This is a genomic window from Achromobacter sp. DH1f, assembly GCF_000633435.1.
GTDB lineage: Bacteria > Pseudomonadota > Gammaproteobacteria > Burkholderiales > Burkholderiaceae_B > Achromobacter > Achromobacter deleyi.
This window is the reverse complement of sequence record NZ_AYMF01000001.1, coordinates 1-57,671: the sequence shown is the minus strand read 5'-3', so window position 1 is coordinate 57,671 and position 57,671 is coordinate 1. Positions and strand designations below refer to the sequence as shown.

General features: G+C 66.0%; 51 protein-coding genes (1 of these 51 running past the window's edge). 20 read left to right on the top strand and 31 right to left on the bottom strand.

The genetic code is table 11. The annotated features are described in order from the left end of the window. From U858_RS0100255 to U858_RS0100210, 10 genes are all read right to left on the bottom strand, one after another. A protein-coding gene (locus U858_RS0100255; RefSeq protein WP_025135195.1) for an extracellular solute-binding protein crosses the window boundary here: on the bottom strand, positions 1–136 show its beginning. Its footprint begins 1,205 nt before the window's first position; only the first 136 of its 1,341 coding nucleotides appear in the window; its start codon is at positions 134–136; its stop codon lies beyond the left edge, outside the window. Between the two features lie 4 nt (positions 137–140). Next, positions 141–1,397 (bottom strand): D-amino acid dehydrogenase, encoded by a 1,257-nt coding sequence (locus U858_RS0100250; protein ID WP_025135194.1) that lies wholly within the window; start codon positions 1,395–1,397, stop codon positions 141–143. A gap of 205 nt (positions 1,398–1,602) precedes the next feature. Beyond that, the gene (locus U858_RS0100245) at positions 1,603–2,649 is read right to left on the bottom strand and encodes a CDP-6-deoxy-delta-3,4-glucoseen reductase (protein WP_025135193.1); all 1,047 of its coding nucleotides are present in this window, start codon (positions 2,647–2,649) and stop codon (positions 1,603–1,605) included. Between the two features lie 55 nt (positions 2,650–2,704). Next, positions 2,705–3,073: an aspartate 1-decarboxylase gene (panD, locus tag U858_RS0100240; RefSeq protein WP_025135192.1), complete on the bottom strand. Its 369-nt coding sequence runs from the start codon at positions 3,071–3,073 to the stop codon at positions 2,705–2,707. A 306-nt stretch (positions 3,074–3,379) separates the two neighbouring features. Next, positions 3,380–4,252, bottom strand: a complete 873-nt coding sequence (locus U858_RS0100235; RefSeq protein ID WP_025135191.1) for an MOSC domain-containing protein — start codon at positions 4,250–4,252, stop codon at positions 3,380–3,382. A 164-nt stretch (positions 4,253–4,416) separates the two neighbouring features. Beyond that, entirely contained in the window at positions 4,417–5,340 is a 924-nt protein-coding gene (gene thpD / locus U858_RS0100230) for an ectoine hydroxylase (RefSeq protein WP_025135190.1), read from the bottom strand. A gap of 15 nt (positions 5,341–5,355) precedes the next feature. Then, positions 5,356–5,760 carry an ectoine synthase gene (locus U858_RS0100225; protein ID WP_025135189.1) on the bottom strand — a complete coding sequence of 135 codons (405 nt, stop codon included), beginning with the start codon at positions 5,758–5,760 and terminating at the stop codon, positions 5,356–5,358. Further along, entirely contained in the window at positions 5,757–7,064 is a 1,308-nt protein-coding gene (gene ectB / locus U858_RS0100220; protein WP_025135188.1) for a diaminobutyrate--2-oxoglutarate transaminase, read from the bottom strand. The genes U858_RS0100225 and ectB overlap by 4 nt, the downstream gene beginning before the upstream one ends. 126 nt (positions 7,065–7,190) lie before the next feature. Beyond that, positions 7,191–7,751: a diaminobutyrate acetyltransferase gene (gene ectA / locus U858_RS0100215; protein WP_025135187.1), complete on the bottom strand. Its 561-nt coding sequence runs from the start codon at positions 7,749–7,751 to the stop codon at positions 7,191–7,193. Continuing rightward, positions 7,748–8,296 carry a MarR family winged helix-turn-helix transcriptional regulator gene (locus U858_RS0100210; protein WP_025135186.1) on the bottom strand — a complete coding sequence of 183 codons (549 nt, stop codon included), beginning with the start codon at positions 8,294–8,296 and terminating at the stop codon, positions 7,748–7,750. Before U858_RS0100210 ends, ectA begins: the two co-directional genes overlap by 4 nt. Before the next feature lie 253 nt (positions 8,297–8,549). On the opposite strand from U858_RS0100210, the gene U858_RS0100205 reads away from it, so the two are divergent. Together U858_RS0100205 and U858_RS0100200 are read left to right on the top strand one after the other, a co-directional pair. Then, positions 8,550–9,497 (top strand): MurR/RpiR family transcriptional regulator, encoded by a 948-nt coding sequence (locus U858_RS0100205; protein ID WP_115596912.1) that lies wholly within the window; start codon positions 8,550–8,552, stop codon positions 9,495–9,497. 40 nt (positions 9,498–9,537) lie between these two features. Next, positions 9,538–10,878 (top strand): aspartate aminotransferase family protein, encoded by a 1,341-nt coding sequence (locus U858_RS0100200; protein ID WP_025135185.1) that lies wholly within the window; start codon positions 9,538–9,540, stop codon positions 10,876–10,878. Between the two features lie 105 nt (positions 10,879–10,983). Here the strand turns inward: U858_RS0100200 and U858_RS0100195 are convergent, their stop codons facing one another. The 5 genes from U858_RS0100195 to U858_RS0100175 all read right to left on the bottom strand — a co-directional run bounded on the left by U858_RS0100195 (position 10,984) and on the right by U858_RS0100175 (position 18,035). Continuing rightward, positions 10,984–12,246 (bottom strand): DUF418 domain-containing protein, encoded by a 1,263-nt coding sequence (locus U858_RS0100195; protein WP_051593508.1) that lies wholly within the window; start codon positions 12,244–12,246, stop codon positions 10,984–10,986. 23 nt (positions 12,247–12,269) lie between these two features. Continuing rightward, positions 12,270–12,917, bottom strand: coding sequence for a TetR/AcrR family transcriptional regulator (locus U858_RS0100190; RefSeq protein ID WP_025135183.1), 648 nt, complete (start codon positions 12,915–12,917; stop codon positions 12,270–12,272). Between the two features lie 194 nt (positions 12,918–13,111). Beyond that, complete coding sequence (gene parC, locus U858_RS0100185) at positions 13,112–15,433, bottom strand: DNA topoisomerase IV subunit A (protein WP_025135182.1); 2,322 nt, start codon at positions 15,431–15,433, stop codon at positions 13,112–13,114. 35 nt (positions 15,434–15,468) lie between these two features. Further along, positions 15,469–16,074 (bottom strand): YcxB family protein, encoded by a 606-nt coding sequence (locus tag U858_RS0100180; RefSeq protein WP_025135181.1) that lies wholly within the window; start codon positions 16,072–16,074, stop codon positions 15,469–15,471. Next, positions 16,074–18,035 (bottom strand): DNA topoisomerase IV subunit B, encoded by a 1,962-nt coding sequence (locus U858_RS0100175; protein WP_025135180.1) that lies wholly within the window; start codon positions 18,033–18,035, stop codon positions 16,074–16,076. Before U858_RS0100175 ends, U858_RS0100180 begins: the two co-directional genes overlap by 1 nt. Positions 18,036–18,362: 327 nt before the next feature. On the opposite strand from U858_RS0100175, the gene trxA reads away from it, so the two are divergent. Both trxA and rho read left to right on the top strand, forming a co-directional pair. Next, entirely contained in the window at positions 18,363–18,689 is a 327-nt protein-coding gene (gene trxA / locus U858_RS0100170) for a thioredoxin TrxA (RefSeq protein ID WP_025135179.1), read from the top strand. 117 nt (positions 18,690–18,806) lie between these two features. Next, on the top strand, positions 18,807–20,066 hold the full coding sequence (rho, locus tag U858_RS0100165; protein WP_006218533.1) for a transcription termination factor Rho: 1,260 nt from the start codon (positions 18,807–18,809) through the stop codon (positions 20,064–20,066). A gap of 103 nt (positions 20,067–20,169) precedes the next feature. Here the strand turns inward: rho and U858_RS0100160 are convergent, their stop codons facing one another. Together U858_RS0100160 and U858_RS0100155 are read right to left on the bottom strand one after the other, a co-directional pair. Beyond that, positions 20,170–20,517: a hypothetical protein gene (locus U858_RS0100160; protein WP_029953364.1), complete on the bottom strand. Its 348-nt coding sequence runs from the start codon at positions 20,515–20,517 to the stop codon at positions 20,170–20,172. 105 nt (positions 20,518–20,622) lie between these two features. Further along, complete coding sequence (locus U858_RS0100155; protein ID WP_042884034.1) at positions 20,623–24,261, bottom strand: YhdP family protein; 3,639 nt, start codon at positions 24,259–24,261, stop codon at positions 20,623–20,625. 84 nt (positions 24,262–24,345) lie between these two features. Between U858_RS0100155 and glnE the strand changes: the two genes are divergently transcribed. Both glnE and U858_RS0100145 read left to right on the top strand, forming a co-directional pair. Beyond that, positions 24,346–27,120, top strand: coding sequence for a bifunctional [glutamate--ammonia ligase]-adenylyl-L-tyrosine phosphorylase/[glutamate--ammonia-ligase] adenylyltransferase (gene glnE / locus U858_RS0100150; RefSeq protein ID WP_025135176.1), 2,775 nt, complete (start codon positions 24,346–24,348; stop codon positions 27,118–27,120). Between the two features lie 101 nt (positions 27,121–27,221). Further along, positions 27,222–27,896 carry an epoxyqueuosine reductase QueH gene (locus U858_RS0100145; protein WP_025135175.1) on the top strand — a complete coding sequence of 225 codons (675 nt, stop codon included), beginning with the start codon at positions 27,222–27,224 and terminating at the stop codon, positions 27,894–27,896. On the opposite strand, the gene U858_RS0100140 is transcribed toward U858_RS0100145, so the two are convergent. From U858_RS0100140 to U858_RS0100095, 10 genes are all read right to left on the bottom strand, one after another. After that, positions 27,877–28,842, bottom strand: coding sequence for a helix-turn-helix domain-containing protein (locus U858_RS0100140; protein WP_025135174.1), 966 nt, complete (start codon positions 28,840–28,842; stop codon positions 27,877–27,879). The genes U858_RS0100145 and U858_RS0100140 overlap by 20 nt on opposite strands. A gap of 100 nt (positions 28,843–28,942) precedes the next feature. Next, positions 28,943–29,572: a cytochrome c gene (locus U858_RS33505; RefSeq protein WP_232786458.1), complete on the bottom strand. Its 630-nt coding sequence runs from the start codon at positions 29,570–29,572 to the stop codon at positions 28,943–28,945. After that, a complete protein-coding gene (locus U858_RS0100130) occupies positions 29,569–30,084 on the bottom strand; it encodes a methylamine dehydrogenase light chain (protein WP_025135172.1) in 516 nt (171 codons plus the stop codon). Before U858_RS0100130 ends, U858_RS33505 begins: the two co-directional genes overlap by 4 nt. Beyond that, positions 30,068–30,706 (bottom strand): methylamine dehydrogenase accessory protein MauD, encoded by a 639-nt coding sequence (gene mauD / locus U858_RS0100125; RefSeq protein ID WP_025135171.1) that lies wholly within the window; start codon positions 30,704–30,706, stop codon positions 30,068–30,070. The genes U858_RS0100130 and mauD overlap by 17 nt, the downstream gene beginning before the upstream one ends. 16 nt (positions 30,707–30,722) lie before the next feature. Continuing rightward, a complete protein-coding gene (locus U858_RS0100120) occupies positions 30,723–31,280 on the bottom strand; it encodes a MauE/DoxX family redox-associated membrane protein (RefSeq protein ID WP_025135170.1) in 558 nt (185 codons plus the stop codon). Next, on the bottom strand, positions 31,277–32,437 hold the full coding sequence (locus tag U858_RS0100115) for an amine dehydrogenase large subunit (protein ID WP_042884030.1): 1,161 nt from the start codon (positions 32,435–32,437) through the stop codon (positions 31,277–31,279). Before U858_RS0100115 ends, U858_RS0100120 begins: the two co-directional genes overlap by 4 nt. A 106-nt stretch (positions 32,438–32,543) precedes the next feature. Beyond that, entirely contained in the window at positions 32,544–33,425 is an 882-nt protein-coding gene (locus tag U858_RS0100110; RefSeq protein WP_025135168.1) for a transporter, read from the bottom strand. A 70-nt stretch (positions 33,426–33,495) separates the two neighbouring features. Continuing rightward, a complete protein-coding gene (styD, locus tag U858_RS0100105; protein ID WP_025135167.1) occupies positions 33,496–35,004 on the bottom strand; it encodes a phenylacetaldehyde dehydrogenase StyD in 1,509 nt (502 codons plus the stop codon). 161 nt (positions 35,005–35,165) lie between these two features. Next, complete coding sequence (locus tag U858_RS0100100) at positions 35,166–36,155, bottom strand: quinone oxidoreductase (RefSeq protein ID WP_025135166.1); 990 nt, start codon at positions 36,153–36,155, stop codon at positions 35,166–35,168. 50 nt (positions 36,156–36,205) lie between these two features. After that, positions 36,206–37,186, bottom strand: coding sequence for a DMT family transporter (locus tag U858_RS0100095; protein WP_025135165.1), 981 nt, complete (start codon positions 37,184–37,186; stop codon positions 36,206–36,208). 85 nt (positions 37,187–37,271) lie between these two features. Here U858_RS0100095 and U858_RS0100090 point away from each other — a divergent pair, with 85 nt between their 5' ends. The 5 genes from U858_RS0100090 to U858_RS0100070 all read left to right on the top strand — a co-directional run bounded on the left by U858_RS0100090 (position 37,272) and on the right by U858_RS0100070 (position 43,159). After that, complete coding sequence (locus U858_RS0100090) at positions 37,272–38,162, top strand: DMT family transporter (RefSeq protein ID WP_042884027.1); 891 nt, start codon at positions 37,272–37,274, stop codon at positions 38,160–38,162. A gap of 40 nt (positions 38,163–38,202) precedes the next feature. Continuing rightward, positions 38,203–38,709 carry a MarR family winged helix-turn-helix transcriptional regulator gene (locus U858_RS0100085; RefSeq protein ID WP_025135164.1) on the top strand — a complete coding sequence of 169 codons (507 nt, stop codon included), beginning with the start codon at positions 38,203–38,205 and terminating at the stop codon, positions 38,707–38,709. Between the two features lie 107 nt (positions 38,710–38,816). Beyond that, positions 38,817–40,244 (top strand): efflux transporter outer membrane subunit, encoded by a 1,428-nt coding sequence (locus tag U858_RS0100080; RefSeq protein WP_025135163.1) that lies wholly within the window; start codon positions 38,817–38,819, stop codon positions 40,242–40,244. 20 nt (positions 40,245–40,264) lie between these two features. After that, the gene (locus tag U858_RS0100075) at positions 40,265–41,527 is read left to right on the top strand and encodes an efflux RND transporter periplasmic adaptor subunit (protein WP_029953360.1); all 1,263 of its coding nucleotides are present in this window, start codon (positions 40,265–40,267) and stop codon (positions 41,525–41,527) included. A gap of 12 nt (positions 41,528–41,539) precedes the next feature. Continuing rightward, positions 41,540–43,159, top strand: a complete 1,620-nt coding sequence (locus tag U858_RS0100070; protein ID WP_025135161.1) for a DHA2 family efflux MFS transporter permease subunit — start codon at positions 41,540–41,542, stop codon at positions 43,157–43,159. Between the two features lie 60 nt (positions 43,160–43,219). Here the strand turns inward: U858_RS0100070 and U858_RS0100065 are convergent, their stop codons facing one another. From U858_RS0100065 to U858_RS0100055, 3 genes are all read right to left on the bottom strand, one after another. Further along, on the bottom strand, positions 43,220–44,176 hold the full coding sequence (locus U858_RS0100065; RefSeq protein WP_025135160.1) for a hypothetical protein: 957 nt from the start codon (positions 44,174–44,176) through the stop codon (positions 43,220–43,222). Positions 44,177–44,202: 26 nt separating this feature from the next. Next, on the bottom strand, positions 44,203–45,270 hold the full coding sequence (locus U858_RS0100060) for a tartrate dehydrogenase (protein ID WP_025135159.1): 1,068 nt from the start codon (positions 45,268–45,270) through the stop codon (positions 44,203–44,205). Positions 45,271–45,393: 123 nt separating this feature from the next. After that, positions 45,394–46,923 carry a helicase HerA-like C-terminal domain-containing protein gene (locus tag U858_RS0100055; RefSeq protein ID WP_025135158.1) on the bottom strand — a complete coding sequence of 510 codons (1,530 nt, stop codon included), beginning with the start codon at positions 46,921–46,923 and terminating at the stop codon, positions 45,394–45,396. A gap of 156 nt (positions 46,924–47,079) precedes the next feature. Between U858_RS0100055 and U858_RS0100050 the strand changes: the two genes are divergently transcribed. The 7 genes from U858_RS0100050 (at position 47,080) to U858_RS0100020 (ending at position 52,399) form a co-directional block, all read left to right on the top strand. Further along, the gene (locus U858_RS0100050; RefSeq protein WP_025135157.1) at positions 47,080–47,811 is read left to right on the top strand and encodes a YebC/PmpR family DNA-binding transcriptional regulator; all 732 of its coding nucleotides are present in this window, start codon (positions 47,080–47,082) and stop codon (positions 47,809–47,811) included. 140 nt (positions 47,812–47,951) lie between these two features. Continuing rightward, positions 47,952–49,259 carry a phosphoribosylamine--glycine ligase gene (gene purD, locus U858_RS0100045; protein ID WP_025135156.1) on the top strand — a complete coding sequence of 436 codons (1,308 nt, stop codon included), beginning with the start codon at positions 47,952–47,954 and terminating at the stop codon, positions 49,257–49,259. A 13-nt stretch (positions 49,260–49,272) separates the two neighbouring features. After that, positions 49,273–50,184 carry an oxygen-dependent coproporphyrinogen oxidase gene (hemF, locus tag U858_RS0100040; protein WP_025135155.1) on the top strand — a complete coding sequence of 304 codons (912 nt, stop codon included), beginning with the start codon at positions 49,273–49,275 and terminating at the stop codon, positions 50,182–50,184. Then, positions 50,181–50,768 carry a nicotinate (nicotinamide) nucleotide adenylyltransferase gene (nadD, locus tag U858_RS0100035; RefSeq protein ID WP_025135154.1) on the top strand — a complete coding sequence of 196 codons (588 nt, stop codon included), beginning with the start codon at positions 50,181–50,183 and terminating at the stop codon, positions 50,766–50,768. The genes hemF and nadD overlap by 4 nt, the downstream gene beginning before the upstream one ends. Before the next feature lie 73 nt (positions 50,769–50,841). Continuing rightward, a complete protein-coding gene (gene rsfS / locus U858_RS0100030) occupies positions 50,842–51,246 on the top strand; it encodes a ribosome silencing factor (protein ID WP_029953358.1) in 405 nt (134 codons plus the stop codon). Between the two features lie 8 nt (positions 51,247–51,254). Then, positions 51,255–51,725 carry a 23S rRNA (pseudouridine(1915)-N(3))-methyltransferase RlmH gene (rlmH, locus tag U858_RS0100025; RefSeq protein ID WP_025135153.1) on the top strand — a complete coding sequence of 157 codons (471 nt, stop codon included), beginning with the start codon at positions 51,255–51,257 and terminating at the stop codon, positions 51,723–51,725. A gap of 53 nt (positions 51,726–51,778) precedes the next feature. Next, on the top strand, positions 51,779–52,399 hold the full coding sequence (locus U858_RS0100020; protein ID WP_025135152.1) for a nucleoside triphosphate pyrophosphatase: 621 nt from the start codon (positions 51,779–51,781) through the stop codon (positions 52,397–52,399). Between the two features lie 101 nt (positions 52,400–52,500). Here U858_RS0100020 and U858_RS0100015 read toward each other — a convergent pair whose 3' ends face one another. Next, the gene (locus U858_RS0100015) at positions 52,501–53,838 is read right to left on the bottom strand and encodes a dicarboxylate/amino acid:cation symporter (protein WP_025135151.1); all 1,338 of its coding nucleotides are present in this window, start codon (positions 53,836–53,838) and stop codon (positions 52,501–52,503) included. Positions 53,839–54,133: 295 nt separating this feature from the next. On the opposite strand from U858_RS0100015, the gene U858_RS0100010 reads away from it, so the two are divergent. Together U858_RS0100010 and U858_RS0100005 are read left to right on the top strand one after the other, a co-directional pair. Then, positions 54,134–56,104 carry an ATP-binding protein gene (locus tag U858_RS0100010; protein WP_232786457.1) on the top strand — a complete coding sequence of 657 codons (1,971 nt, stop codon included), beginning with the start codon at positions 54,134–54,136 and terminating at the stop codon, positions 56,102–56,104. A 76-nt stretch (positions 56,105–56,180) separates the two neighbouring features. Next, a complete protein-coding gene (locus U858_RS0100005; protein WP_042884022.1) occupies positions 56,181–57,590 on the top strand; it encodes a sigma-54 dependent transcriptional regulator in 1,410 nt (469 codons plus the stop codon). Positions 57,591–57,671: the final 81 nt, after the last annotated feature.

The window sequence follows — 57,671 nt, the reverse complement described above, 5'->3', positions numbered from 1 at the left end:
GCAGCGTGTGCCAGACCTGGATCTCGACAGGTGCGGCATTGGCCGCGCCTGCTACCGCCATGGCGGCGCCAAACACCCATGCCCGCCGGCTGGCGAACATCGCGCGGGCAACGCCCGCCAATTGCAATTTCTTCATAGGTTCATAGACCAAGAAAAGGGAATTCCGGTTCTGGACGGCGCCCGCTGAGCAGGTCTGCCAGAGCCCGGCCCGAGCCAACGCCCATCGTCCAGCCGAGAGTACCGTGTCCGGTATTGATATACAAATTGGGGATACGGCTGCGGCCGACGATAGGCACGTTCGAGGGGGTGGACGGGCGCAAGCCCGACCAATAACTGACGCGCTCGAAATCGAGCGCGTCGGGAAAGAGTTCGCGAGCCAGCCGCGTCATGGCTTCGCAGCGGCCGGTATTCAGGCCGCGGGAATAGCCGGACAGCTCGGCGGTGCCCGCCATGCGCAGGCGATCGCCCAGACGCGAAAAAACGACCTTGTGGCTGCTGTCGGTAAGACTGACCGTCGGCGCGCCATCGGGCTTCAAGACCGGGAAGGTCGCCGAATAGCCCTTGGCGGGATACACGTTGCACGGAATGCCCAGCGGGCGCAGCAGCGACGGGCTGAAACTGCCCATGGCCACCACGTAGGCGTCGGCGGCCAGGGTGCCGTAGCGGCCGTCGGGTTCGATCAGTTCAACGCCTTGCACCGCGCCGCCCTGGGTGATCAGGCGCGTGACGCGGGTGCTGTAGCGGAATTGAACGCCGGCCCGCGCACAGCGCTCGGCCAGGGCGACGGTGAACAGATGCACGTCACCGCTTTCGTCTTCGGGAGTGAAATCGCCGCCGACGATGGTATTGCGGTGCGGCGCCAGGGCCGGCTCGATGGCAATGACCTCATCGGTGGACACCACGCGGCGTTCGACGCCGAAGTCGCGCATCAGGCCAGCGGCTCGTTGCGAGTTTTCGAATTCGTGCGGGTCGCGGTAGAAATTGAGGATGCCGCGTTCGAGGTGGTCGTATTCGATGCCCAGCTCGGCGCGCATGCTGCGCAGGGTGGCGCGGCTGTATTCGGCCATGCGGACCATGGCGCGGATGTTCGGCGCCAGGCGGCCCGGCAGGCATTCGCGCAGAAAGGCCAGGCCCCACATCCATTGCCGCCAATCCAGCTGCGGCCGGAACAGCAGCGGGGCGTCGTCCTGGAACATCCATTTGAGCAGTTTCAGGGGCGCTTGCGGGTTGGCCCAGGGTTCCGCGTAGGACACGGATATCTGGGCGCCATTGGCAAGGCTGGTTTCCTGGGCGGGTCCGGTGCAGCGGTCGATGACCACGACGTCGTGGCCTGCCTGGCTAAGCCACCAGGCGCTGGAGATTCCGATGATGCCACTACCCAATACCGCTACTTTCATGCCCGCATTGCTCCTTGCGTACCCACTGGGTCCGCGGACACGATGTCCGCGCCCCGCGGCAAGCCGCTGCCAAGGTGACATCGCAGTTTACCCCGACGCCCCGCCCTCGCCTACGGCTGAAAACATCAAAAAAAGGGGCGGAATCGATCAGCCTGGATCAGGCTGCCGGTTCGCCCCTTTTTGCTTGCTCGCCCCCTGGGATGGATCAGGGCGCGGCTTTGGCCAGGTCGGCCTCGGACGTGAAGGCGTCAGCGTAGAACTCTTCGGGCGGCAAGCCGCGCTGGGCGCTGAATTCGCGCCGGGCGGCATCGACCATGGGCGGCGCGCCGCAGGCGTAGACCTGGTACCCCGACATGTCGGCGATGTCGTGCAGCACGGCCTCGTGAACGAAGCCGTCGCGGCCGGTCCAGTTGTCTTCCTGCAGCGCGTTGGACACCACGGGCACGTAGCGGAAATCCGGCAGCGCCTCGGTCCACGACTGCGCCAGCGCATCCATGTACAGGTCGCGCGGGCGGCGACCGCCCCAATACAGCGAGACCGGGCGGTGGATGTTCTTGTGGATCATGTGTTCCACGATGGCCTTGACGGGTGCGAAGCCCGTGCCGCTGGCCAGCAGGATGATGGGTTTGTCGCTGTCTTCGCGCAGGAAGAACGAGCCGAACGGGCCCTCGAGGCGCAGGATTTCGCGCTCTTTCATCTGCGTATCGCCGGCGCCGAACACGTGGTCGGTGAACAAGCCGCCCGGCATGTGGCGGATGTGCAGTTCGAGCGGGCTGCCGGTATGCGGCGCGCCGGCCATCGAATAGCTGCGGCGGCGGCCGTCCTTCAGGATCACTTCGATGTATTGGCCGGCGTAATAGCGGAACTGCTCGGAAGCCGGCAATTGCAGCTTGAGCACGGTGACGTCGGGCGCGGCGCGCTCCATGGTCTGCACGCGCGAGGGCAGCTTGCGGATCTGGATGTCGCTGGCCAGGCGGACCTCGGTGGATTCGACCACCAGGTCGGAAGCGGGCCGCGCCTGACAGAACAGGGTGTAGCCGTCGGCCAGTTCCTCGGGCGACAGGATCTGCGCCGGGTATTGGCCCGCGTCGAACTCCCCGGACACCACTTTGCCCTTGCAGGTGGAGCAGGCGCCGTTGCGGCAGCTGTAGGGCAGGACGATGCCTGCGGCCAGGGCGCCGTCGAGCACGGTCTGGCCGGGCTCGACCGGGAATTGATGCTTGCTGGGTTGGATGATGACCTGGAAGCTCATGATGAAACGTATCAGGGTTGACGGAGCGCCGCCTGGCGCTCCGCCCGGCCCGGCCTCAGGCCGGGAACTTGCGGATTTCCTTGACGCGGTTGGCGTCGTCCACCAGCACGACCTGCGGCTTGTGGGTGGCGGATTGCTCTTCCGACATCGGCCCGTAGGTGCAGATGATCATCAGATCGCCGACCTGGGCGCGACGCGCGGCGGCGCCGTTCAACGAGATGACGCCGCTGCCGCGGGCCGCCTTGATGATGTAGGTGTCGAAGCGTTCGCCGTTGTTGATGTTGTAGAGCTCGATGCGTTCGAACTCGCGCATGCCGGCAGCGTCCAGCAGGTCTTCGTCGATGCCGCACGAGCCTTCGTAGTGAAGATCGGCTTCGGTGACCGTGACGCGGTGCAGCTTTGCCCGCAGCATGATGCGTTGCATGATAGAAATGTCCTGGTTTCGCGTACCGGCGCGCGAAGAGATGCAATGAATGCGAATACGCCTGCGGGCGGATGATCCCGCGGGCCAAGAACCGCGCGGCACCCGGTTTCTGCCGTCGGAAGCCGGTATTCTATAATTTTTGCCGCAATGGAACGCCCTGCCGGCCGGTCCCAAAGCCACTTGGCGGCATTTGCCATCCAAAATGGCAGCATTGGCCATCGTCATGGCCCGAAAACGTCCATCGCTCGGCGGGCACTCGCCCCGCAAAAACTGGGTTGGACCGGCCGGGCCTGGCCCGGCGCGATGTCAGAAGTCCAGCTCGATCTCGACCCCGTCGCCCACTTTCAGGCGGGCGCCGGCAGGCGCATCGACGATGGCATTCTGGCCGAACACCACCCCGATATCCAGGTTGCGGTAGCCCGCCAGCGTGCGGCCCGGCTCGTCATGCTGCACGGCGGTGCGCTGGTCGATATCGGGAATCGAGCAGCGGGTGCACGGCTTGACGAACGCCATGCTGACCGGGCCTGCGGTGATCATGGCGGTGTGGTCTTCCTCAAAGGCCTCCCATTCCCCCTGCACCACGATATTCGGTCGGAAACGGTCCATCGGCACCGGCGCCACGCCCTTGGCCTGCAGCCGGGCATTCAGGTCGTCCAGCGACGCCTGGTTGGCCACCAGCAGCGGGAAACCGTCGGCGAAACCGAAGAAATGGTCGCCGCCGAAGGTATCGGCCAGGTCCGGGTGGCCGTCGGTCCACTTGTCCACCCATTCGGGCTTGGCAGGCCGGGCCGCGGCCTCGTCCACCTTGTACAGGCGGCACGGCGTCTTGAGGAAAGCGGTGCACCATTCGGCGGCCGCCTCGCTTTCGCGGCGCGCATCGATGAAGTCCTTCCAAACGCCCACCGATTCCACGCCGGCCTGCAGGCCGGAACCATCCAGCGGCACATCCAGGTCCGTCATGCCATGCGCCGACAGCCGCAGCGAATCGGCCGTGAGCGCGGTGCGGATCAGCGCCATGGCGGGCCATTGGCGCTGCGTCATGAACTGGCCGTCGGCCCCGATCACCATCCAGCGGCGGTCATGCGCCAGGCCGGCGCGATCCACGGGCGACTCGGCCAGATCGATACCGGCACAGGATTTGATCGGATAGATATGCAGGCTGAGGATGCGGGCAGACATGGCAGGGACACAGGCGTGGAAAAGAGCGGCAAAGCATAGCGGATGGACGAAAAAAAGCCCAGGCGGACCTGGGCTGAGAGAATGAAGCCCCGCCGCCGGGCCGCCCCAAGGCGGGGGAGCCCCCGCGGGGGGCAGCAAGCGCAAAGCGCGCGGCGTGGGGGCCCTCAACCAACCAGTTTCAGGGCATCCAAGGGCGTCACCGCCTTGAACGCCTTGCGCGTGGCGATGTGCTCGGGGCGCGGGGTCAGGCCGTACTTGGGCGGCTCCAGCGTGTTTTCCATGCTGTTGTAGACCATGAACACGTTCGACCGGGGCCACGGCGAGATGTTGCTGTTCGAGCCGTGCATGGTGTTGCAGTCGAAAAACACCACCGAACCGGCCTTGGCGGTCATCGAGCGAATGCCGCCCTGCTCGACCAGCAATTGCAGGCTGACCGGGTCCGGCACGCCGTATTCCTGTTTCTTCAGCGATTGCTTGTAGTGCTCGTTGGGCGTTTCGCCGACGCAGGAAATGAACTGGCGATGCGACCCGGGCACCAGCATCAGCGGCCCGTTGCAGTCGTTGTTCTCGGTCAGCAGCACCGAGCAGCTCAGGGCGCGCATCGACGGCATGCCGTCTTCCACATGCCAGGTCTCGAAATCCGAATGCCAGTAGAACTCCTTGCCCTTGAAGCCAGGCTTCATGTTGGCGCGGGACTGGTGGATATAGACTTCGGACCCGAGAATCTGGCGGGCCACGTTGACCAGCCGCGGATCACGCACCAGGCGCGCCAGCACGGGGTTCAGCACGTGCACCATGAAGATGGAGCGCACCGCGTTGCTGCCGGGCTCGGTGATGGATTCTTCGCGGCGGATGATCGACGGGTCGCGCGTCATGCGCTCGACCTCGGCCGACAGCGCACGCACTTCGGCTTCCGTGAACAGGTCTTCCAGCAGCAGAAAGCCGTCGCGCTCGTAAGAGCCGATCTGTTCGCCGCTCAGGGCGTTGGCGTAGCTGCCTTCGCCGTAGACCACGGGGTCCTGGCGAGAAATGATGGCGGAACTTCGATCCGTACGGGAGGCGTACGGATCCTGTGCAGGTGAGATCATGCGAACCTCCTTGTATCAGGCCGCTTTCGCGTGGGCTTCAGGCAAGGCGTAGACGCCCTCTTTGTCGTGCACTTCCTGGCCGGTCAGCGGCGGGTTGAAGACGCAGATGACCCGCAGCGGCTCCTTGCCGCCGCACAGCCAGTGCTCGTCGTGCTCGTTCAGGGCGTAGACCACGCCAGGCCCCAGGTCGTATTTCTTGCCGTCGGCGATGGTCTCGATCGAGCCGTCGCCTTCGATGCACCACACCGCTTCCAGGTGATTCTTGTAGTGGATATGCGTGCGGCCGCCGGGGAAGATGGTGGTCTCGTGGAAGGAAAATCCCATGCCGTCCTTTTTCAGCAGCACACGGCGGCTGACCCAGGTGTCGGTGCGGACTTCATCGGCGGTGCCGATCACATCTTTGACATTGCGTACGATCATTGACGTTTTCCTCCAAATTTGAGAATGCGGGCGGACTGCCCTTCTTCGGCCAGCGCGTCGGCCACGCTGGCCTCGATCACATCCAGGCCCTTGCTCAGCAACTCTTCCTCGATGGTCAGGGCCGGCAGCAGCTTCAGGACCTCGTCGTGGGCGCCCGACGTTTCGATGACGACACCGCGCTTGAATGCATTGGCGGCGATGCGGTTGGCCAGCGCGGGCGTGCTGTTGCACACCAGGCCCTGGATCAGGCCGCGGCCGCGCACCGACAGGCCGGCGTTGGGATAGCTGTGAACCAGGTTTTCCAGCCAGTCGCGCACCAGGCGTTCCTTGCGCTGGATGTCCGCGGTGAACGCGGTGTTGGCCCAGTAGGTTTCCAATGCCTGCGTCGCGGTGACGAAGGCCAGGTTGTTGCCACGGAACGTGCCGCTGTGGGCGCCCGGCTTCCAGATGTCGAGCTCGGGCTTCATCAGCACCAGCGACATCGGCAGGCCAAAGCCCGATAGCGACTTGGACAGCGTGATGATGTCGGGGCGGATGCCGGCGGCCTCGAAGCTGAAGAACGTGCCGGTGCGGCCGCAGCCAACCTGGATGTCATCCACGATCAGCAACATGTCGTGGCGCTTGCACAGCTTGTCCAGTTCCTTCAGCCAGCGCAGCGTGGCCACGTTGACGCCGCCCTCGCCCTGCACCGTTTCCACGATGACGGCGGCGGGCTTGTCCATGCCGCTGCTGGGATCTTCCAGCATGCGTTCCAGGTAGGCCATGGTGTCCACGTCCGGCCCGAAGTAACCGTCATAGGGCATGAAGGTGGTGTTGGCCAGCGGGTAGCCGGACGCATCGCGGAACTTCATGTTGGCCGTCACTGCCAGCGAACCGCCGCTGACGCCGTGAAAGCCGTGCGTGAAGGAAATCACATTGGGCCGCCCTTTGACCTGGCGCGCGATCTTCAGCGCCGCCTCGACCGCATTGGTGCCGGTGGGGCCGGTGAATTGCAGGGTGTATTGCCAGTTGCGCGGCTTGAGCAGCACACGGTCGACGGTCTCGAGGAATTTCTTCTTGGCGCTGGTGGCCATGTCCAGGCCGTGGACCACGCCATCGGACTGCACGTACTCGAGCAGTTTTTCCTTCAGCACCGGATTGTTGTGGCCGTAATTCAAGGTGCCGGCGCCGCTGAAGAAGTCGATGTATTCGCCACCGTCCTCGTCGACCAGCGTCGAGCCCCTGGCCTGGCTGAAGATCACGGGAAACGAACGGATGTAGCCCCGTACTTCCGACTCCATCCGGTCAAAGATTTTCAAGTCCATGTGATTAATCCTCCCTTTCATCTCATAAGTTGACAGACGGCCAGAGCCCCTCCGCATGCGCGCCAGGCGCATCCGGATCAGTACAGCCATCCCGGTTTTCGATAAGGACCCGCAGGGTTCCCGGCCTTACGGCGCGGGCAACGTGAACGGGCCTATCCTCAACAACATCTCGTCGTCGTGGTCCGCGCCACCGAACAATTGCCGATCGAAGAACGGCTGCTCGGAGACGTGGGCGCCCAGCTCGCCGGCCAGGCCGGAGAAGGTGCGGCGCGATGCCTGGTTGTCAGGCGCCACCGTGGTTTCAAGATGACGAACATGCTCGAGCCCCTTGCGTCGCAAGAGCTCCCGAAGCATGGCGCGGCCTAACCGTTGGCCGCGTGCGCGGGTGTGCACGGCGACCTGCCAGACGAACAACACGTCAGGCTTGTCGACAAGCACGTAAGCGGAGATAAATCCATCGATACGTCCCCCGGCGCTTTCGGCCAGGACGCAGGTGCCGCGGTTGTGCTCGCACAGGAGCAGGTACGCGTATAGGGAATTCACATCGAGTGGCGGGCACTCGGAGATAAGCTGGTGGATCGCGGCGCCGTCTTTGCGGCGGGGCTCACGCAGGAGATGCGTTTTGCTGCCCGCCGCCGGCGCCACGGCACTTGAGTTGATGGGGTCGATCAGTTCGTTTGTTCTCATACAACCAGTCCCGATTCGGGAGGCGCCCCGCCGGTGGGCACCTCGAGGATGGGCGACGACACGTCGCCATGGGTATCCGTTGCGACCTCGCTCTCTTCTTCCATGAGCGCCACGATGCGCTCGAGCGACAGCGTGATGGTGGCCTGCTCCAGCTCGGGCAATGCGTTCAGCGCGTCAGCCAGGTGCTTTTGCAGCGGCGAGGGCGCCTGCTGGGCCAATTCGCGGCCGGCGTCGGTGGCGGTCACGAAGACGATGCGGCGGTCTTCGCGGCCGCGTTCGCGGCGGATCAGGCCCTTGTCTTCCAGGCGGTCAAGAATGCCGACGACCGTGCTGGGGCTGACATGGATTTCGCGGCTGATCGCGGTGGCCGTCAGCGGGCCGTTCGCGATGACCGTACGCAGGCACATGAGCTGCGGCGCCGTGATGTGGCTGACCGCAGACAACTGGCGCGAATGCAACGCGATGGATCGCGTGATTCGGCGCAGTGCCCGCAAGATGCGCAGGTCATATTGCTGCGAGGGGTCGGTTACGGTCTGTTTATTCATGACTAAATTAGTTCAGCTAAATTGATTTCTATACGAATGATATGGGTGACCTATCCCTGTGTCAAACCCGATCACCGGCCATTTTGTAATCATTTCCGCGCTATTTCCCGGCATGTCCCCAAGGGCGTTCCCAGGGGGACAGCCACGTTACGGTTTGTCGGAGTTGTCGTACAGTCCGCAAATAAAACATCTGTTTTTTACTTCAATATAGATGTAGCATTTGTTTTATATCGTTCTGGCTTCCGACGTCACCGTGACAACCGCCCTGCAAGACCATCTGCGCGAAATCAGCGCCACCCTGCCCGCCGAGATGCAGCGCGCAGCGCGTTGGGTGCTGGCCAATCCGGCCCAGGTCGGGCTGTGGTCGATGCGCCGGCAAGCGCAGGCCGTGGGCGTATCGCCAGCCACCATGCTGCGGCTGGCTCGCGCGGCGGGGCACGACAGCTACGAGGCCTTTCGTGCCCCGTTCCAGCGTGCGCTGGCCGGTGCGTCGGACGCCAGTCTGCGTGACCGCGCGGCGCGTTTGCAGGCTTCGCACGCGGGCCAGGCTGGCGGCCGCGGCCATGACACCCTGACGCAATTGCAGACCGAGGCCATGGCGTCGATCTGGCAAGCCAATGACGAAGCCGCATTCGACGCGGCCGTCGCTGCGCTGCTGGCCGCGCGCCAGGTCGGTTTCCTGGGCACGCGATCGGCCTTCGGCATCGCCTTCCAGATGCGCTACGCCTACCACCTGCTGCGCCGCAACGGCATCCTGATCGACGGTTTGGGTGGCGCGTCAGCCGAAGACGCCGACAGCCTGCAGGAAGGCGATGCGCTGGTGGTGATTTCGCAAGCGCCCTACCCGGCCGCCACGGTGCGCCTGACGCGCCAGATCGCCGCGCGCGGCGTGACGATATTGGCGCTGACCGACAGCGCGGCCAGCCCGGTGGCCCAGGCCGCCGACCACGTGCTGCGCTTTACCCGGCCCGACGATCCGGCCACGGCCGACACGGGCCCCGATGCATCGGCCCAACGCGGCCCCGGCTCGTTCTTTCACAGCACCGCCGGCCTGCTGGGCCTGGCCGAACACCTGATCGCGCGGCTGGCGGCCCGCGGCGGCGACGCCGTCCTGCAACGCCTGGCTGATATCGAAACCCGCCTGCAGGCCGACGGCGCCTATTGGCGCGAACCGACGCGCAGACGCGGCGCCGCCCCCTGACCCCTTTCCCTCGCTTCCCACGCCCCTGGAGACCCCAGCCATGACCCGCTCCCGCGTTCTACACCGTTCCCTGCGCAGCACGCCGCCCGTCGCCGTACGCGGCCAGGGCGTCTGGCTCTATGACCAGGAAGGCCGCGCCTACCTGGATGGCTCGGGCGGCGCGGCGGTGTCCTGCCTGGGGCACAACCATCCCGATGTGCAAGCGGCAATGCATGCGCAGATCGATGCGCTGGCCTATGCCCACACCAGTTTCTTCACGACCGAGGTCGCCGAGGAACTGGCCGGCATGCTGGTCGCCGATGCGCCCGCGGGCACGTCGCACGCGTACTTCGTGTCGGGGGGCTCGGAAGCCATCGAGGCCGCACTGAAGATGGCGCGCCAGTACTTCGTCGAAATCGGCCAGCCGCAGCGCCGCCACATCGTGGCGCGACGCCAGAGCTATCACGGCAACACGCTGGGGGCCTTGGCGGTGGGCGGCAATGCCTGGCGCCGCGCCCAGTTCGCGCCGCTGCTGATCGATGTCGAACACGTGTCGCCCTGCTACGCCTACCGCGACCAGCGCGCCGGTGAAACCGACGAGCAGTACGCCGACCGCCTGGCACAAGAGCTGGACCAGGCGTTTGAACGGCTGGGCTCCGACACCGTGATGGCCTTCGTGGCCGAACCCGTCGTGGGCGCCACATCGGGCGCCGTGACGGCCGTACCCGGCTATTTCCGCCGCATCCGCGACGTCTGCGACCGCCACGGCGTGCTGTTCATCGCCGATGAAGTCATGTGCGGCATGGGCCGTACCGGCACCTTGTATGCCATCGAACAGGAAGGCGTGACGCCCGACCTGATCACCATCGCCAAGGGCCTGGGCGGCGGCTACCAGCCGATCGGCGCGGTCATGGCGCAGGAACGCATCGTGCAGGCCATGCAGCAGGGCAGCGGATTTTTCCAGCACGGCCACACGTACCTGGGCCACGCGACAGCCTGCGCGGCGTCGCTGGCGGTGCAACAAGTGATCCGGCGCGACAACCTGCTGGCGCGCGTGCGCACGCAAGGCGAGGGCCTGCGCCAACGCCTGCAAGAGGCGCTGGGCGAACATCCCCACGTGGGCGATATCCGCGGGCGCGGCCTGTTCATGGGCGTGGAGCTGGTGCGCGACCGCACCAGCAAAGAGACCTTCGACCCGGCCATGACGCTGCATGCGCGCATCAAGCGCGAAGCCATGGCGCGCGGCCTGATGGTCTACCCCATGGGCGGCACCATCGACGGCCGCCAGGGCGACCACGTGCTGCTGGCCCCGCCCTTCATCATCTCGGACGACGAGCTGGACCAGTTGACCGAGCGGCTGGCCGGCGCGATCGACGTGGCCATCGCCGACGCCGGACGCTGAGACGGCTGCCGGAAGACGCCTGGCAGGCGCCAGATCGACCTCACAGCCCCTGCCAGTGCGGCGGCCCTGTCCGGCTCGGACCCGGGCCGCGCCCCAAAGGCCGGCCTAGCCGCCCCGCTCCGCGGGCAAGCGGCGCCAGGCCGGCCACGCGCCAATGGTCAGCGCGCGCAAGAACCATTCGACCGGGCCGTAGGCGTGGCGGCGCAGCCACCATGCCGACAAGGGCAACTGCGCCGCGAACAGCATCGTGGCGATCAGCAGCGTCATGCCCGGCGACACGCTGCCGGACAGCCGCAGCCCCCACGCCGTGAACAGCCACGCACACACCACCGATTGCATCAGGTAGTTGGTCAGGGCCATGCGGCCGGCCGGCGCCAGCCCGCGGGCCAGGCAGGCGCCAGGGCGCGTGCGCATGGCCAGCAGCAAGGCCGCGGCGTACGACATGCTCAGAAGCGGCGCGGTGAACAGGTCAGCGGCCAGGCCCAGCGTTTCCCACACCCGCGCCGTATCCAGGGCGGTGGTCGCGTAGAACGCGGACCCCGCCAGCCCCGGCAATGCGCCCAGCGCGCAGAGCAGCCATAGCACGCGCGGCTCGCGCCACGGGTCGGCCAACGCCTGCCTGCGTCCCAGGGCGTAGCCCACCAGGAACATCGCGAACACGAACGGTCCCTGCACCAGCACGATGGTGGCCCAGGTGACCGAGGTCAGTTCTTGCCAATGCCGGGCGATGGTGGTCATGACCGTCCCGCGATAGGCCTCCATCGCCGCCAGGGCGTCGGCGGCGGACACCTTGGCCGCGGCGCGGCTGAACGTCGCGGTGCCGACCGGGTCCAGCAGGCTCAAGGCGCCCAGCGCCGCCCAGGCCAGCGATACCAGCCCGATCAGCCACAGCGCCCGCTGCAACGCGCGGCCCGGCGCCATGCCGCGGCAGGCCATCAACACCAACCCCAGCAGCGCATAGGTCAGCAGGATGTCGCCCTGATAGAACAGCACGGCATGCGCCAGGCCCAGCGCCGCCAGCCCCAGCAGCCGCCTGAAAAAACGCGGCGCGAAGGCGGCCCCGCTGCGTTCGGCCGCGGCCATCTGCAACGTGAAGCTGTACCCGAACAGGAACGAGAACAGCAGGTAGAACTTGGTCTCGAACAACCACGCGACCAGCCAGCCCACCACGTGGTCCTGCGGCCGCGAGAAGTCGGGATGGGGAATCCCGCTGGCGTAGAAGGGTGAGGCGAACACGCCGATATTGACCACCAGGATGCCGAAGAGCGCGAAACCGCGCAGCGCATCGACGTGCGCCAGGCGTTGGGGTGCGGCTTGCGCGCCGCCCTGCCGCCCCGACAGTCCCGTGTCGGCCGTTTGTGGCACCATCTGCGGCGCTTGCACAGGCGTACTCATGCGCCCTCTCCCGTCGTGCCTTTGCCCGTTTTGCCGTGGCCCCCCGGCAACGGCGGCAGGCACCCTTGCAACGCGCCATCGAGCAACCGGCCGCCCGCAGCCGCATCGAATCGGGGGTCGACGACCGACCGGCTGTAGATGCCATCGAGCAGCAACAGCAGCAGGTCGGCCATTTCGGCGACGGGCCGCGGCAGCGCGTCGGGCGGCAGCGGGCGCCACACGGCCGTCAGCAGCGCCGTCAGCGCCGCCTTGCGTTCGGCTTCGTTGGCCATGACCAGGGCGTGAACCCGCGGATTGCGCACTGCTTCGGCCAGCACCTCCATGCCCAGACGCACGAAGGCGGGGTCCTGGTACTGCGCCAGGTTGTGGCCGACCCAGCGGGTCAGGGCCGCGCGCGCATCGGGCTCGGCGTCTGCACCTTGCTGGCGTTCGCGCAGCGCCTCGGTGTCCGATGCGATCAGGGCTTCGATGATCTCGGCCTTGCTGGCGTAGTAGTGGAACAGATTGCCCGGGCTCATGCCCGCGCGCGCGCAGATCTGCGCGGTGGACGTGGCGTGAAAGCCATGTTCGGCGAAACACTCGGCCGCGGCGGCCAGTATCTGGCGGCGACGCTCGTGCTGCCTGGCGGGATCTATTTTTCGCATGAGGAGAGAGGCGATGCGGTGCGGGTAGTCAGGATTTTATTAATAGACTGATTGATCTATCTATTAAATATCATGGCCCTTCCCGAGGTCAAGCCTGCCCTGCGGGCAAGCCTGGGCAAGAAGCTCCCACCGCGCCCATAAAAAAGCGGCGCCCGCAGGCGCCGCCTTCATGGATGCCGTGCATCCCGCCGCGATCAACCCAGCACGGGCGACAGCAACGGCTGCTTGGGCCGCACGTCCAGCGCCCGGCCCTTGCGTGCACGCTTGCCGACATAGATGGCCAACGCGTCGCCGACCAGGATGTCCTCGGTGTGCTTGTTGCGGTAGATGCCCGCGGCGCGCAGGCCCAGCGCACCGATCGGCACGGTCTGAGCGAGCTTGTCCGCGCCATCCAGGCCCATCAGGATAGTGCCGCGGCCGCCGCCGGACAGCGCCTTGACCTCGTCCAGCCCGAACACCAGGAACTTGCCCTTCTGCGACAGCAAAGCCAGTTGCTTGGCGCCATCGAACAGCGGCACGGGGTGCAGCAGTTCATCGCCCGCTTCCAGCGTGATGAACTGCTTGCCGGCGCGTTGGCGGCTGATCATGTCCGACAGCTTGGCCGAGAAGCCATAGCCGCCTCGCGTGGCCAGCAGCCAGCGGCTGTCGGGCGCCGCCGCGATGGTGTGCACGATGCGCGAACCGCTTTCCAGGTCGATCATGGTGGTGACCGGCTGGCCGTCGCCGCGCGCCGACGGCAGGCTGGCTACCGGCACCGAATAGACCCGGCCGTTGTCGCCCATGGCGATCAGCGTGTCGGTGGTACGGCATTCGAAGGCGCCGTACATGTCGTCGCCCTGCTTGAAGGCGAATTGCGACTTGTCGTGGCCGTGGCCCTGGCGGGCGCGCAGCCAACCCTTTTGCGACACCACCACGGTAACGGGCTCGTCCAGCACCTTGGTTTCGAGCACGGCGCGTTCGGCCGTTTCGATCAGGGTGCGGCGGTCGTCGCCATACTGCTTGGCGTCGGCCTCGATTTCCTTGATGAGCAGGCGCTTGAGGGTGTTGGGGTTGTCCAGCAGCTCTTGCAGACCGACCTGGTCCTTGCGCTTTTCTTCGAGCTCTTTCTCGATCTTGAAGCCTTCCAGGCGCGCCAACTGGCGCAAGCGCATTTCCAGGATGTCTTCGGCCTGGCGCTCGGACAGCTTGAAGCGTTCCATCAGGGCCGCGCGCGGCTCGTCGGATTCGCGAATGGTCTGGATGACTTCTTCGACGTTCAGGTAGACCACCATGCGGCCTTCCAGCACATGGATGCGGTCAATGACCTTGTCCAGGCGGAAGCGCGTGCGGCGCACGACGGTATTGGTGCGGAATGCCAGCCATTCGACCAGGACGTCGCGCAGGCCCTTCTGGCGCGGACGGCCGTCGGTGCCGATGCAGACCAGGTTGACCGAGGCGCTGCTTTCCATGCTGGTCTGGGCCAGCAGGGTATTGACGAATTCGTCGCGATCGACGCGCGAGGTCTTGGGTTCGAACACCAGGCGCACCGCGGCATCCTTGCCGGATTCGTCGCGCACGGCGTCCAGCAGGTTCAGCATCACGGCCTTGGCCTGGGATTGCTCGGGGGTCAGGCTCTTCTTGCCGCTCTTGACCTTGGGGTTGGTGATTTCCTCGATTTCCTCGAGCACCTTCTGGCCTGACGTGCCCGGGGGCAGTTCGGTGACCACCAACTGCCACTGGCCGCGCGCCATTTCCTCGAACGTCCAGCGGGCCCGCACTTTCAGCGAACCGCGCCCGCCCGCGTAGATCTGGGCGATGTCGGCGGCGGGGGTGATGATCTGGCCGCCCCCGGCGAAATCGGGGCCCGGGATCATGCCGTACAGCTCGGCGTCCGGCAGTTGCGGATGCTTGATCAGCGCCACGCAGGCCTGGGCGACTTCGCGCAAGTTGTGCGGCGGAATCTCGGTGGCCATGCCGACCGCGATACCCGATGCGCCGTTGAGCAGCATGACGGGCAGGCGCGCCGGCAGCATCTGGGGTTCTTGCTGGCTGCCGTCGTAGTTGGGCACGAAGTCGACCGTGCCTTCGTCCAGTTCGTCCAGCAGCAGCTTGGCGATGGGCGTCAGGCGCGCTTCGGTGTAACGCATCGCGGCGGCGTTATCGCCATCGCGCGAACCGAAGTTGCCCTGGCCGTCGATCAGCGGATAGCGCAGGGAAAAATCCTGCGCCATGCGCACCATGGCGTCGTAGGCCGCCTGGTCGCCGTGGGGGTGATACTTGCCCAGCACGTCGCCCACGACGCGCGCGGACTTCACGGGCTTGGCGCCTGCAGCCAGGCCCATGGCCTGCATCGCGTACAGAATGCGGCGCTGCACGGGCTTTTGCCCGTCGCCCACGTCCGGCAGGGCCCGGCCCCGCACCACGGATACTGCGTAGTCCAGATAGGCCTGTTCGGCATAGCGCGCCAGGGTGATGGCGGCATCGCCGCCCTCTTCGGGCGCGGCGTCGAACAAACCGTGTTGATTGCTGTCGGTCATGATGGTTTCAGGTAGACAAATTCATTGAAACGGCGTCATTGGGGACGCGCGGCGTCCAGCAGTTGGATATCGGCCACGTGCTCGCGCAACTGGGCGCGCACGGCATCCAGCGTCGCGGCGTCTTGTCCGCGCTTGGGGATGATCACGCCCTGCAGGGTGCCCAGGATGACGTAGAGATGCTGCGGCGTTTCCTCGACCCGGCGCACATCGCCCCAGGCGAGCTGCCCGGACGCGCCGGCGACGGTGTCCTCGATGCCGCCTGGCCCGAAGACCAGTTGATGGCGGCCCAGGAACAGGCCGTCGGGCCGCTTGGCCAGCATGCGGCGCGTGTTCATGCGCACCAGCCCCGGCAGCACGAACTCGTAGGCCAGCGCCAGCAGCGCCAGAATGCCCAGGCCCACGGCCAGGCCCTCGAAGTACACGGGCAGCATCAGGCCCCAGTTGGGCCCATTGCCGCCCCAGGTCTGCCAGGCCAGGTACGCGAACAACACTACGATCATCAGCACGGCAAAGCGCAGGTGCGACCGGTAGCGGCGGCGCCGCAGCGCCGGCCGCTTGTAGACGTACGCCGAGAAATCGGCGTAGTCGTCGGCCGTGAGATCGACCGCCATGGACGCGGGTGGCAACGGGGCCAGCGTCATCAGATGTCGAGCTCCGCCAGGTTGCCCTTCTCTTCGATCCAGGCACGGCGCTGCGACGATTCACCCTTGCCCATCAGCATGTCGAACATGCGGGTGGTGTCTTCGGGAGTCTGGTCGCCATAGCCCACCGGCAACAGCCGGCGCGTGTCCGGGTTCATCGTGGTTTCCCAGAGCTGCTCGGGGTTCATTTCGCCCAGGCCCTTGAAGCGGCTGACCGCCCAGGCGCCCTCGCGCGAGCCTTCCTTGCGCAGCTTGTCCTGCGCGGCTTCGAGCTCGCCTTCGTCCAGGCAGTAGATCTTGCGCGCCGGGCGCTTGCCCTGCGCCGGCACATCCAGGCGGAACAGCGGCGGCTTGGCCACGAACACGTTGCCGGCTTCGACCAACTTGGGAAAGTGCTTGTAGAACAGCGTCAGGAGCAGCACCTGGATATGCGAACCGTCGACGTCGGCGTCCGACAGGATGCAGATACGGCCGTAGCGCAGGCCAGACAGGTCCGGGGAATCGTTGGGCCCGTGGGGGTCCACGCCGATGGCGACGGAAATGTCATGGATTTCGTTGTTGGCGAACAGGCGGTCGCGGTCGACTTCCCAGGAATTGAGCACCTTGCCGCGCAGCGGCAGGATGGCCTGGAATTCCTTGTCGCGGCCCATCTTGGCGGACCCGCCGGCCGAATCGCCCTCGACCAGGAAGACTTCGGTGCGGCTGGCGTCGCTGGACTCACAGTCGGTCAGCTTGCCCGGCAGCACGGCCACGCCGGAGCTCTTGCGCTTTTCGACCTTTTGCGCCGAACGCTGGCGCGCCTGCGCCTGGCGAATGGCCAATTCGGCCAGCTTCTTGCCGTATTCCACATTGCTGTGCAGCCAGAGGTCGAGCGCGCTCTTGGAAAAGCCGCCCACCAGGCGAACCGCGTCGCGGCTGTTCAGGCGTTCTTTGATCTGGCCCTGGAATTGCGGGTCGAGCACCTTGGCCGACAACACGAAGCTCGCGCGGGCGAACACGTCTTCGGGCAGCAGCTTGACGCCCTTGGGCAGCAGGCTGTGCAGTTCGGCAAAGCCCTTGACCGCGCCGAACAGGCCTTCGCGCAGGCCGGATTCGTGCGTACCGCCGGCCGGCGTGGGGATCAGGTTGACGTACGACTCGCGCACGGCATTGCTGTCTTCGGTCCAGGCCACGACCCACTGGGCGCCCTCGCCTTCGGCGAAGTTCTCGTGGTCGGCGCCGGCGTATTGCTCGCCTTCGAAGAACGGCACCATCAGTTCGGCGCCGGACAGCGCTTCGGCCAGGTAGCCGCGCAGGCCGTCCTGGTATTGCCAGGTCTTGGTGTCGCCGGTCTTTTCGTTGACCAGCAGCACCTTCACGCCCGGCAGCAGCACGGCCTTGCTGCGCAGCAGGTGGGTCAATTCGCCCAACGGAATATTGGGGCTGTCGAAATACTTCGCGTCAGGCCAGACCCGCACGCGGGTGCCCGACTTCTTGCGGCCGCCCTGATCGTAGGGGGCCAGGGGTTCGGCGACGTCACCGCCCTTGAAGACCAGGCGGTTGACCGCCCCGTCGCGCCAGACCACGACTTCCAGGCGGGTCGCCAGGGCGTTGGTGACGGACACGCCGACACCATGCAGGCCGCCGGAAAAGGCGTAGGCGCCGCCGCCGGCCTTGTCGAACTTGCCGCCCGCGTGCAGGCGGGTGAACACCAGTTCCACGACGGGCGCGTGTTCTTCGGGGTGCAGGCCGACGGGAATGCCGCGGCCGTCGTCTTCGACGGAAATGCTGCCGTCGATATGCAGCGTGACCTGTATCTGTTTGCCGTAGCCAGCCAGGGCTTCGTCTGCGGCGTTATCAATGACCTCCTGCACGACGTGCAGGGGGTTTTCGGTGCGGGTGTACATGCCCGGGCGCTGGCGCACGGGCTCCAGCCCCTTCAGGACGCGGATGGACGCCTCGTTGTAACGTGGAGTGGCCAAGTTATCCCCAACATCTGTGGAAAAAAACCGACATTTTACGGATAAGCCCAGATTCTGCGCGGCTCCGGGTGGAATGCGCACGACCTGACCAGCTCCGAATTCGGTAGGATGACGATAGACACAGCGAGCGTAGCCGGGTTCAACCACTCCGATCACGACAACTGCGCCGCAACATCCTACACAAAAGCGGCAAACCCTGTTGTTATAAACAGTGGTATGACTGTCGTTATTGACAGTGGTATGCTTTAATCCATTCCACAAACAAGAACAACGGCAAGGCGCGTCCCTTTTTACGCGCCTTTTGCTGCCGAACCGAGAATCACCATCATGAGCGACCAAATCAAGAACGTCAGTGACGCGAGCTTCGATGCCGATGTGTTGAAATCCGGCCAGCCGGTGCTGGTGGACTACTGGGCTGCCTGGTGTGGCCCCTGCAAGATGATTGCCCCGATCCTGGAAGAAGTTGCCACCGAGTACGCAGGTCGCCTGACGATCGCGAAGCTGAACGTGGACGAAAACCAGGGCACCGCCTCCAAGTACGGCATCCGTGGCATTCCCACCCTTATGCTCTTTAAAGACGGCCAGGCTGCCGCCACCAAGGTTGGCGCGCTGTCGAAGTCGCAACTCACCGCATTCCTGGACGGCGCGTTGTAAACTGCGTGCTGTGAACGAAGGCGCCGCCCTGGTGGCGGCGCTCATTCAATACCGCGCGAGCCCGTCCGTGGCGCGCCGCCAGAACCCTCCTTTACTTTTCCCCCACCACTCACCGCGATGCACCTCAACGAACTGAAGGCGCTGCATGTCTCGCAGCTGCTGGAAATGGCCGCTGGCCTGGAAATCGAGAACGCCAACCGCCTGCGCAAGCAGGAGCTGATGTTCGCCATCATGAAACGGCGCGCCAAGCAAGGCGAGCAGATCTTTGGCGACGGCGTGCTTGAAGTCCTGCCCGACGGCTTCGGTTTCCTGCGCTCGCCCGAGACCTCGTATCTGGCCAGCACGGACGACATCTACATCTCTCCGTCCCAGATTCGCCGTTTCAACCTGCACACCGGCGACTCGATCGAAGGTGAAGTGCGCACGCCCAAGGATGGCGAGCGCTATTTCGCCCTGGTCAAGGTGGACAAGGTCAACGGCGTGGCGCCTGAGGCGATCAAGCATCGCATCATGTTCGAGAACCTGACGCCGCTGCACCCGAACCGGACCATGCGTCTGGAACGCGACATCAAGAGCGAAGAGAACCTCACGGGCCGCATTCTTGATGTCTTCGCCCCCATCGGCATGGGCCAGCGCGGCCTGATCGTCGCCAGCCCCAAGTCGGGCAAGACGGTGATGATGCAGCACATTGCGCACGCCATCACCACCAACTACCCCGATGCCGTGATGATCGTCCTGCTGGTGGACGAGCGCCCGGAAGAAGTGACCGAAATGCAGCGCACCGTGCGCGGCGAAGTGGTGGCCTCGACCTTTGACGAACCCGCCACCCGCCACGTGCAGGTTGCGGAAATGGTCATCGAAAAGGCCAAGCGCCTGGTCGAAATGAAGAAAGACGTGGTGATCCTGCTGGACTCGATCACCCGCCTGGCCCGCGCCTACAACACCGTCGTGCCGGCTTCCGGCAAGGTGCTGACCGGCGGCGTGGACGCCAATGCCCTGCAGCGCCCCAAGCGCTTCTTCGGTGCGGCGCGCAACCTCGAGGAAGGCGGTTCGCTGACCATCCTGGGCACCGCGCTGATCGAAACCGGCAGCCGCATGGACGAAGTCATCTACGAAGAATTCAAGGGCACGGGCAACTCCGAAGTCCACCTTGAACGTCGCCTGGCTGAAAAGCGTGTCTACCCGTCGATCAACCTGAACAAGTCGGGCACCCGCCGCGAAGAACTGCTGATCGCTCCGGACCTGCTGCAAAAGGTCTGGGTGCTGCGCAAGTTCATCCACGACATGGACGAAGTCCAGTCCATGGAATTCATCCTGGACAAGATGCGTGCGACCAAGACCAACGCCGAATTCTTCGACATGATGAAGAAGAAGTAAGCCGGCCTTTCGCGACGGTTATCGATTTGGCGAGGACAGCCCCAAGGCGGTCCTCGCCAAATGCTTTATGGGGTGGCGTTTCGGTCAGTCTTTGGGCCAGCGATCACTGCAATTTGGGATCGGGGAATGGCAGCTTGTCCTGGGACGAACTGGGCTGGGCCTTCCACTTCTTGCCCTGCTTGTAGAAGTCCATCTGGTTTTCGTTGACCGCGGCCCCCATCGTCACCGCCACCGTGCACGCCACCTGCCCCGGGTGGGTGGCTTCTTCGGCAGCCACGCAGGTGCCCAGCTTGACCTTGGACGGACGGGACAGCCCGGTGCCCTCCAGCATGTCGACAATGGCATCCGTGGCCTCGGGGATGGTGGGCAGCACCAGGCCCTGGGCCTGGGCCCAGGCGGAAACGCTCATCAATGCAACCGCCGTTGCCATGCGGATACGGGACGTGGGCATCTTGTCAGCTCCATCAGTATTGGGACTGACGCAGCTTATAGGCAGAGCCGCGTTGCTGTCTGTACGGTCTGTATCGCAATGTCAGGCCTCGCGCGGGCCGCCCAATCAATGTTCGATGAACTCTTCCAGGCTGCGCGGCTTGGGCGTCTGCTTGGGCGCCGGCTTGCCCGAGGCATCGATGGGATCGATCTGCGGATCGTCCCAACTGCCGGTGACGGCGTATTCCAGGGTCATCGCCCGCGCCAGCGGCTGCTTGAGCAGCCACTGCGTCACGAATGCCCCCAGGCCGATCAGCGGGTTGACGGCCAGCGCCGTCACCATGGCCGCGCCGCTGGCGTCCAGGTTGGGAATGACCACCGCCTTCAGATTCCAGCGCTCTTGCACGATGTTGACGCCGCCGGCCAGCACGATGGCGGCCACCGGGCCGTTCAGCTTGTAGCCCTCGGTGGTCAGCGAACCGTCGGCCATTTTGACCTGGCCTCGCACGGTATCGAACGGAAATCCGTCGCGCAGCAGGCTGGTGGGGTTCACGTCCAGTCGGGCCAGGCGCTGCAAGGATTGCAGCGACAGCAATTCGAGCAAGCGGGCCGTGCGCGAGTTCACGTGCATGAAGCGGCCCTTGTCCAGGCTGATCTCGGCATCACCGACGATGTCGGCAATGTTGTGGGTCCAGGGCAGATTGCGCCAGGTGGCCTTGCCCTTGACGCTGCCCGTGCCGCCAGACACCACATGTTCGAAGCCGATGCGGTCCATGAAGCTGCCGACGTTCTCGAACTTGACCGTGGCATCGACCGTCAGCCCGCGATCCGGTCCTTCGAGCCGCCAGGCGCCAGTGGCATTCAGCGTCGCGGCGTCGTTGGTGATCGACAGTTTGTCCAGGCGCCATTGGCGGCCCCGTTCCAGATTGGTCCCCAGTACCTGCAATTCGCCCAGGTTCTTGCCATACAGCTTGAATTCCTTGGCCTGCAGGTCAATGGCCGGAATGTCGGACAGGTCGCTCCCCGACGACAAGGCCTTGTCGGCCTCATTGGTGTCATCCGCGCCGCCCAGCGCCAGGTGCTTCAGGCGCGCCGTGATCTGGCCGGCGATGGCGCCCGAGGCCTCGCGCCACGACAGCGAACCGGCCGCCTGGCGCGATTCAAGGTCTACGCGCCACTGCGCCGGGGCCGGACGGGTGGCGTACAGGGTCAGGTCGTTCAGGGTGTAGCCGCTGGTGCGCAGCACCCCCGTGGCAAGACTGATCCGCTCGGGCTGCGGCAGCAGCGGACGGGCGGCCGGACGCCCCTTGACGGGCGGCGGGCTGAAGCCGTCGGACACGGCCTCCCAGCCGTCCATGTCCAGTTCAGGCAGGCTGGCGCTCAGGCTCAGGCCACGTTCGGGCAGGCTGGCCGGACGGCCGATGCCCAGCGTGCCGCGGGCGAAATACGAGGGCGACGAATCCGTTGGGTCCCGCTCGAACAGCGCATTGATGTTCTCGCCCAGGCTGGCCGTGAGCCAGCGGCGGCCCTTGGCGCCGCGATCCTGCGCGGCGCCCCACTGCAGCTTGAGCGTCTGCGCGGTGGCAGCGGGCTTGCCCACCGGCGCCGGCATGTTGATCGCCATGCCGACCAGATCGGTTTCCATCGCCAGTTCGACCGACCCGCCACGCTGGTAGCCCACCGAGCCTTTATAGGCGGCCTTGCCCGAAAACCGCGCCATCGACGGCGTATTGCTGATCTGCGTCAGGCCCGATCCCGCCAGCACGCCATCAAAGCGCAAGACATCCTTGGGCTGGGACAGGCTGCCCGATATCTTGACCGGACCACCCAGGAACTGCGCGCGGATTTCCTTGGTATGCACGCCTTTTTCCGAAAATTCCAGGTCGCCATGCATCTGGCTGAGCAAGGGCATTTCGGGCATGAAAGTGAACGTGTTATCCGCGAACTGGATCTTGCCTTCGACCTGGGTATCGTCGGTGTTCATCAACGGCACCTTCAACTTCAGCGGCATGCGCCAGTTGCCGGTGCCCCGGGCTTCGTCCAGCGCCCCGTCGAGCAGGCCGCCCAGAGGCGAGTTTTCGGCCAGCGCCAGGTAGGCGGGCACCGTGCCGGTCGTGTCGCCATTGACCGTCAGCTGGGCGTTGTGCTCCATGTCGGGAATGCTGGCAGTCACCGCGCCCAGCGTCACCGTCTGGTCCGGGCCGGTGTGGGCCACCGCACCGCCGGGGCTGTCCAGCACCAGGCCCACCTTGTCGACCCGGAAGCTGCCGGACAGGTTTTCCAGCATCGGCCAGCCCTTGCGATGGCTGCGTGCCGGCGCGTAGTCGACCTTGGCGCCCGAATAGGCGCCCGCGATGACGAATTCGCCCGTCGAACCCGGCGCCCCAAAGGGAAACTCGTCCAGGTCCCCCTTGAGGGTGATGGCGGCCGATTCCATCTGGCCGGCGGGCAAGCCGGTGGCCAGCCACTCGCGGGCGTCGGCGTTGACCTCGAGCGGCAGATAGCGGTGGATGGCGTTCATCTTGCCCCGCACCAGCGTGCCGCGCATGTCGACGCTGCCCGCCCCGCTCTTGCCTTCTTTGCGCCATTGGCCTTGCAAGCGGACATCCAGGTCACTGTTGGCGATACGCAATTGGCCGACGTCCACGAACCAGTTCTTGGCATCGGTGCCTTTGGTCTGGGCGTCCAATGCCAGTTCGTCGGCCACCAGCTCGGGCTGTTCGAAGACGCCCGGCAGCGCCACGCGCAATTGTTCGACGCGCCCCTTGACCGACAGATTCGCGGCGCCAGGGCTGCGCGCCAGCGGCACGCTGGCGTTTTCAATGAAGTCGCCCGGCGTGCCTTCGATGCGAAGCTGGGCATAGCCGCTGCGGACGGCGGGCCCGTCGGCGGCCGCGGTCCAGCCGAGGCCGCGCCCCGCCACGTCCGCCGTCAGCGTGGTGAACTTGCCATGATCCAGCTGCAGCCAGGCCCGGCCGCTGATGCGTCCCTTGATCGGAGGCGGCGGCGCCCACGGCGCCCAGGCCTGCGGCTCGGCGTCTTCCAGGGCGGCATAGAGTTCACCGCTCCAGTTGGCCGGGTTGGACGCATCACCCGCGAACAGGCTGCGATTGAATTCGCCGCGCAGGTCCAGCTTGCGGCCCAGCGCCGGATCGGCGTCGGCGCGCAGCACGAAACGATGCGACAGGCTGCCATTGCGCACCAGGAAATCGACATTGCTCAGTACCAGGTCAGGGGCCTGACGCATTTCGTCCTGCCAGCGGATGGTGGCGCCGCGGATGAGCAATTCGCGTTGCGCGGTCAACCAGCGCAGCGCGGGGTGATCCAGGTCCGAACGGTGATCGCTGGCGTTCAGGTCGATGCTTTGGCCCGCCACCCACAGGTGATTGTCGGTATCGCGGCGCAGGGTCAGTTCGGGCTGCTCGACGCGCAGGCGCACCAGCTTGGGCGACAGGGTCAGGATGCTGCGCCAGGCGAGCACGGCGGACACCGACGGCAGCGTCAGCACCGGCGCCGCGACGCCGTCATGCACCGCGACAGAGGTCAGTTCCAGCCGGGGGTTCAGGCCTTGCCAATCCGCCTTGATGGCGCCGATCGAGACGCGTGCGCCCAACGCCTGGCTGGCGTAGGCTTCGATCTGGGGCCGCCACTGGTCCACGCGCGGCAAGACCCAATAGCGCACGCCCAAGAGCCCGACGGCCACGACGCTATAGATAGTCAGCGCCGCCCAGAACAGGCAGCAGAGCACTTTTTTTGAAACAGACACGGATCGGTGGGCAGGAGAATATGTCTTGCGGTATCGTCCCCACTTATACCTGAAACGCGCCCATTCGTCTCTCGCCTGATACCCATGTCCACGCCCTCCCTGCTTGCCCCCGCCCTGGCCTGGTCCGGCCACCTGCGCCGCCGTCTGGATGCCCATCCAGACCTGGCCGCCTGGCTGGAAGACGCCGTGCGCCTGCCGGTCACCCCCGAGCGGCTGGCGCAGTGGCAGGCGGAGCTGGCGGGCCCCGGCGCGCCGGCCGTGCTGCCGGTGGACCTGTGCCGCCAAGTGCTGCGCAAACTGCGGGAACGCGTGTTCAGCACGCTGATCGTGCGCGACCTGGCCGGCCAGGCGCCGCTTGAAGAAGTGGTAGGCGCAATGACGACCCTGGCCGACATGGCGGTGGCCGCCGCCTACCGCAGCGTGGCGGCCGACCTGGCTGCCGTGCATGGCGTGCCGCGCGATCCGGCCACCGGGCAACCCCAGGAAATGCTGATCGTGGGTATGGGCAAGCTGGGCGGCTGCGAACTCAATGTCTCGTCCGACATCGACCTGATCATGCTGTATGGCGAGGAAGGCGACACCGACGGCCCGCGCCGCATCAGCCACCACGAGTTCTACGGCCGCCTGACCCGGCGCATGATGCCCGTGCTGTCCGAGGTGGATGCGAACGGCCAGGTGTTTCGCACCGACCTGCGCCTGCGCCCCGACGGCGATGCCGGCCCCCTGGCCTGGAGCCTGGACGCGCTGGAACACTACCTGATCGGCCAGGGCCGCGAATGGGAACGCTACGCCTGGCTCAAGGCGCGGCTGATGCCGGCCCAGGCATTTGAAGGCAGCGACAGTGCGGCCCAGGCAAGGCAGCTGGAAAGCCTGCGCGTGCCCTTCGTGTACCGCAAGTATTTCGACTTCGACGCGCTGGCCGCGCTGCGGGCCCTGCGCGAACGCATCCGCCAGGACTGGCAGCGGCGCGCCATGGCCCGCAACGGCATCGACAGCGCCAACAACATCAAGCTGGGCGATGGCGGCATCCGCGAGATCGAGTTCGTAGTGCAACTGGCCCAGCTGATCCGCGGCGGCCGCATGCCGGCGCTGCAAAAGCGGGGTCTGCTGGAAGCGCTGCACGCCGAATGCGTCGCCGGCCTGCTGCCCGAAGACGACGCGCGCCGCCTGGAAGAGGCCTACCGTTTCCTGCGCCGCACCGAACACGCGCTGCAGTACCGCGAAGACGAGCAGACCCACCTGCTGCCCGGCGACCCCACGCTGCGCGCCGGACTGGCCGCGGCGCTGGGCTACACCCCGGAAGATTTCGAAACCACCCTGGCCGCGCACCGCCAATTCGTCTCGCAGACCTTCCGCAACGTATTCCGGATGGTGGGCATGGACACCGAGGACACGGCCAATGCGCCCGATGCCCAAGGCGACCCGGCGACCGACGAACCCGACAGTGAATGCGAACTGGCCGAGCAGATCCGCCAAGCCTTCGGCGACGAAGCCGACGACCTGCTGCGCCGCACCGAAACCCTACTGGGCAGCCATCGCATCCGCAGCCTGCCGGAAAGCAGCCGCCGCCGCATGGAAGTCCTGCTGCCCGCCGCGCTGCGCGCCGCCCGCCAGACGCCGGCTCCGCTGGCTGCGGCCGTGCGCCTGTTCGACCTGATCGAAAAGATCGCCCAGCGCAGCGCCTATCTGGCCCTGCTGGCGGAGTATCCCGACACCCTGGCGCGGGTGGCCCGCATGGTGGCCGCCAGCCCCTGGGCGGCCCAATACCTGACGCAGCATCCGCTGCTGCTGGACAGCCTGATCGACTGGCGCACCCTGTTCGAACCGCTGGACTTCGCCCAGATCGCCCGGCAACTGCGCGCCGACCTGGACGCCTGCCGCCTGCCCGACGGCGATCCGGACATCGAACGCCAGATGAACCTGATGCGCGACGTGCAGCGCCAGGCCAGCTTCCAACTGCTGGCGCAAGACCTGGAAGGCGAACTGACGGTCGAGAAACTGGCCGACCAGTTGTCGGCGCTGGCCGACCTGCTGCTGACCGAAACCATCCACCGCACCTGGCCGCTGGTCAACAAGGTGCCAGGCGCCACGCCCCATTTCGCGGTGATCGCCTACGGCAAGCTGGGCGGCAAGGAACTGGGGTATTCGTCGGACCTGGACCTGGTGTTCCTGTACGACGACCCGCGCGAAGACGCATCCGAGGTCTATGCCAAGCTGGGCCGACGCATGACGTCGTGGCTGTCGACGATGACCTCATCGGGCCGTCTGTACGAAATCGATCTGCGCCTGCGCCCGGACGGCGATGCGGGCCTGTTGGCCGTGTCCGTCGAGGCCTTCGAGCAGTATCAGCAGAAGCACGCCTGGGCCTGGGAGCACCAGGCACTGACCCGGGCCCGCTACGCGTCGGGTGACACAGCCGTCGGCGAGCGATTCGAGCAGATCCGCGAGGCCATCCTGGTGATGCCGCGCGATGCGGCCGCGCTGCGCGACGAAGTGCTGGCCATGCGCGAAAAAATCAACGCCGGCCACCCGAACAGCAGCGGCAAGTTCGACCTGAAGCACGATAGCGGCGGCATGGTCGATGTGGAATTCGTGACCCAGTATCTGGTGCTGTGCCATGCGGGCACGCACGCCGTGCTGGTGCGCAATCTGGGCAACATCACGCTGCTGCGCCTGGCCGGCGAGGCGGGCCTGATCGACCCTGCCCTGGCGGCGCGCGCGGGCGACGCCTACCGAGTATTGCGGCGCATCCAGCACCAGTTGCGCATGCAAGGCGTGGAAAAGGCCCGGGTCGCCCCCGACCAGTTACAGGCCGAGCGCGCCGCGGTGCGCGAGCTCTGGCAGGCAGTGTTCGGCTGAACAATCAGGGACGCGCCAGGCAGCCCGCTTGGGGCGTCCCGTGCAAAAGCGGCAACTCATCGTAAAATAAGGAGTTTTCCGCCTTATTTGCCTGTCAGATCATGTCCGAACTCGTGCGCCCCAAACTCGACCTGCCCGCCGGCCGCGGCAAAGTGCTGATGCACTCGTGCTGTGCGCCCTGCTCTGGCGAGGTCATGGAAGCCATGACCGCGTCCGGCATCGACTACGCGATCTACTTCTACAATCCGAACATCCATCCGGTCAAAGAGTACGAGATCCGCAAGCAGGAGAACATCCGCTTCGCCGAGCAGCACGGCATCGAGTTCATCGACGCCGACTACGACATGGACAACTGGTTCGATCGCGTCAAGGGCATGGAAAACGCCCCCGAACGCGGCGAGCGTTGCACGGCCTGCTTCGACATGCGCTTCGAACGCACCGCGCTGTACGCCCACGAACACGGCTTTGACACCATCACCAGCTCGCTCGGCATTTCGCGCTGGAAAGACATGAACCAGATCAACGGCTGCGGCGAGCGCGCCGCTGCCCGCTACGACGACCTGATCTACTGGACCTACAACTGGCGCAAGGGTGGCGGGTCGTCCCGCATGATCGAAATCAGCAAGCGCGAGAACTTCTACCAGCAGGAATACTGCGGCTGCGTGTATTCGCTGCGCGATACCAACCGCCACCGCCGTGCCCAGGGCCGCGAGCGCATTCACATCGGCGTGAAGTTCTACGGCAAGGAAGACCTCATCAACGAGGAAAACCTTTAAGTCCGCGCCGGTACTCCGACGGCGACACCCCATACCGATTGCGAAATGCGTGGCTGAAGCGCGCGGCGTCAGAAAAGCCGTGGCGAAAAGCGATGTCGCCGATCTGCCGCGTCGTTTGCGTGGCGTCGCCCAACATATGGCGCGAGCGTTCCAGTCGGGCGCTGAGGATGAAATCGGCCGGCGTCGTAGCGGCCTGGGCGAACAGGTTGTACAGATAGCGGCGTGACACGCGCAGGGCCACGGCCGCGCTGGCCGGCGACAGGTCGGGGTCGTGCAGGTTGTCGACCAGGTATTGCTGCACACGGCGCAGTTGCGCCTGGCGCATGTCGGCCTGGTCCTGTTCGGCCAATCCGCCCGCGCGTTCGCTGATATCCAGCCCCATCATCTGCATGACCGCATTGGCGGCGTCTCGCGCGGCGCTATCGGACAGGTGCGCGTGTTCGCTCAGGGCCACCCGCAGCAGGTCCATGGCCATGCGGCCGCAACCGTGGCGGGCGCTGTAACTGCGCGCCACCGCATTCTGGATGAACGGCTGCCAGGCTTCGGATTGCTTGCCCGGCACCTGCATCACCAGGAAATGCGCGTCGTCGTCGACATCGACCTCGTAGGGCCGGGTGGTGTCGTAGATGCCCCAATCGCCCGGCATCAGCAAGGCGCTGCGGGCAGCCTGGCGAATTTCGCTGCGCCCGGCCAGTTGCAGTGTCACCTTGTAGCCGGATGCCTCGGCGCGGTCGGCCAGCAACTTGGTGCGGCGTACCCGTTGCGCCCCCGTATGCATTTCACAGACCTGCATCCAGCCCAGTGAATCGACCGCCACGCTGCTGCGGAAACGCTGCGGATTGGCCGCGGACACTTCCAGCGGCACGAAGGTGTTGCTGATGTTGTCTTTCCAGCTGGCGCAATCCCGGAACTGCTGGGGCGCGCTGCGTACGAGGCGATGGGACATGAAGACTCCGGCGCGCGGCTAGGAACAAATGGCTGGCTTCTTTCTATCACCGAGCGCCGGACGTGGAGTATCCGTGACAACCCCTAAAAACCGCGCAGTCTCAGGGTTTGCGGGCGCTGCCGTAGGAATAATCAGACAAAGTGAACCCCTGCTTGGCCAGTTCCTGCGCCAGGCCGTGGCGTACCGGCACCACATCGGGATAGCGGTTTGGGCGTACGGCAGCCACCTCGGCTTCGGTATAGGGCTGGAAATCGGGGGGAAGCTGCGCAGGGCTGAAGGTCAGCAGCACCCAGTTCAGTACCGCCGCCAGGTCCGCGTTGCTCAAGGGCGAGTAGGCCGCCCCCGGCACACGAATCAGGTATTCGCGTCCCGCCGGCAGATGCACGAACGCCCCCACGGAATTACGAAAATCCGGAATGCCATGCGGCGTGCTCCCCCGACCATCGACCCGATGACAGCCGGCGCACTTGAGCACGTAGTCGGCACGCGCAGCCTGCCGCAACGCATCAGGGGAGTCGGGGGAAGGGGTGGCGACGGGCTTTCCGGCGACGGGCTGGCCCGCCACGGAAGTTTTGGCGGAGGAAGGAGCCGCGTAGGGAACGTCAGAGGTCGACGCCTCACCGGCCAGCGCCACCGCAGCCGCCAGCGCCCCCATGGCGGCCGCGGCGGACAGCGCGGCCCCCCTGCCGCGCCGCCGCCGTCTGCCGGAACCCGAGCCTGCCCTGATCATGGCTGCTTCTTGGCCAACCCCACGATCACGGAGGTGGTGCAGTGGAAGATGGACGACTCGTTGGACATGCACCAGTTGACGTCGTTGTGCAGGAACATCTGGTAGCCCGGCCGCTCGCGCTCGGCGGCCGCGCACATGCACTTGCCGCAGGCGGTCTTGCCGCAGCAATCGTTGTAGCTGATGAGGTAGTCCTTGCCGTCCATCGGGTTGTGGCAGGTGCCCACCCACGACACGGCCGATGGCGACGTACCTGGCGGGCAGGACGTCGTGCTGCCGCCGCAGCAGGAACACAGGAAACCGTCCACCGCGCAGTAGCGCCAGTAATCGCAGGCGGTTTCGTCCGTTTGCGGCTTTTTGGCGGCTGCGGGCGCCGAACGGGCCACCGGCAGCACGGGCACCAGAAACGCCGTGCCCACCAGCACCTTGCCAATGCGGTTCAGCACGCTGCGCCGCGACGTGGCGTGCGCCATCGAGCGCGTCGCGCGCTCGCCAAGCTTATCCAACCAGAGCATTGCTGTTCTCCTTGCGGGAAATGCGGGTCTCGTCCAGCGAACCGGCGGCCAGGAATTCCTGCACCGACGCCACGCCCAGTTCCTTGGCCGTGAACAGGCTTTCGAGTTGTTCGCGGGAATTGATCAGGCCCTTGGCGCGGATGACGCCGGTTTCGTCGATCAGCACGGCATACGGCAGCTTGCTGATCTGGAACTTCATGCCCAGCTCGGTAGACAGCAGATACGGAAAGCGCTCAAGGCCTGCCTGCCGGTAGAAAGCCAGGTGCTCGGGCATTTCGCCGTCGCTGGCCAGCACGATGCGCAGCCAGGCGCTTTCGGTGCCGGCCACGGACTTCAGGATGGGCAAGAGCTTCTTGCACACCGGGCAGGTGGGCGACAGAAAGAACAGCAACTGGCTGTGCTGGCCGCGTTCGCCGATGGTCAGGCGACGGCCCAGCAGGTCAGGCAGTTCGAAACGCGGCGCGGCGTCTCCGACCGCGGGCCCCTTGTCCATGGTCAGCGCGCCCATCGGGGCCACGCGCTCGTACAGCACGCCGATCTGGCGCGACAGCGCCAGAATGACCAGCAGCAGGCAGAGCACCACGCCCCACAGCAGGAAATTGGAAATGATCAAGGCTTCCATGTGTTGCTCCTTGGTTCTAGTGATGCAGCTGCTGCAGCTTCAGGTGCGAAGCCAGCAGATGATTGACGGTGAAGTACAGGGCCACGGCGCTCATGGCCAGGCCGAAGACCGAAGCGGCATCGGCCCATTGCAGGCTGCGCGATGCCCCCTGGACAGCCGCAAAGACGGGCAAGGTCCACAGCGCCAGCAGGCCATTGCGCAGCACCATCCACCAGGACAGGCCCGCGCCACGCGCCGCGGCGCTGCGAAATGCGGGGCCGCCGCAACCGCAGTCGATGTCGCGGCGGCCGCGCGCCAGGTTGACCGCCACGCCGGCCGTCGCCACGACCAGCACCGCCAACGCCAGCGCGGCGCCGGTCGACCGGCTCACGGGCGCCAGCAGCAGCGCGCCGGCCAGGGCCTCGGCCAGGACATAACCCCAGGCAAACGCGGCACCCAGACCTGCCGGCACGATCTCGTAGGCGGCCACGGCCGCGGCAAACGCGGTCATGTCCTTGAGCTTTTCCAACGCCCCCAGCAGCAGCACGCAGGCCAGCGCGGCGCTGGCCGCATAAAGCAGGACGGGATCGGTCATTGGGCGCCCCCGGGTTGCGGTTCGACCTGCAGCGCGGTTTCGCCGGCGCCCTGGATCGTGCCCTTGAACACGGGCGCGGCGGGCGCGGCGTCGTAGATATTGACGTTGCCGCCATCCAGCGTGAACAGGCGCGGCTTGTCGTCCTGCGACACCGACATCGACAGCGCGTTCTTGCCCGGCACGCGCGCCAGCCGCTTGTGCGTGGCCAGGTCGTACACCCAGATTTCGGCGGCCGGCGTCTTGTGCGAGCCTTCGACGCCGTTCGGGTGCATGCCTACGTACAGGCGCTTGGTATTGCGGTTCACGGCCAGCAGGTTGTAGCCGCCCGGCCGCCAGCCGCGATCCTTGCCGGACTTGTCCAGCAACGACCAGGGCTCTGTGAACTTGGCATCCTGCCCGCTGAAGTCGGCACTGTAGACATTGCCGTTGTACGAGACGAAATAGAAGGTGTCGCCCACGTTGCCGGTGTGCGTGAAGATCGGGTCTTTCTCGACATCGAACATGGGCTTGCTGCGCTGCTGCCCCGACGGCTTGCCGGCGGCGTCCAGGTCTACCGTGACGAAGGTGCCGTCGCCGCAGATGCTGGCAAAACTGCGCGGCCGCGACGGCGGCACGATGATGCTCCAGCAACCGGCCGCGGCCGTCACTTCGTCGGCGAACTTGCGGGCCTTGACGTCAACCACGGTCACGGACGACGCGGGCGTGGCGTTCTGCACGAACAGCAGGCCGCCGTCCGAGCTTTGCTGGAAGTAATTGCGGTAGTTCAACGCCTGGGCGCGCTTTTCGGGAATCGGCACCTCGTACTTGGGCGTCAGCGTGTCGGCGTCCCAGGCTTCGACCACGTCGGTGCGCTTGCCACGGTTCAGGCGTTCGTAGTACGTGGTCATGATGTAGATGTCCTTGCCGTCGGCGGACACCGTCATGTGGCCGTTGAACGACGCGGGCACCAGCCCCAGGAACTTCATCGTGTCGCCATCGTAGATGTTGATGCGGCTGTCGACCAGGTGGTTGAACACCGCATCCATCACGTACAGCCGGTGCGGCGTGGCCGGCGGCAGGCGCGTGCCGCCCTTGAGTTCTTCGTTGGGCAGGTCGGCCCGGGCCAGACCGGCCGCGGCGACCAGGGCCGCGCACAACGCCCATTTGCCCGCCAGCATGCACGCCAGCCGGCCCGCCCGCCGGCCAGCTCGTGCCGCGGCCTGCCGGCCGCGGGTATCCGCACAAAGCGCAGTCATTGGATGTCTCCTGTCATGTCCGTTGCTCCTAAAAGGCATAGACGTAGCGCATCTGCACGCCCCGCATGCGCGGGCCGTTTTCGACCTTGAGGTCATGGATGTACTGCATCTGGATCTGGTTGGCGTCGTTGATCTGGTGGGTCAATTCCAGCGCCAGCTGGTGGTTGCGCGCGCGGCTGGTGACGGTTTCACCGCTGACACGCTCGCGCCCGCCGGTCTCGAAGCGGTAGCGGATACCCGTGTAGGTATTGGCCGTGAGGTTGGTCGAAGCCAGTGCGAAGAAGCGGAAGGACGGATCCTTTTTCAGGGTCTGGCTCATCCAGTCGGTATTGCGGCCGTAGATCTCGACTTCGCCGATGGCTTCCAGAAAGGTCGATTCCCCCACGCCCTTGACGAAGGAAAAGTCCTGGATGGTGGACCAGCGATTCTTGCCCGGCGAGGTGTCCGGACGCGAACCGTCGTAGCGGCCCAGGGGCACCACGACAAAGGGTTCCCAGGCGAACCAGGTCTTGGTCTGCTCGTTGTTGTAGAGCCAGATGGCAGACCCCAGGGTGACATCGCCGATGCCGGTCTGGCGATCGCGCGAGGCGCCCGGCAGTTCCATCGTGGTGCGAGACATCGGCACGATGAATTCCAGCTGCACGGTCTTGCCGAAGAACTCGCGATAGTGCATCTGGCGGTAGATGACGGCGTCGACGTCCACCGAGGCGCCGTCCACGCGTTGGCCCGCCGAGTACAGGCCCGACGAGCGCAGGCCCGTCAGGTAGCCTGCGATGATGTTGGTGCCGACCGGTGCGGGTATCCAGTCGCGTGCGCTGGGGTCTCCTGCCCATGCGCTCTGCGCCGTTGCCGCACACGCCAGCAATAACGCTGCGCTTGCCCGGCCCCGGCCTATGGTCTTGCCTGCCATGCCCTTCCCCTTGGTGTCGCGGCACGCGCGTGCGCCGGTATGTCCCGGCTTGAAGCGCGCGGCCGTCAGTCTAGTAAGCGATGCAAACGGACTTCTTCTCCAGATACATGTCCAGCACGACGCGGCCGTGTTCGCGGCCGATGCCCGATTGCTTGAAGCCGCCGAACGGCATGTTGGGATCAAGCATGTTGTGGGTGTTGACCCAGACTGTGCCCGCATCGATGCGCGGGATCAGCCGCTGCACGCGGGACAGGTCGTTGCTCCAGAGGCTGGCACCCAGGCCGAATGCGCTGTCGTTGGCCAGCCGCAAGGCGTCGTCCAGCGTGTCGAACGCCTGGGCGACCACCACTGGCCCGAAGATTTCCTCACGGGCGATACGGGCATCGGCAGGGACGTCGGCAAACACGGTGGGCCGCACGAAATACCCTGCCCCGTCGCCGGCATTGCCTCCCGCCAGCAGCCGCCCGCCCTGCGCGCGGCCGATACCGATGTAATCCAGGACCCGCTGTTGATGGCGCGCCGACACCAGCGGCCCGACCTGCGTGGCGGGGTCAAAGCCCGACCCCAGCTTCATGCCAGCGGCCAGGTCGGCCAGCCCTTGCACGACCTTGGAATACAGCCCCTTTTGCACGTACAGCCGTGATCCGGCGGTGCACACTTGGCCCTGGTTGAAGAAGATGGCCGCGGCCGCGCCCTGCACTGCGACATCCGGGTCGCAATCGTCCAGCACGATCACGGGCGACTTGCCGCCGAGTTCCAGCGAAACGCGCTTCATGTCGTCCATGGCGGCGCGGCCGATGAGCTTGCCGACTTCAGTGGACCCGGTGAAGGCGATCTTGTCGACGCCGGGGTGAGCCACCAGGGCTGCCCCGGCGGTTTCGCCGCGGCCCGTCACGACGTTGACCACGCCGGGCGGAAAGCCGGCCTCGAGCACCAGCTCTGCCAGCCGCAAGGCAGTCAGCGGGGTTTCTTCGGCGGGTTTGAGCACCACGGTGCAGCCCGCGGCCAGCGCCGGTGCGATTTTCCAGATGGCCATCAGCAGCGGGAAGTTCCACGGAATGATGGCGGCCACCACGCCCACCGGCTGCGGCAACGTATAGGCGCTGTACTGCACGCCCGGCGGAAACGGGATGGACAACGCAAGCGTATCGCCCGTGAGCTTGGTGGCCCAGCCGGCCATGTAGCGCAACCACTGCGCACCCGCGCCCACTTCCAGCCCCTGGGCCACGCCCAGCAACTTGCCGTTGTTCAGGGTTTCAAGACGGGCCAGTTCGTTGCCATGCTGCTCGACCAGGTCGGCCAGCTTGAGCAGCAGGCGTTCGCGGCCGGCGGGCAGCATGTCGTGCCAGGGGCCCGCGGCAAATGCCCGGCGCGCGGCCTGCACGGCCAGGTCGATCTGGGCGGGGCCGGCATCCAGCTGGTGGGCAATGACCTCGCCCGTGGCGGGATTGAAGACGGCGATGGGCTTGCCCTGCCCTTCGCGCAGCGGCTTGCCATCGACAAGCATGAATTCGCGGATGGCAGCCAATTCCGGGCGGTCGGACACGGATGCGCTGGCGGTGGGGCGGTCGGACGGCATGCGGAAGGCTCCAACGAATGAGGTTGAAGCCAGGATAGCAACGGGCCACCGCGCTGGCTTGTCCGTCCGTGCATGGGGTTTTGTCCCGGTGCGCACGCCCAAGCAAAACGGCGGAACGCACCTTGCGTTCCGCCGTTGCGGGACCTGCGGGACAGGGAAGATCAGTCCAGCATCAGCACCGTGGCGCCGGTGGTCTTGCGGGACGCCAGCGCGGTCTGGGCTTCGCCGGCCTGCTCCAGGCTGTAGCGCTGGTCGATACGGACCTTGATCTTCTTTTTCAGGACCAGGTCGAACAGCTCTTCAGAGGCGGCCTGCAGCTTTTCCAGCGTGTTCACGTGCACGCCCAGCGACGGACGCGTGACGTACAGGCTGCCCTTCTGGTTCAGCACCGCCAGGTTCACGCCCGCCACCGGACCGGAGGCGTTGCCGAAGCTGACCATCAGGCCGCGCGGCTCGATGCAGTCCAGCGAGGTTTCCCAGGTGTCCTTGCCCACGCCGTCGTACACCACCGGCACTTTCTTGCCGCCGGTCAGTTCGAGCACGCGCTCGGCCACGTTTTCACGCGAGTAGTCGATGGTTTCCCAGGCGCCGTTGGCGCGGGCCAGTTCGGCCTTCTCGGGGCTGGACACGGTGCCGATCAGCTTCACGCCCAGGGCACGAGCCCATTGGCAGGCGATCAGGCCCACGCCGCCTGCGGCCGCGTGGAACAGGATGGTTTCGCCGCCTTGCAGGCGGTACGTCTGGCGGAACAGGTACTGCACGGTCAGGCCCTTGAGCATCAGGGCGGCGGCCTCGTCAAAGCCGATGCCCTTGGGCACCTTGACGACCTGGTTGGCGGGCACGTTGCGGGCCTTGGCGTAGGCGCCGATCGGGCTTTGGCCGTAGGCGACGCGGTCGCCCTTTTTCAGGTGCTTGACGTCGGCGCCCACGGCGGTGACCACGCCCGCGCCCTCGAAGCCCAGGCCGTGCGGCAGCGGATGGGGATACAAGCCCGTGCGGAAATAGATATCGATGAAGTTCAGGCCGGCCGCGTGCTGATCGACGGTGACCTCATTGGCGGCGGGCGGCGGCACTTCGACTTCCACGAGTTTCAGGACTTCGGGACCACCGTGCTGCTCGATACGGATTGCCTTGACGAGATTGCTGGCCATGCTGGCCTCCTTTCATTGAAATGTTGCGAATCAACCGAGAAAACCAGACTTCAGCGCGCGGGGGCCGAACCGCCCGGCGCGGCGGGCGGCGGCTTGGCAGCCCCGCCCCCCATCAATACGAATACACCAGCCAGGACCAGCGCGGTGCCGGCCAACTGCCATGCGGTAACGGGCTCATCCAGGAACCATGACGCCAGGAACAGCACCGACACCGGCCCGATCATGCCCAGGAGCGACGCGGTCGGCGCGCCGATCAGCGCCACCGCCCACATCAGCATGAAAACGGGCGCCACCGTATTCAGGGTGGCGTGGATGATCGAATAGCCGTAGACGCCCAGGGGCTGGACCAGCACGGAAGCGGGATGGACCACGAAGAACTGCACGATGCAGGCCACGCACGACACCAGCATGGCATAGGCCACCAGCCGCGTGGGCCCGACGCGCTTGATCAGTTCGCCCGAGCAGATCAGGTACACAGAATAGCTGAGCGCCGAACCGAAAACGAACAAAGACCCTGTCAGCACCTCGGCAGACCCGCCGAAGCTGAGGTCGTGGGCAAACACCAGCACCACGCCCGCATAGGACAGCCCCATGGCCAGCCACTGGCGGCGCTCGACCGGACGCTTGAACCAGAACGCGGACAGCAGCACGACCAGCGACGGCGACAGGAACAGAATCAGCCGTTCGAGGCTGGCGGTGATGTAGCGCAGGCCCAGGAAATCCAGGAAGCTGGACAGGTAATACCCCAGCAGGCCCAGCAAGCAGACCTGCAGGCGTTCCTTCCAGGTCATGACCACGATCTGGCCGCGGGCCGCCAGGCGCGACTGATGCCACGCCACCGCCGCGAAGAACGGCATGGCGAACAGCATGCGGAAAGCGATGAGGGTGACCGCGTCGATACCGTAGCGGTAGGTGAACTTGACGACGATGGCCTTGCCCGAAAACAGGACGGCGCCCAGGGCGGCCATGAAAAAGCCGGCCGCGCGGCTGGAGGGACGAGTGACCGGCAAAAGCCTGGCAATGCGATTCATGCGATGATTTTAGATTCAGTGCATGCCCAATTGCACGCCCGGCCGCGCTTTTTTAGCCGCTTTCCGCCTTCGCCTCACACCCAGAATGACCCGACACCGCGCCCTGACCTATATCCATATCGCCGCCATCCTGTTCGGCCTGACCGGCGTTTTCGGCGAGCTGATCCAGGCCAGCGCGGCGGTCATCACCCTGGGGCGCGCCGTCTTTGCCGTGATCTCGCTGGGCCTGTTCGCCCGCATGCGCCGCCGCCCGCTGCTGGGCGCCCTGACCCCGGCGCAGCTGTTCGTGCTGGTGGTGGCTGGCGCCCTGCTGGCGGCGCACTGGGTCACGTTCTTCATCTCGGTCAAAGTCGGCGGCATCGCCATCGCCACCCTGGGCTTTGCCAGCTTCCCCGCCTTCATCACGCTGTTCGAAGGCCTGATCTTCCGCGAACGGGTGCGGCTGGCCGAATGGCTGCTGCTGGGCCTGGTCACCGCCGGGCTGGTGCTGGTCACGCCGTCGTTCGACCTGGCCGACCAGGGCACCATCGGCCTGGCCTGGGGCCTGTTGTCCGGCCTGACCTTCGCCCTGCTCGCCCTGAGCAACCGGCGGTCGGCATCCGGCATGGACCCGATGCAGGTGGCCTGCTGGCAGAACCTGATCGTGGCGCTGGTCATGCTCCCATTCGCGGCCGGCCAATTGCCCGCCCTGCCCGCCATGGACTGGTTCTGGCTGGCGTTGCTGGGGGTGTTCTGCACCGGCCTGTCGCATTTCCTGTTCGTCTCCAGCCTGACCCGCCTGAATGCGCGCAGCGCCGGCCTGGTGATCGCGCTGGAACCCGTCTACGCCATTGCGTTTGCCTGGGTGCTGTTCAGCCAGCAGCCCACCGTGCGCATGATGGCCGGCGCCGCCCTGATCGTGGCGGCCATTGTCTGGTCGGGCCTGCGCAAGGCGCCTGCGGCGGCCGAAAACGCCCCGGAGGGCGTCCCCAAATAGCAGCCTTGACAATTACTGACTAGGCAGTAAAATCCGCAGCATGAATGCCTCGTCACGCCCTGACTCTTCCGAAAATCCGATTCATTACCGCGGGGACACCCGCTGCATGACAGAGGATAACGCCGGCTACCTGATCAAGCTGGTCTCGAACTCCCTGAACCGGATGCTGGATCAGGAAATGGCGCCGCTCGACCTGACCGCCATGCAATGGCGGCCCATCGCCATGCTGTACCTGGGCCGCGCCGACACGCCCGCCGAACTGGCCCGCCTGAACGGCATGGATACCGGCGCCATGACCCGCGCACTGGACCGTCTCGAGGCCAAAGGCCTGCTGCAGCGGGCCCGCAGCCAGCAGGACCGGCGCGTCGTGAAGATCGAACTGACCGAACTCGGCGAAGAAAAGGCGCGCAATATTCCGCCCAACATCGCCCGCGTCCTAAATCACCACCTGCGGGGGTTTTCCACCGATGAAGTCGCGCAGTTGATGCACTTCATGCGCCGCATGATCGCCAACGGCTCCGCGTCCGGCGTCCCGCCCGAGCGCTGACGGCGCTCCAACGAGCACCTGCCGCCCCTGGAGACAGGGGCTTTATTTGACATAATATTTGCCTAGGCAAATACAGATTAATCAATTACTTTCAGCAGATTGTCAGGATGAAACGCCTTCTTTCTACCGCATTAGTGCTCGCCCTGAGCGGTTGCGCCCTGATGGAACCCGGGCCCACGCCCGTCGCGGCCCTGGACGAAGCCAAGTTGGGATTGACTGCCCAGGCCACGACCTGGCCCGAAACGCAGTGGTGGCAACGCTACGGCGACAGCCAGCTCGACACGCTGATGGACGAAGCGCTGGCCAACAGCCCGTCCATGACGGCCGCCCAGGCGCGCCTGGCCAAGGCCAACGCCGCGGTCAGCACCGCCCGCGCGCCCCTCTTGCCGCGGGTCGACGCCGACTACTCGCTGACTCGCGAGCACCTGTCCAGCGACTACATCTACCCGGCGCCGCTGGGCGGGTCCGTCGTCAGCGACAACCGGCTGGCGCTCGATTTCAGCTACGAGCTGGACTTCTGGGGCAAGAACCGCTCGCGCCTGCAGGCCGCCGTGTCGCAACAGTCCGCGGTCCAGGCCGATGCCCAGGCGGCGCGCAACATGCTGGCCAGCGCCACCGTGCGCGCCTACCTGAACCTGCAGAACGCGTTTGCCCAGCGCGATGTCATCAAGCGCGTGCTGACGCAGCGCGAAGACGTGCTGTCGCTGACCCGCGGCCGCTACTCGGCCGGCCTGGATACCCAGGTCGAGGTCAAGCAGGCGGAATCGTCGCTGGCCGCCGGCCGGGTCGAACTGACCCAGAACGAAACCACCCTGGCGCAATTGCGCAACCAGGTGGCGGCGCTGGTCGGCGCGGGTCCGCAGCGCGGCCAATCGCTGGTTGCCGTGTCGCTGACCGCCCCCGGCGGCGGCGTGCCGGACAGCGTGCCGCTGGACCTGCTGGGCCATCGCCCCGACGTCGTGGCCGCCCGCTGGCGCGCCGAAGCCGCGCGCCACCAGATCGACAGCGCCCGCGCCGAGTTCTACCCCAACGTCAATCTGGCGGCCTTCGTCGGCTTCCAGGCGCTGGGCACCGGCAACCTGCTGGGCGCCGCCAGCCGCACCGCCGGCATCGGCCCGGCCATCACGTTGCCGATCTTCCACGGCGGCGAACTGAACGCCAACCTGGCCGGCCGCCGCGCCGACGCCGATCTGGCGGTGTCTGACTACAACCAGACCGTGCTGGACGCCGTGCACCAGGTGGCCGACGCGCTGGACGGCCTGCGCTTGATCGAGCAAGAAAAGGCCCAGCAGCACCAAGCCCGCGAAGCCATCGAAGCCGCCTACGAACTGGCCGTCAACCGCTACAAAGCCGGCATGGGCAACTACCTGACCGTGCTGATCGCGCAGACCGGCGTGCTGACGCAAGCCCGCCTGGACACCGACCTGCGCATCCGCGCCTACCAGCTCGATGCCAACCTGGCCAACGCGCTGGGCGGCGGTTACGCCCCCGCGCCTGCTACCCAGCCCGCGCCCGCCACGAACTCCACTCATTGAACGCTCCGGATTCAGACGTCATGAACGCAGCCACTACTCCCACGACCAATCCCGCCCGCAAACGCCTGCTGCTGACCGCGACCGGGGTCTTCATCATCCTCGCGATCGCCTACGGCATCTGGTGGGCCCTGTTCGGCGCCCACTTCGAAAGCACCGACGACGCGTACGTGCACGGCAACCTGGTGCAGATCACGCCGCAAGTGCCCGGCACGGTCATCGCCATCGAAGCCGACGACACTGAAACCGTCGCCGCCGGCCAGCCGCTAGTGCGCCTGGACCCGGCCGACACCGAAGTCGCCCTGCAGCAGGCCGAGGCCAAGCTGGCGCAGATGGTGCGCCAGGTCCGTACCTACTATGTGCAGAACGATGCGCTGGCCGCCGATGTCGACCTGCGCAACGCCGACATCCTGCGTGCCCAGGCCGAACTGACCCGCGCCCAGAGCGACGTCAGCCGCCGCCAGCAACTGGCCAAGTCCGGCGGTGTCAGCGGCGAAGAAATCCTGCACGCCGAAGCCGCCCTGAAAACCGCCCAGTCCGGCCTGGCGCAAGCCCGCGCCGCGCTGGCCGCCTCGCGCGCCAAGCTGGCCACCAACCAGGCCCTGACCCAAGGCACCACCGTAGCGGACCACCCCGACGTCCGCCAGGCCGTCGCCGGCCTGCGCAACGCGTGGTTGGCGCAATCGCGCACCGTGCTGCCCGCCCCCGTCGGCGGCGTCATCGCCCGCCGCAGCGTGCAGGTGGGCCAGCGCGTGGCCCCGGGCGCCGCGCTCATGACCGTCGTGCCGCTGGACCAGGTCTGGGTCGAAGCCAACTTCAAGGAAGGCCAGCTGCGCAAGATGCGCATCGGCCAGCCGGTCAAGATGGTGGCCGACCTGTACGGCAGCTCGGTCACGTATCACGGCACCATCGCCGGCCTGGACGCCGGCACCGGCAGCGCCTTTGCCCTGCTGCCCGCCCAGAACGCCACCGGCAACTGGATCAAGGTGGTGCAGCGCGTTCCCGTGCGCATCGCCCTGAACCCCGACGACCTGAAGACGCATCCGCTGCGCGTGGGCCTGTCGATGGACGTCGAAGTGGACGTGGGCAAGCAGGAAGGCGAAGCCCTGACCGCCGCCGCCCGCAAGGAACCGGCCTGGTCGACCCGCGCCTTTGAACCTGCCCATGACGAAGTGGACGCGATGATCAACAAGATCATCCAGGCCAACCTCGCCTCTGACGAATTCACCCCGCAGGCGGCCCAGTCGCCCGCTGCCAAAGAAGGCTCGGCGCGCGGCGCCAAGTAAGGAAGCGCTCCCATGAGCACCCCCGCACAGCCCGCGGCCGGCGGCGCCCCCGCCGAACCGACCGTACTCCCACCCGGCACCTACCCGCCGCTGGAAGGCGCGACCCGCATCATCGGATCGATCGCGCTGTCCACGGCGGTGTTCATGAACGTGCTGGACACCTCGATCGCCAACGTCTCCATCCCGACGATTTCCGGCGACCTGGGCGTCAGTTCCAGCCAGGGCACCTGGGTCATCACCTCGTTCGCGGTGGCCAACGCCATCACCGTGCCCCTGACCGGCTGGCTGACCCAGCGTTTCGGCCAGGCGCGGCTGTTCCTGATCTCCACGCTGCTGTTCGTGCTGGCCTCGTGGCTGTGCGGCTTCTCGCCGTCGCTCGAAGCCCTGATCGCCTTCCGCGTGCTGCAGGGCGCCGTGGCCGGCCCGATGATTCCGCTGTCGCAAACGCTGATGCTGGCCAGCTTCCCGAAGTCCAAGGCGGGCATGGCACTGGCGGTCTGGTCCATGACCACCCTGGTCGCGCCCGTGGCCGGGCCGCTGCTGGGCGGATGGATTTCCGACAACTACACCTGGCCCTGGATCTTCTACATCAACGTCCCGGTAGGCCTGTTGGCCGCCTGGATCAGCTGGCGCATCTACGGCAACCGCGAATCGCTCACCCGCAAGCTGCCCATCGACAAGCTCGGGCTGGTGCTGCTGGTGGTCTGGGTGGGTTCGCTGCAGATCATGCTGGACAAGGGCAAGGAGCTGGACTGGTTCGCCAGCCCCACCATCATCGCCCTGGCAGCCATCGCCTTCGTCTCGTTCGTCTTCTTCCTGATCTGGGAACTGACCGACGCGCATCCGGTGGTGGACCTGCGCCTGTTCAAGATCCGCAACTTCACCGTCGGCGCCGTGACGCTGGCGGTCGCCTACGGCGTGTTCTTCGGCAACGTAGTGCTGCTGCCGCTCTGGCTGCAAAGCTACATGGGCTACACCGCCACCTACGCCGGCCTGGTGACGGCACCGGTGGGCCTGCTCGCGATCCTGCTGACGCCCATAGTGGGCAAGATGCTGGCTACCCGCGACCCGCGCCAGATCGTCACGGCCGCGTTCATGATCTTCGCCCTGGTCTGCTTCATGCGGTCGGGTTTCAACACCCAGACCGACGTGCGCACACTGATGATCCCGACGATCATCCAGGGCGCGGCCATGGCGGCGTTCTTCGTTCCGCTCACTTCGATCACGCTGTCCAGCATCGAGCCCTGGCGCATTCCGGCGGCCTCCGGCCTGTCGAACTTCCTGCGGCTGACCGCAGGCGCGTTCGGCACGTCGATCGCCACCACGCTCTGGGAAAACCGCGCGACCCTGCACCACTCGCAGCTGACCGAGGCCGCCAAGCCCGGCCAGGCGGCGTTCGACCAGACGCTGAACGCGTTGCAGAACGGCGTGGGCATGTCCCACGAGCAGGCGCTGAGCACAGTAGATCGCATGATCAACGCTCAGGCGTTCACCATGTCGGCCGTTGATGTGTTCTACGCCTCGGCCGTGATCTTCCTGATGCTGATTGGCCTGGTCTGGTTCGCCAAACCACGCTCGACCAAGGCGGGCGGTGGCGGCGGTGCGGCCGAAGCCGCGGCGGGCGCCCACTGACGCGCACGGCACCCCCGGTAAAGCAAAGGGCCTGGCAAGAAATTGCCAGGCCCTTTGTTTTCAGTTCTTCAGCAAGGCTTGCCACGCTTGCCGCTCGATCACATCCGGCGGTATCGCACTGACGGGCGACAGATTGATCACCGACACGCCCCGACCGCGCCATTGCTGCGCGGCAAAGCGGAACGACGGTTCGATGAGGCGGGCGAAATTGCGCGCCAGGCGGCTGGTCTGCGGCGTGGCGCCTTCGTCGTAAAAGCGCATGCCGTGCTGCAACGTCAGGTCCAGGCCATGCAGGTATACCTTGCGGGCCCCGCCAGAAATCATCACCTGCAACGCCACATAGGCCACGGTGTCGGCGTCGAACACGCCCAGCGACGCATTGAAGCTGTAGCCCAGGCCCTGCTTGGCGTCCAGCAGTTGCAGATCAGGCGAAGCCGCCACCATGCGCTTGAGCACGGCCGGGGCCGCGCTGCGCTGATAGGCACGCTCGGAGATCAGCTCGATGATGCAGATGCGGCAGCGGATCAATTCTTGCGGAATCCCCTGCATGATGTAGCGCAGCACTTCGGGCAGCACATACAGCGTCAGGTCACAGGCCACGATCTCGCGCACCAGATCAATGCGATCGCGGACGAAGTTCTGGTCGATGATGCAGTAATACTTGAACGGCAGATCGAACTTGCGGGCAAGCGCGATCGAGCCGTTCACGCCCATGGCCGCCCGGATCTTCAGGCGGTCGTAGGGAATCTCGGCGATGGAGGGTCCGCTCAGGATCAGGTGCATCTCGTCGTCGGCCGGGTCGTAGCCCTGCTCGAGCGGCGTGATGGGCAACGACCGGCCAAAGGCGCGAAAGCCGCTGATCACCCCGGCCGAATTGCGCCAGATGCGAACGAACGGCCACAGATGCTGGTTGTGCCGCTGCGTGCGCGACCGCATCATGCGGAACAGCTTGCGAGCGAAACGGTCGGCACGGCTGCCACCCACCTGAGTGGAGGTAGAAGCAATGGAGTCGACCATGTCCTCGGCCCCCTGAAAACGCACGGCTAGCCCGCCGCGATCAGCGACGCAATGGCATCGCCGACTTCAGCGGTGGAAGCCGTGCCCTTCATGTCGCGCGTGCGCGGGCCATCGGCCAGCACGGTTTCAATGGCGCGGACCACGGCCGCGGAGGCCTCGGGGTAACCCAGGAAGTCCAGCATCAGCGCGCCGCTCCAGATCTGGCCGATCGGGTTGGCGATGCCTTTGCCGTAGATGTCGGGGGCGGAGCCATGCACGGGTTCAAAAAGGGACGGGAACTTGCGTTCCGGGTTCAGGTTGGCCGACGGCGCGATGCCGATCGTGCCCGTGCAGGCCGGGCCCAGATCGGAAAGAATGTCGCCGAAAAGATTCGACGCCACGACTACATCGAACCAGTCAGGGTGCTGCACGAAATGCGCGCACAGGATGTCGATGTGATATTTGTCCCAGCGCACATCCGGATAGTTCCCGGCGATATCCGCCACCCGCTGGTCCCACCAGGGCATCGAAATGGAAATGCCGTTGGACTTGGTGGCCGCCGTCAGGTGCTTGCCCCGCTTTTGCGCCAATTCAAACGCGAATTTCAGCACGCGGTCGGCGCCGATGCGGGTAAATACGCTTTCCTGGATGACCACTTCGCGTTCGGTTCCGCCAAACAGGATGCCGCCGCTATTGGAATACTCACCTTCGGTATTTTCACGAACGATGAAAAAATCGATCTCGCCGGGCTTGCGGTCGGCCAGCGGCGACGGCACGCCGGGCATCAGACGCACCGGACGCAGATTGATGTATTGATCGAATTCGCGGCGGAACTTGAACAGCGACCCCCACAGCGCCTCGTGGTCGGGCACGGTGGCGGGCCAGCCGATGGCGCCGAAGAAAATCGCCTCGTGCTGGCCGATCTGCTGCTGCCAGTCGTCCGGCATCATCTTGCCGTGCTTGGCGTAATAATCGCAGCTCCAGTCGAAGTGGTCCCACTGGAAATCGATGCCAAAGCGCGTCGCGACGGCCTCGAGCACCTTCAGGCCTTCCGGCACGACTTCCTTGCCGATACCGTCTCCGGGAAGCACTGCAATCTTGTGTTTCTTCGCCACCGCTCTATCCTTTCGATTCCTGGGTTACACCGCCCAGAATCATAGGCATAAATGGCGGCAACGCAATACCCCCAGTTACAAAACTTGGGGGTAAGCGGGTGTTCCAGAGATGGAATACAGAATTCAGCGGCGGGTTTTGGATCCCAGCAACGAACCGAGTATGCCGCGGGCGAGTTCGCGGGCAATGGAACGCGCCGTGCTTTTGGCCACCGACTGCACCACACCGTCGCGCTTGCCGCCACGCGGCCCCGTCGAGCCGAACAGGACATCGTTCAGGCCATCCATGAAGCCGCCGCCCTTGTCTTCCGGGGCTGGAGCGGGCGACGGCGCCCCCGCCGTCGGCACGGGGGCTGCCGGGTCCTGCCTGGCGGGCGCCGACGCGCGCCCGGCCAGCACCTCGTAGGCGGATTCGCGGTCGATGGCCTGGCCGTACTTCGTCGTCATCGGGCTGGCCTGGCGCAAGGCCTGGCGTTCCGCGTCGGTCGCGGGGCCAATGCGACTGGCGGGCGGCACGATCCAGGCGCGTTCGGTCGGCATCGGCCGGCCCTTGGCGTCCAGCAGCGACACCAGGGCCTCGCCCACGCCCAACTCGGTAATGGCCGCTTCGATATCCAGGCCGGGATTGGGCCGCATCGTCTGGGCGGCGGTCTTGACGGCCTTCTGGTCGCGCGGGGTGAACGCGCGCAGCGCATGCTGCACCCGGTTGCCCAATTGGCCCAGCACGGTATCGGGAATGTCCAACGGGTTCTGCGTCACGAAATAGACGCCCACCCCCTTGGACCGCACCAGCCGCACCACCTGTTCGATCTTGTTCAGCAGCGCGGGCGGCGCGTCATTGAACAGCAGGTGCGCCTCGTCGAAGAAGAACACCAGCTTGGGCTGTTCCATGTCGCCGACTTCGGGCAGCTTTTCATACAGGTCGGCCAGCAGCCACAACAGGAAAATCGCGTACAGCCGCGGCGCCTGCATGAGTTTGTCGGCGGCCAGCACGTTGACGATGCCGCGGCCCTGGGCGTCGGTGCGCATCAGGTCGGCCACGTCCAGCATGGGTTCGCCGAAGAATTTCTCGGCGCCCTGGGATTCCAGCGCCAGCAGGCCACGCTGGATCGCCCCCACGCTGGCCGAAGACACGTTGCCGTAGCGGGTCTTGAGTTCGGCGGCGCGGTCGGCCACGTTCTGCAGCATCGCCCGCAGGTCTTTCAGGTCCAGCAGCAACTGGCCTTCGTCGTCGGCCACCTTGAAAACCAGGGTCAGCACCCCTTCCTGGGTGTCGTTCAGTTCCAGGATGCGCGCCAGCAGCAGCGGGCCCATATCGGTGATGGTGGCCCGCACCGGCACGCCCTGCTCGCCGAACACGTCCCATAGCGAGACCGGGCTGGCGCCCCAGGCCGGCTCGGCCAGGCCCAGGCTTTTCAGGCGTTCCTGCAACTTGGGGCTGGCCGCCCCCGCTTGCGAAATGCCGGTCAGGTCACCCTTGACGTCGGCCATGAAGACCGGGGTGCCCAGGCGGGAAAAGGATTCGGCCAGCACCTGCAGGGTGACCGTCTTGCCGGTGCCGGTGGCCCCGGTGATGCAGCCGTGCCGGTTGGCCAGGGCGGGCAGCAACGCCAACTCGGTCTGCGCGTTCTTGGCGATGACGATGGGGTCGGGCATGAGCAACTCTCCGGGCCGGGGGGGTATCAGATGCCCAAGTGTAGAGCCTGCCGTGGCGCTTGTGCGTGGCAATATGGACACAGGCGACAGGGTCCCGGGCGCGCAGGCCGCTGGCACGGTAAAATGCCGTTTTGCAGACAATTTATCTGGGAAGCCATGGCCGGACACAGCAAATGGGCCAATATTCAGCACCGCAAAGGCCGCCAAGACGCCAAACGCGGAAAGCTCTGGACCAAGATCATTCGTGAAATCACCGTGGCGGCGCGCGCCGGCGGCCCCGACCCGGACAGCAATCCGCGCTTGCGCATGGCCTGGGACAAGGCCACCGACGCCAACATGCCCAAGGACAACATCCAGCGCGCCATCCAGCGCGGAGCGGGCGGCGCCGACGGCGACGCCTACGAAGAAGTGCGCTACGAAGGCTACGGCATCGGCGGCGCGGCCGTCATTGTCGACTGCATGACCGACAACCGCACCCGTACCGTCGCCGAAGTGCGACACGCCTTCGCCAAGAACGGCGGCAACCTGGGCCAGGAAGGCTCGGTGGCCTTCATGTTCAAGCACTGCGGCCAATTCGTGTTCGCGCCCGGCACGCCGGAAGACAAGGTCATGGAAGCCGCCCTCGAAGCCGGCGCCGAAGACGTCACGACCGACGAAGAAGGCGTGATCGAAGTCGTCTGCGCACCGCCCGACTACGCCGCCGTGCGCAGCGCCTTCGACGCCGCCGGCCTGAAAGCCGAAGTCGATGGCATCGTCATGAAGGCCCTGAACGAAACCGAGCTGGCCGGCGAAGACGCCATCAAGATGCAGAAACTGCTCGACGCCCTGGAAGGCCTGGACGACGTGCAGGAAGTCTATACCACCGTCATTTTCGACGAAGCGCAGTAATTCCATGGCCCTGGCGCGCTGAAGGCCCCCGCCTTCCAGGCGCCACGCTGTCACCGGATCCGGGCCCGCCCGGGTCCGTGGCCTATTTCTCGGGCAGGTGTCTCGCGACACTCGACTGGCAACCTTAAGACTCACGCAACATGAAACTCCTGGTAATTGGCTCTGGCGGCCGCGAACATGCCCTGGCCTGGCGACTGGCCCGCTCCCCGCGCGTACACAAGGTGTACGTCGCTCCGGGCAACGGCGGCACGCAACGGGCCGAGCAAATGGAGAACATCCCGTTCACCAATGCCGACGAACTGGCCGATTTCGTCCAGCGCGAAGGCATCGCCCTGACCGTCGTCGGCCCGGAAGCCCCGCTGGCTGCTGGCGTGGTGGACGTCTTCCGCGCCCGTGGCCTGAAGATCTTCGGCCCGACCAAGGCTGCCGCGCAGCTGGAAAGCTCCAAGGATTACGCCAAGGCCTTCATGGTCCGGCACAACATCCCCACCGCGCGCTACGAGACCTTCACCGACCCGGCCCTGGCCCACGCCTATATTGACCAGGAAGGCGCCCCCATCGTCATCAAGGCCGACGGCCTGGCCGCCGGCAAGGGCGTGGTGGTCGCCGCCACCCTCGAAGAAGCGCATGCCGCCGTCGACGCCATGCTGGGCGATGGCTCCATGGGCGCTGCCGGCGCGCGCGTCGTCATCGAAGAATGCCTGGTAGGCGAAGAAGCCAGCTTCATCGTCATGTGCGACGGCCGCAATGTGCTGGCGCTGGCCACCAGCCAGGACCACAAGCGCCTGCAGGATGGCGACCAGGGTCCGAACACCGGCGGCATGGGCGCCTATTCGCCCGCCCCCATCGTCACCCCCGAACTGCACCATCGCATCATGCGTGAAATCATCCTGCCGACCGTGCAGGGCATGACGCGCGACGGCATTCCCTACACGGGCTTCCTGTACGCCGGCCTGATGATCGCCCCGGGCGATGATCCCGACCGCGACATCAAGACGCTGGAATTCAACTGCCGCATGGGCGACCCGGAAACCCAGCCCATCATGATGCGCGTCAAGAGCGACCTGCTCGACGTGCTCGAGCACGCCGTGGACGGCACGCTGGACCGCGCCGACATCACCTGGGACCGCCGCACGGCCCTGGGCGTGGTGCTGGCCTCGCACAACTACCCGAACACCCCGCGCACGGGCGACGTCATCCGCGGCCTGCCGGCCGACGCCGATGACTGCATGGTGTTCCATGCCGCCACCGAACTGGACGGCGAAGACACCAAGACCACCGGTGGCCGCGTGCTGTGCGTCACCGCGCTGGGCGACTCGGTCAAGATGGCGCGCGACCGCGTGTACGAAGCCATCGACGGCATCCACTTCGACGGCCGCCAGTACCGCAGCGACATCGGCTGGCGCGCACTGAAGCCGTCCCAGCAAAAGCCCAAGTCCAACGCGTAACCGGAAAGCGCCGATGAACGCATTGCCCGTCGCCACGGTCCGCGACTACCTAACCGGCCTGCAGTCCCGCATCGTCGCCGCCCTCGAGGCCGCGGAAGGCAGCGCCTTCCGCGCCGACGAATGGACTCGGGCCGAAGGCGGTGGCGGCCTGTCGCGGCTGCTCGAAGGCGGCGCGCTGTTCGAACGCGCGGGCGTGCTGTTCAGCCACGTCAAGGGCACGAAGCTGCCGCCGTCGGCCAGCGCCCATCGCCCCGAGCTGGCCGGACGCGGCTGGGAAGCCATGGGCGTGTCCATGGTGCTGCATCCGCGCAATCCGTACGTGCCCACCACGCACATGAACGTGCGCATGTTCGTGGCCGCGGCTCGCCCCGGCCACGACGAAGCCGACGTGTTCTGGTTTGGCGGCGGCATCGACCTCACGCCCTACTACCCGTTCGCAGAAGACGCGCGCCACTTTCATACGGTCTGCCACGACGCCCTGGCCGGCCACGGTGCCGACTACTACCCGCGCTACAAGCGCTGGTGCGATGAATACTTCTTCCTGAAGCACCGCAACGAAACCCGCGGCATCGGCGGCATCTTCTTCGACGATCTGAACGCCCCGGGCTTCGACGCGTCCTTCGCCTTGACCCGCTCGGTGGGCGACGCCTTCCTGGCCAGTTACCTGCCCATCGTCGAACGTCGCCGCGACACGCCCTACGGCGAACGCGAACGCGATTTCCAGGCCTACCGGCGCGGCCGCTATGTCGAATTCAATCTGGTCTTCGACCGCGGCACCCTGTTCGGGTTGCAATCGGGCGGCCGTACCGAATCGATCCTGCTGTCCATGCCGCCCCTGGCGCAATGGCGCTACGACTGGCACCCGGAACCCGGCACCCCGGAATACGAACTGGCCGCCTACCTGACCCCGCGGGACTGGGTGTGAAGCGCATCGGACTGCTGGGCGGCAGCTTCGACCCCGTCCACGTTGCACACATCGCATTGGCCGAAAACGCCCTGCGCGCACTGGGCCTGGCCCAGGTACAGCTCATCCCCGCGGCCAATCCGTGGCAACGGGCTGCCCTGCACGCCACCGAATCGCAACGCCGCGATATGCTCGAACTGGCCATCGCCGGACACGACGGGCTGGTGGTCAACCCCATCGAACTCGAACGCGGCGGCGCCACCTACACCATCGACACCCTGCGGGCGCTGCCGGACGACGCCCGCTATGTCTGGCTGCTGGGCGCCGACCAACTGGCCAACTTCTGCACCTGGCGCGACTGGCAGGAAATCTCCCGCCTGGTGGACCTGGCCGTGGCCACGCGCCCCGGCACGCCGCTGACGCCGCCCGCCGACCTGGCCGCCTGGCTCGACAGCCTGGGCCACTCGCTCGAAGAACTGCCATTTGCCCCGATGCCGGTGTCGGCCTCGCAGATCCGCCAGCGCCTGGCGCAGGGCGAATCCACCGATGGCCTCCTGGCCGGCCCCGTCGCCGCGTATATTGCGGCGCACCATCTTTACCGATAAACCCACACCCGCCTGGGCGCACAGCGCCACGGAACCGGCACCTGCTGTCCGTGCGCGGGTTATATTTGCAGCTATGGATATACAGAAACTCCAACGCGCCGTCATCGACGCCCTCGAAGACGTCAAGGCGCAAGACATCAAGGTCTTCAACACCACGCATCTGACCAGCCTGTTCGATCGCGTCGTGATTGCAAGCGCCACCTCCAATCGCCAGACCCGTGCGCTGGCCTCCAGCGTGGCGGATCGCGGCCGCGCACTCGACCTGTCGGGCATCACGATCGAAGGCGAGGATACCGGCGAATGGGTCGTCGTCGACCTGGGCGACCTCGTGGTCCACATCATGCAGCCCGTCATCCGCCAGTACTACAACCTGGAAGAAATCTGGGGCGGCAAGCCGGTGCGCGTCAAACTGCTGCCCGAATCCACCCGGGCGGCGCCGATCGTCAGCGACGGCGCCTACGACGACGCCGACCAGTAAGGCCCGGCGTGAAACTGATCGTCGCCGCCGTGGGCACGCGCATGCCGGACTGGGTGCAGACCGCCTGGGACGACTATGCCAAGCGCCTGCCGCCCGACTGCGCGCTGGAACTGCGCGAAATCAAGCCTGAACCGCGCACCACCGGCAAGACACCCGCCCAGATGATGGCCGCCGAAGCCAAGCGCATCGACGCCGCGCTGCCTGCCGGCGCCCTGCGCCTGGCACTGGACGAACGCGGGCGCGACCTGACCACCATGGCCCTGTCGCAAAAGCTCGAACAATGGCGGGCGGGCGGCCAGGACGTGGCCTTTCTGGTCGGTGGCCCCGATGGCCTGGATGCCGACCTCAAGGCCTCGTGCAGCGGCCAGTTGCGCCTGTCGTCCCTGACCCTGCCGCATCCCATGGTGCGCGTGGTGCTGGCCGAGCAGCTCTACCGCGCCTGGGCCATCATGACCAACCACCCTTATCACCGCGCCTGATCCGCGCCCGGCGCCCCAGCCAGGCGCGTGGCGGGCCTACCCAGCCGCCCCGTATGACTGAATCCGCTCCCGCCCTGCCCGCGCGCCTTTATCTGGCTTCCGCCAGTCCGCGGCGACGCGAACTGCTGACGCAGATCGGCCTGGCCCACGAGGTCTTGCGCGTGCCTGCGCCGCCCGGCGAAGACGAACCCCAGCATGACGGCGAAAGCGCCGCCGACTACGTCCAGCGCACGGCCCGCGACAAGGCCCTGCGCGGCCGCGACTGGCTGGGCGCCCAGGCGCTGCCCGTCCTGCCGCTGCTGGCCGCCGATACCACCGTGATCCTCGACGGCCAGGTGCTGGGCAAGCCGGCTGACCGGGACGATGCCGTCCGCATCCTCGGCGCGTTGTCCGGCAATGCACACGAGGTGCATACTGCCGTCGCGCTCTGGACGGGCGATCGCCTGCTGGAGGCCGTGTCCATTACCCACGTCTGGATGCGCGCGCTGACGCCGGACGAAATCGGCCGCTATTGCGACAGCGGCGAACCCTTCGGCAAGGCGGGCGCCTACGGCATCCAGGGCCTGGCCGGCACCTTCATCTCGCGTATCGACGGCAGCTACACGGGCGTCATGGGCCTGCCGCTGTTCGAAACCGCCAATCTGCTGCGCAGCGCCGGAATTCAGATTCCCTGACACGGATCGGCATGAAAAAGCCCCCGGCCAGTCGGCTCGGGGGCTTTTTCTTTGCTACCCCGCCGTTCTCATTGAACGCCAGGGGCAACTTGTCGCGGCGTTCAACCTTGCGAGGTCGACACGCGCGCAATCGCTTGGGGGTCTGTCGCGGCGGGGGCCTCGCCTTCCAGCGCGGCATGCAGCTTGTCCTTGTCCAGCTCGCCTTCCCAGCGCGCCACCACGACGGCGGCCGTGGCGTTGCCGACCAGGTTGGTCAGCGCGCGGCATTCGGACATGAAGCGGTCCACGCCCAGGATCAGGGCCATGCCGGCCACCGGCACCGTCGGCACCACCGACAGCGTCGCGGCCAGCGTGATGAAGCCCGCGCCGGTCACGCCTGCCGCACCCTTCGAGCTCAGCATCGCCACCAGCAGCAGCAGGATCTGGTCACCCAGCGACAGCGGAATATCGCAAGCCTGGGCAATGAACAGCGCTGCCATCGTCATGTAGATGTTGGTGCCGTCCAGGTTGAACGAGTAACCGGTGGGCACGACCAGGCCGACCACCGACTTCGAACACCCGGCGCGTTCCATCTTCTGCATCAGGGTCGGCAGAGCCGCTTCCGACGAGCTCGTACCCAGCACCAGCAGCAGTTCCTCACGGATGTAGCGCACCAGCTTCAGAATGGAAAAGCCGTTGTAGCGCGCCACCATGCCCAGCACAACCACCACGAACAGCACGGCCGTCGCGTAGAACGTGCCCACCAGCATCGCCAGGTTGATGATGGACTTGATGCCGTACTTGCCGATGGTGAACGCCATGGCGCCGAAAGCGCCGATGGGGGCCGCCTTCATCAGGATGGCCACCAGCTTGAAGATGGGCTGGGCCAGCGCCGTCAGGAAATCCAGCACGGGCTTGCCGCGTTCGCCCACCTGCGCCAGCGCGATGCCGAACAGCACGGCCACGAACAGCACCTGCAGGATGTCGCCGCCGACGAAGGGGCTGAAGATCGTGGTGGGAATCACGTTCAGCAGAAAGCCGGTGATCGTCGAATCATGCGCCTTGGCGACATAGCCCGACACCGCCTTCTGGTCCAGTGTCGCCGGATTGATGTGCATGCCGGCGCCCGGCTGCACGATGTGGCTCACCACCATGCCCACGATCAGGGCCAGGGTCGAGAACACCAGGAAGTACAGCATGGCCTTGCCCGCCACGCGGCCGACCTTCTTCAGGTCGCTCATCGCGGCGATGCCGGTGGCGACCGTCAGGAAGATCACCGGCGCGATGATCATCTTGACCAGCTTGATGAACCCGTCGCCCAGCGGCTGCATCGACTCGCCGAGTTCCGGCTTGAAGTAGCCCAGCAAGATGCCGATCGCGATCGCGAAGAGCACCTGCACGTACAGGATTTGATAGAACTTGAGCTTGCGCGCAGGCGCGACTTGATCTACTTCGATCATTGGGATTTGTCCCCACCAGGGGCCCCAAGCGCCTTGCGATGCGATGCAATGGCTGCCGGGGCGTTATCTCTTTTAAAGCCTTGCGTATCTCCGCAGGCCATTTCACCCGGGTGCGCAATGCCGCCAGGCTTACCGAGGTATATGCAAATGCCGTGCCAGGTGGCGCCAATCCTGAATCTGCCCTCAAGTTATTGATTTTGCTTGTTTTCTTTTCCATCCTGGCATCTGTGCACGTTATAGTTGGCGAAATTCCACACAAAAACCAGATAAAATGTGCGGAAAACCACACACACCCATGCCCTCCGATCCCTCACCGTCCAAGGCGTCCACTCGCCCGTCATCGAGTGGCCCGTCGCAGGCCAGCGCGCTTGCCGCCGCCAGGCCGCGCGGCATTACCTGGCCATGGGCGCTGCTGATCCTGCTTGCGGTCGGCATCGTCTTCGGCACCCTGCACGCCGCCAGTGAATGGGCGCGTGACGGCGCCCTGAAGGAAGCCGCGCTGCAAGCCCGCGGCGCAGGCCAGATCAACGCCGCCCTCTTGCGCAACAACCTGGACAAATTCCGCGCCCTGCCCTTCGTGCTGACCCGCGATGTCGACCTGCGTGCCACGCTGCAGAACCCCACGCCCGCCCAGATCGAATCGCTGGACGAAAAGCTCGACACGCTGAGCCGCGGCGTGGGCGCATCCGCCATCTACGTCCTGGATCAAAGTGGCTACGCCCTCGCCGCCAGCAACTGGCGCGAGCCCGCCACCTTCGTCGGGGTCGATTACCAATTCCGCCCCTATTTCAAGGGCGCCGTGGCGCATGGCTCCGCGGAGCATTTCGCGCTGGGCACCATCAGCCACGAAGCCGGCCTGTACTTGTCGCGGCGCGTTGACGACACCAACGGTGCCATGCTGGGCGTGGTGGTGCTGAAGGTCGATTTCCGCGATCTCGAAGCCGACTGGCGGCAATCGAACGCCCCGATCTTCGTCACCGACGAACATGGCGTGGTGTTGCTGGGCAGCCTGTCCGACTGGCGCTTCCGGGTGCTGTCGCCCTTGGCGCCCGAGATGGCGCAGACATTGCGTACCAGCCTGCAATTCGGCGATGCAATGTTCCAGCCGCTGCCGCTGCGTCCGCCCCTGAAAACCGTCAATGGCGGCCAATTGGTGCGCACCGACGAGGCCCTGCCCCAGATTGCCGCAGGCGCGCCCTTGCTGCACACCACGCTGCCCATTGTCGAATCGCCGGGTTGGACCCTGCATCTGCTGTCGCCCGTGCAATCCGCCTTGAACCGCGCCACGGCCAACGCCCAGCTCGGCGCCCTGCTCGCCCAGGCCGTGCTGTCGGCCGTGATCGGCATCTTTCTGTACCGTCGCCACCGCAACCGCGAACGTACCGCGCAGCAGGCGGCGGTGCGAGAGCAACTGGCCGCCCAGGTCGAAGAACGCACCGCCCAACTGCGCGAAGTGAATCAACAACTGCTGACGCAGATGGACGAACGCCAACGCACCGAAGCGCGGCTGCACACCATGCAGGACGAACTCGTGCAGGCCAGCAAGCTGGCCCTGCTGGGCCAGGTCGCTGCCGGCGTCGCGCACGAGGTCAACCAACCCGTCGCCGCCATTCGCGCCTACGCAGACAACGCCGCCGAATTCCTGCGGCGCCAGGACACCGCCTCGGTGCAAGAGAACCTGGGCACCATCGCCTCGCTTACCGAGCGCATTGGCCACATCACTGGCGAGCTGCGCGCGTTTTCACGCAAGGCAGGGGCCTCGGTCGGCCCCACCAGCCTCAAAGAAGCGCTGGACGGCGCGCTGCTTCTGGTCGGCCCCCGAGCCCGGCGCCAGGGCGTCGTACTGCAACGCCCGCCCACCGAACCCGATTACCGGGTACAGGCCAACCGTATCCGTCTCGAACAAGTGCTGGTGAACCTGCTGCAGAACGGCATGGACGCGCTGGAAGGCCAGGCCGACGGCCGCATCATCATCGCCATGCAAGACATGGGCGCCTCGGTGCAGTTGTTCGTCAATGACAACGGCCCAGGCCTGTCATCCGAAGCCAGTGCGCGCCTGTTCACCCCTTTTCATACGACCAAGGCCGAAGGGCTGGGACTGGGCCTGGTCATTTCCCGAGACATCATCACCGAATTCGGCGGTGACCTGCGGGCCGCCCATCCCACAGACGCCATTTTCCCCGCGCCCCACGGCCCCGGCCGCGGCGCGATGTTCACGCTGACGCTGCGCAAGTCGCCGCCCACGATCCATGACCCGCGATCCTGATTCTTCTTCCTTGCCGACCCCCGCCAGTGGCGCGGCGCCCACGGGCACTCCCGCTGCGGTCACGTCCGCGCCAGGCATGCCGCCCGACGGACCCTCCTTCTCGCCAGCATCCGCTGGCAACCTGGACAAACTGCTGACGCCGCGTGTGGCATTCATCGACGACGACGAAGACCTGCGTCGCGCCAATGTCCAGACGCTGAAGCTGCACGGCATTGCGGTAGAGCCCTACGCCAGCGCACGCAGTGCCTTGCCTGCCCTGAACCGCGACTTCGACGGCGTGGTCGTCACGGACATCCGCATGCCCGACATCGATGGCCTGCAGCTGTTCCAACGCCTGCGCGCCATCGACCCGGAAATTCCCGTCATCCTCATCACCGGCCACGGCGACATCGCCACCGCCGTGCAATGCATGCGCGACGGCGCCTACGATTTCCTGGCCAAGCCTTACCCGCCCGATCGTCTGGTCACGGCCATCACGCATGCCGCCGAAAAGCGCCACCTGGTGCTGGAAAACCGGCGGCTGCGCGAGGCCGCCTTTGCCGTGGAAGCCGACGAAGTGCCCTTCATCGGCACCACCCCCGCCATGCAACGCATCAAACAGACGCTGCGCCACATCGCCGATGCCGACGTGGACGTGCTGGTAGAAGGCGAAACGGGCACCGGCAAGGAAGTCGTGGCCACCGCACTGCACCGTTTGAGCCGCCGGCGCCATCATGCGCTGGTGGCCATCAATTGCGGCGCCCTGCCCGAAAGCGTGATCGAAAGCGAATTGTTCGGCCACGAGGCCGGCGCGTTCACCGGCGCCCAAAAACGACGAATCGGCCGCATCGAGCATGCCAGCGGCGGCACGTTGTTCCTGGACGAAATCGAAAGCATGCCGCTAGCCGTGCAGGTCAAGCTGCTGCGCGTGCTGGAATCTCGCCAGATCACGCCGCTAGGCAGCAACGATGTCCGCAATCTGGATCTGCGCGTCGTTGCCGCCACCAAGGAAGATCTCGGCAGCCCCGCCATCCGCGCCAAATTCCGCGAAGACTTGTTCTACCGCTTGAACGTCGTCACGATCCGTATTCCGCCGCTGCGCGAACGTCGCGAAGACATTCCGCTTTTGTTCGCCCACTATCTGGGTCACGCGTCGCGCCGCTTCCAGCGCGACATCCCGGACATGCCTGCCGACATCAAGCATCATCTTTTGACGCATGACTGGCCAGGCAATGTCCGTGAACTGGCCCATTTCGCCGAACGCTTCGTGTTGGGTGTGCTCAATGCCCCCACTCCGGCGGCACCTATACCGGATACGGCTCCAGGCACCTTGCCCGAAAAGATGGAACGCTTCGAAGCCCAGCTCATCCGCGAAGCGCTCACGGCCCACCAGGGCGACGTACGCGCCACACTGGAAACATTGGGCATTCCGCGCAAGACGTTCTACGACAAGCTCCAACGTCACGGCATCGACCGGCAAGACTACACCGGTACGCCGCTGGCCTGAGCGCATTCCATGCTCGATGCTCACGCAAAAGCCCCTGGGCGGCGCAGCCGCCCAGGGGCTTTTTTGTATTGTTGTGTTTGT

Coding starts and splice junctions, on each gene's coding strand:
- U858_RS0100005 (WP_042884022.1), top strand. CDS start 56,181: ATGCCGCCCGACGGACCCTCCTTCTCGCCAGCATCCGCTGGCAACCTG.
- U858_RS0100110 (WP_025135168.1), bottom strand. CDS start 33,425: ATGGCAGGCAAGACCATAGGCCGGGGCCGGGCAAGCGCAGCGTTATTG.
- U858_RS0100020 (WP_025135152.1), top strand. CDS start 51,779: ATGACTGAATCCGCTCCCGCCCTGCCCGCGCGCCTTTATCTGGCTTCC.
- U858_RS0100235 (WP_025135191.1), bottom strand. CDS start 4,252: ATGTCTGCCCGCATCCTCAGCCTGCATATCTATCCGATCAAATCCTGT.
- U858_RS0100210 (WP_025135186.1), bottom strand. CDS start 8,296: ATGAATAAACAGACCGTAACCGACCCCTCGCAGCAATATGACCTGCGC.
- U858_RS0100065 (WP_025135160.1), bottom strand. CDS start 44,176: ATGGTCGACTCCATTGCTTCTACCTCCACTCAGGTGGGTGGCAGCCGT.
- U858_RS0100070 (WP_025135161.1), top strand. CDS start 41,540: ATGAGCACCCCCGCACAGCCCGCGGCCGGCGGCGCCCCCGCCGAACCG.
- hemF (WP_025135155.1), top strand. CDS start 49,273: ATGAACGCATTGCCCGTCGCCACGGTCCGCGACTACCTAACCGGCCTG.
- U858_RS0100010 (WP_232786457.1), top strand. CDS start 54,134: ATGCCCTCCGATCCCTCACCGTCCAAGGCGTCCACTCGCCCGTCATCG.
- U858_RS0100145 (WP_025135175.1), top strand. CDS start 27,222: ATGTCCGAACTCGTGCGCCCCAAACTCGACCTGCCCGCCGGCCGCGGC.
- U858_RS0100075 (WP_029953360.1), top strand. CDS start 40,265: ATGAACGCAGCCACTACTCCCACGACCAATCCCGCCCGCAAACGCCTG.
- trxA (WP_025135179.1), top strand. CDS start 18,363: ATGAGCGACCAAATCAAGAACGTCAGTGACGCGAGCTTCGATGCCGAT.
- U858_RS0100090 (WP_042884027.1), top strand. CDS start 37,272: ATGACCCGACACCGCGCCCTGACCTATATCCATATCGCCGCCATCCTG.
- rho (WP_006218533.1), top strand. CDS start 18,807: ATGCACCTCAACGAACTGAAGGCGCTGCATGTCTCGCAGCTGCTGGAA.
- U858_RS0100225 (WP_025135189.1), bottom strand. CDS start 5,760: ATGATCGTACGCAATGTCAAAGATGTGATCGGCACCGCCGATGAAGTC.
- U858_RS0100015 (WP_025135151.1), bottom strand. CDS start 53,838: ATGATCGAAGTAGATCAAGTCGCGCCTGCGCGCAAGCTCAAGTTCTAT.
- U858_RS0100245 (WP_025135193.1), bottom strand. CDS start 2,649: ATGAGCTTCCAGGTCATCATCCAACCCAGCAAGCATCAATTCCCGGTC.
- rsfS (WP_029953358.1), top strand. CDS start 50,842: ATGGATATACAGAAACTCCAACGCGCCGTCATCGACGCCCTCGAAGAC.
- U858_RS0100195 (WP_051593508.1), bottom strand. CDS start 12,246: ATGGTGCCACAAACGGCCGACACGGGACTGTCGGGGCGGCAGGGCGGC.
- U858_RS0100100 (WP_025135166.1), bottom strand. CDS start 36,155: ATGGCCAGCAATCTCGTCAAGGCAATCCGTATCGAGCAGCACGGTGGT.
- U858_RS0100200 (WP_025135185.1), top strand. CDS start 9,538: ATGACCCGCTCCCGCGTTCTACACCGTTCCCTGCGCAGCACGCCGCCC.
- U858_RS0100130 (WP_025135172.1), bottom strand. CDS start 30,084: ATGCTCTGGTTGGATAAGCTTGGCGAGCGCGCGACGCGCTCGATGGCG.
- U858_RS0100120 (WP_025135170.1), bottom strand. CDS start 31,280: ATGACCGATCCCGTCCTGCTTTATGCGGCCAGCGCCGCGCTGGCCTGC.
- thpD (WP_025135190.1), bottom strand. CDS start 5,340: ATGATCTCACCTGCACAGGATCCGTACGCCTCCCGTACGGATCGAAGT.
- parC (WP_025135182.1), bottom strand. CDS start 15,433: ATGACCGACAGCAATCAACACGGTTTGTTCGACGCCGCGCCCGAAGAG.
- U858_RS0100190 (WP_025135183.1), bottom strand. CDS start 12,917: ATGCGAAAAATAGATCCCGCCAGGCAGCACGAGCGTCGCCGCCAGATA.
- U858_RS0100095 (WP_025135165.1), bottom strand. CDS start 37,186: ATGAATCGCATTGCCAGGCTTTTGCCGGTCACTCGTCCCTCCAGCCGC.
- glnE (WP_025135176.1), top strand. CDS start 24,346: ATGTCCACGCCCTCCCTGCTTGCCCCCGCCCTGGCCTGGTCCGGCCAC.
- ectA (WP_025135187.1), bottom strand. CDS start 7,751: ATGAGAACAAACGAACTGATCGACCCCATCAACTCAAGTGCCGTGGCG.
- styD (WP_025135167.1), bottom strand. CDS start 35,004: ATGCCGTCCGACCGCCCCACCGCCAGCGCATCCGTGTCCGACCGCCCG.
- U858_RS0100080 (WP_025135163.1), top strand. CDS start 38,817: ATGAAACGCCTTCTTTCTACCGCATTAGTGCTCGCCCTGAGCGGTTGC.
- U858_RS0100085 (WP_025135164.1), top strand. CDS start 38,203: ATGAATGCCTCGTCACGCCCTGACTCTTCCGAAAATCCGATTCATTAC.
- U858_RS0100180 (WP_025135181.1), bottom strand. CDS start 16,074: ATGACGCTGGCCCCGTTGCCACCCGCGTCCATGGCGGTCGATCTCACG.
- U858_RS0100160 (WP_029953364.1), bottom strand. CDS start 20,517: ATGCCCACGTCCCGTATCCGCATGGCAACGGCGGTTGCATTGATGAGC.
- U858_RS33505 (WP_232786458.1), bottom strand. CDS start 29,572: ATGATCAGGGCAGGCTCGGGTTCCGGCAGACGGCGGCGGCGCGGCAGG.
- mauD (WP_025135171.1), bottom strand. CDS start 30,706: ATGGAAGCCTTGATCATTTCCAATTTCCTGCTGTGGGGCGTGGTGCTC.
- ectB (WP_025135188.1), bottom strand. CDS start 7,064: ATGGACTTGAAAATCTTTGACCGGATGGAGTCGGAAGTACGGGGCTAC.
- purD (WP_025135156.1), top strand. CDS start 47,952: ATGAAACTCCTGGTAATTGGCTCTGGCGGCCGCGAACATGCCCTGGCC.
- U858_RS0100140 (WP_025135174.1), bottom strand. CDS start 28,842: ATGTCCCATCGCCTCGTACGCAGCGCGCCCCAGCAGTTCCGGGATTGC.
- U858_RS0100055 (WP_025135158.1), bottom strand. CDS start 46,923: ATGCCCGACCCCATCGTCATCGCCAAGAACGCGCAGACCGAGTTGGCG.
- U858_RS0100115 (WP_042884030.1), bottom strand. CDS start 32,437: ATGCTGGCGGGCAAATGGGCGTTGTGCGCGGCCCTGGTCGCCGCGGCC.
- U858_RS0100250 (WP_025135194.1), bottom strand. CDS start 1,397: ATGAAAGTAGCGGTATTGGGTAGTGGCATCATCGGAATCTCCAGCGCC.
- U858_RS0100050 (WP_025135157.1), top strand. CDS start 47,080: ATGGCCGGACACAGCAAATGGGCCAATATTCAGCACCGCAAAGGCCGC.
- panD (WP_025135192.1), bottom strand. CDS start 3,073: ATGCAACGCATCATGCTGCGGGCAAAGCTGCACCGCGTCACGGTCACC.